Here is a 57,671-nt window from a genome sequence, read left to right on the forward strand (position 1 = left end):
TCAACCGAAACAGGTGGTCAATTTGAACTGGAATTGGGTGGTCAATTTGACCGTTTTTTCCAGGCATTCCTTCGGTGGCTATGAAGCGGCATACATCATGGGCAGGAGCAGGCTTTTCAAGACGGCCATTATCGGAGCGCCGATGGTGGACCTAGAAAGTGCCTACCTTACGTTAGACGGGCATGGGCAATCCAACATGTGGCGTTTCGAGGACGGGCAGGTGCGGATCACGGCTCCTTTTTATTCCAGTGAATTTAAGGACAACGAGGTGCTTGGACGTGCCAAGGATTATGCTTCGCCCGTGCTAATCTGGACTGGAACTGCCGACAAGCAGCTGGACTGGAAGCACAGCATGAAACTCCAGAGCGCGCTCTGGAGGCTGGGCAAGAAGAGCACGATGCTGGTGTATCCCGAAGAGGAGCATGTGCTTATGGACAAGAAGAACCAGCTCGACCTTTCGCAAAAAGTACGGGACTGGCTGGAGTTCTACCTGAGGGACGGAAAACGGAAGGAATGGATGGGAATGCAATAAGCCTATAAAACAAGAAAGGTGCCCTATGGGCACCTTTCTCTCCAAGGCCTAGTTTCTCTTGTACAAGACAGAGGCACAGGTAGTTGCCGACGGATTCAATTTTCCGTAAGCCTGGCGTACCTGCCCCTGGTGGAGCATTGTACAAACCTCGCCAAACGAATTGTCACACTGGACCGGGATCGAGCACGGCGACGGCGTGTCGATATAGCCGGTCTGCAATGCAAGGCTCCCATTTTGTGATGACGGCGACTGTGATGCGAAAGCACCCGCGATAGCCAGCATACCTGCTGCTATCTGCATACTGAATTTTTTCATAATAAAAATATTTAACAGTTACGATCTACTCTTTTTGCAGGTTTTCGATCTTCCCCTGGCACGGCCGTGCGGCATTCATGAATATCAGTTATTGAAATGGGCCTTTTTGAGCCTCGTGGCAACCAGGTGTTTTTTGGTCAGCCCGACCAGGATATCCCCATACACCATAAAGGACTGCACTTCCTCGCCGGCGTAATGGTAGAGGTAGAAGCTGAATTCGTAGGAGCCTTTCGAAAGGTCGTAGACGTCTATGATGCTAGCCTGCCGGCTCATTTCTTCGGTTTCATACCTGCCTAGCCGGTCTGACTTTAAAAAGAGGTAATTTCCGGATGTCGCGGCGTAGCGGTTTACTTTTTCCGGCTGGCGGGCAAACTTTTTTTCCGTATTTCCTTTCAGGTAGGCAAAGTCCATCGGTACCTGGGTAATCGTATCGATTGTTTTTCCCTCGTAAAAAGATTTAAAATTATCGCCTGCCACTGCAAAGGAGTTCCTGTAGTAGTACACGTAGATTACTTTTTTCAAGTCCTCGTTGTAGAGCAGCATCCCGTCGGTGTCAAAGATGCCGTCGACTTTGGCTTCCAATGCGGTGCCGTATATCTTCATAGTCTCTTTTTGGCCGGAGGTAATGCCTCCCAGGACATTCTGCCCATTGCTTTGTAAATTCGTCCTTACCGCAAAATTTCCATTGCCCAGCGGCTCGAACAGCGAAAAGTAATTTTTTTCCCTGAGCAGGGTTTTTGCTTTCCAATTGCCGGTGCTTCCCTGGTACATGATCGGGATCGAGCCGTCGCCGAGATAAAAGTCCGGTGGATGGACCCGTACCTTTACCGATGCAAAAGGGTAGTCTTTCGAGTCCTCGATCTCAATCCTGATTTCCTTCGTTTTTTTTAGCGAGGTGTCGATGCTGAGCAGGTGCAGCGGGGCGGTGCTGTTTCCCAAGAGTATCTGGTCTTTTTCAAAACCTGCGATATAGTAGGAATTGTATCGTAAAGGAATGCCTTTCAAATCTCCGACAGGGTGCTGCGGGTACCTTCTGAGAAACCCATTGTTCCGGTGCATTTCCTCCTCGGATAAGAAAAATAGAATAATTACCGTGGCGCTTCCCGATAACGCAATCGCTAAAGAATATAGCACCCGCCTGCCCACCGTTATTTTTACACGGTCATCAGCCATTACTGCGGCCAGGGCCAGCAGCACGAATGCGCTATTGAAAACCAGGTGCTCGGTCCAGCCCATCTCTGAAAGAATCCCGCCGCAGGAACACGGCACGAAGGCGCTGTAATTCAGGATGATGATTATGTAGGCGGTGAACATTACCATCAGCCCGAAAGAAAATAAAAATCCTATGTGGCGCAGCCTAGGCGAGGCAAGCAGCAGGGAAATTGCGATTTCCGTAAAAGGCACTGCAATCGCAACCCAGTGCGCATAGGGTGCCAGCAGGGGAGACTGCCCGAGCTGTACCCTGAAGGTGTCAAATTCCAGCAGCTTGTTGGCTGCCGCGTAACAGAATAGGAAAATAAATGCGATTGCTGTCCATTTGAGAGCCAGCCTGCGTATGTAGTGGGTGCGTTCCATGGCAATTTTGTTTTGTTTGCTATGGTAAAATTAGGAAGCCTTTTTTTGCAACCGTATGCAATTCAGTAGTTTCGCTATGCAAAAAGGCGGAATGCCAGCATGCTACGGCCGGTGCCTTTCACCGCTGGGGCTGTGGCCGAACTGCTTGACGAAGGCCTTGTAGAAATTCAGGTAGGAATTGAACCCGCAGGCAAATGCGATTTCCTTCAGGGGCATGTCGGTGTGGCGGATCTGCCCCATCGCACGGAGCAGCCGGTGCTCGTTGTAGAACCCGTGTATGCCGGCATTGAATTCCCTGCGGAAGCCCGACTTGAGGGAATGCTCAGCGATTCCGAATTTCCCCGCTAGCTGGCGCAGGGCGGGAAGGGGCTGGTCGAGGTGGGAAAGAATGTAGTCGTGTACTTCACGGACTGGTGCCGGTATTTCCGCTGTGGCAGAATCGGATTTTCCCTGGACAGCCGCGCGAGTCCTCTTGACATAAAGCGTGGCGGAAGCATTCACGATGATGTTGCCGTAGGGAAGCAGGGAAGTAATGTAGCAGAGTGCAGGCACGATCCTTCCATTCGCATCATTGAAATGGAGCGGCAGGTAGGCGTCGATTCCTGCACTTCCAGGCTTCCTGCCGATTACCCTGTTCCACATTTCCTGCGAATGGGCGCAGAGCAGGCTCCCGAAAGGCTGCCTGCGCAAGGCGCTGCCGCGGAATTTGAGCACGGCGCTCGCAGCGCTGCTGAAGCAGGCTACCGAATGCTGCCCGTCCAGAAGAAAGACCATCTGCACGAGCTCCGCCCGTCGGTTCTTGCGGAACGGCATCCGGTAGTCGAGCATGACCGAGAGCATGGTCTCTGCAATGGAATCCATGCTTTCCCGGAGCGAATTGCGCCGCTCGCTTTTCAGGGCATCACCGGGCAGGCAGGCATCATAGGCCTGGGCATTTTCGGACAGCAGCCGGTAAAGGTATTCAAGCCTTTCTTTTTTCTGATTTTCGGGCATGATGTTCGATATTTGGGTTAGACTTCCAGAGGCCAAAACCCATGGTTCCTATTTTGACGGCAAAAACAATGTTTAGGTCATAAGCAAAATTCCAAAAAATACCGCCAAAAGTGTTTGCAATTCGGGAGTATTAGTTGTCAATTCAGAAGTATTGCAGTTGCAACCTGGCATTGATGCTGTAGCCAGTTATTGGCGCAGCATTAGGTTTGGCAGAGGCTAAATTAGCGGTCTTCGGCCAGAAGAATGTTTTCAGAATGCGCCAAAATTTATAGAAAACGGTCATTTTGCATCCGGAACTGCCCAGGCAAAATTAGGCAGGACATAGCCGCCTGATTTTCTGGAAAAAATACCTTGGCAGTGCCTTAAATTGCAGAAGCGACTTTTGAGGCCTATCAATTGTTGAGATTTCCAGATTCAGAAAGGCATCAAGCCCGGGCTGCAAAGCATATACAAGGCACGCCAGGAGCCGGCATACGATTTATGCAAAATACATTGCTGGACGGCAGCAGCGGAAAAACGACTTTGGAGTTTTTTCCGGCACCCGCAGGGGCAAGTGGTTTTGAGATGCGGAATTCATTTCAAGCATCTCAAAACACAACTTGCAGTTGTCCCGCGACAACCTTTTAGGAAATGGATTTAAATTGAAAGGGCTTGATAGCCCTTTTTTTTGGCTGCAGTGGTAGAAGGGAATTATTTATAAAGTATTACAATGGGCAGGCATTGCTGAATATCAAACAATATTTCTGGTAATGGTGGGGTGACTGCACGAAAATATGGAGGCAACAGTTGGGTGGAACTCTGAATCTTTACTTGAACACGAATGCTAAAGCGCAGGCAAAAGGAATATATCAAATGGAACGTAGAAACACTGGTACGACCTGATGTAAGTATGCAGGTATGCATGAATGCGTGAATGTAGGAAAGCAATCTTGCAGGAATGTAAGCATGCGAGCATGCAGGTAAGAAGGAATGCAGGCAGGAAAGTGCGCAGCGATGCAAGTGCATACATGCTTTTAAAACTATAAAACTGTAAAAATGATTTAGCGGTTTTTCAAAAACCTTTAGATTTAATTGCGTCAGGCCCTGAAGAGACCATCCGTCCAGCAGAAGCCCCACTAAAATATATTTCCAAAAGAAAAGAGAAAAAAGGAAAAAAGAAAAAGAAAGCCAACACCCATGGCGGGATGCGGTCAGGCCAAAAGGAATCGGAATAAGTCCCGAAGGGTGGCCTGCGAGACATTCGCAGGCCATTATGCCGAAGTCTTTTTGCCAGACTGATAACATCCCGGCATACCTTTGTTTTCTTTTTTATTTTTCTTCTGGAAATTTAAGACATCGAAAAGAATTATATGCCTAAATGAATTTCCACAGCTGTCTATATCCAGTGGTAGGGCTTGCCTTTTCGGTTGAGGTAGCAGTACATCTCTTCCTTCTTGAGTTCCGGAAAGAATTTTAGCGCATCTTCAATTGCGTAGTCTGGCAGGAAGTAGATTTCGTCTCGCACGGCCGTTATTACTCTATCGCGCCCATAGAAGCGCACGATCTCGTCAATCTGATCCTGGCCACCTCGTTCTACGATGCGGGCAATTACAGAAAGGTAGGCGTTCTGCCAGTCCAATTTCTCGACATCCGTATCCCAGAAGAATTTGGGATGAAGTCGCGGTGCCTGCCTATGTTTTTCTGGCTTATCCATATCGTAAATATACTGATTTTTATCGGTTTATGCAATATTTCTACCTGTGAAAACCGCGCCCTCTCTTGGGTTCGGCTACGTTGATTCCCGTTTTCTGCTCCGTAAATTTCTGCTCTGGGTCAGCGACTGCTTTTTTTAGGCGCTCTGCCATTTTTGTCCAGTCGTTTTCTTTTCCCCTTACCATTGAGACGTCGTATTCCATGTTGATATTTTTGAAATAGCAGAGTGCCTGCTTCGCCCAAAAGGGACTCCCTTCATATTTTTTCTGATAGGCCTCAAGATAGAATCCAAGGGGATTCTCTTCCAGAAGAAAATACATGTCCACAAAATCTTTCAGTCTCTGCCCGTTCTGAAAAATGGCATGTATTTTCATGGCACCGATGTCCTCATTTGAGATCATGCGTACTCCCTCTATGTTTTCTACAGGATTTAAGAGAGGGTATTGGTGGGTTACAATATCCACCTTGATATCATTGATGTAGGTAAGAAGCGTATTGTTGTACGTCCTGCTTTCTTTTTCATCTGCACCATACCGGTGCGCAAGGTATTCCATCATCATTTTAGGATCGAATCCCTTTGTGGTAAAAAGATCGATATCCACCGACAGGCGGTGGCCAATCTTTAGGGAGAGCGCAGTACCTCCGACCAGTACATGATCAAGAAACTTTTCATCTTTCATCAGCGTCTGCAGAAGTTCCCACATCTGGGTGCTGACTGTTTGCTTGTAGAGCATAATTTTATGTTTTCAGAAAATTAATCCTGAAAATGGCGTGCTGTTGCAGAACGGCTTCTGATGGAATCATTTGGCTTTGGCTAGCCGGTCATATTTGTGATAGATATTATAAGCTCCATGCCAAATCAAACCATTACGAAGCCAAGCAATTCCAAATAAAATCGAAAAAACCTGCTGTCTGTTAAATTGGATAAATAAAATTATCAACTGGAGCTATGGAAAATGAAGAAAAAAATAAGCGCAAAATGGGAGGAAGGCCGCCCAAAATCGATCCTGCGGTATATCGCTTTTCTATCAGCCTCACTGCAGAAGAAAATGCACGCTTCATGACCCTCTTCGAAGCATCGGGCATGCATGCCATGGCGCATTTTATCACTGCCTGCGTTTTCCAGAAAGGAATCAAGACTATCAAGATCGACAAGGCGGCGATGGACTACTACATGCGCCTGACTTCTTTTTACAGCCAGTTCAGGGCTGTCGGGGTAAACTACAATCAGGTGGTAAAGATCCTGTACCAAAGATTTTCTGAAAGGAAAGCATTAGCCTGTCTGTACAAACTGGAAAAACTGACAACAGAACTTGCAATGCTCTCGGAAAAAATCATCCAGCTTACAAAGGAGTTTGAAGAAGCCCATCTTAAAAAGGAGAACTGGAAATAATTGCCTGCAAGACCAGCCAGCCACAGCCATCTCTTTCCATAGAAGGCTACGATATGGATTGCTTCATAATCGATGCCTAAATTCGGCAGGTGCCTTGGGAACCAAGGCGCATCAGTCAAGAAAATGATAAATGTTATGGAAGAAAATAAAAGAGAACAGTTTGATAATGATGATATTATGTCTAAAATTTATGAAGAATTAGAGAGGGAAAAAGAACAAAAATTCGTAAATTTAATGATTGAAATTATTGTGTCATTAACATTGAGTGAATTATATGAAGAGGGCGATTAGATATATGAGGTTTAGCCAGCTGGGACAAAGCAATGGCTCCATTGAGAGGCAGGAACTGTACATTGACCAGTACCTGCAGTATAATAATATACAGCTGGTAGATTCTTTCATCGACAGGGGAAGAAGCGCCAAGACCTTTGACCGTCCCGACTTTATAAAGCTGCAGGCATTCGTCGCCAAGCACTACAAATCGGTCGACTACCTGCTTGTCGACCAGCTTGACCGTTTCAGCAGGGATGCCGGAGAAGCCATGAATATGGTCAAGCAGTTCCAGAAAAAATACAGCATGCAGATAATAAGCGTGACCGAAGGAATAGTCTTCGACTATGACACTCCGGGTAGCTTCTTCAGGGCAGGACTGCAGCTCCTGCTGGCAGAAGAGGACAATATCAACAGGAGCATCAAGGTGCGCGGTGGCCTTTATACTGCCCGTGCAAAGGAAGGCCGTTTTCTTACCAGGGAAAAGCCTTTCGGCTACCGTAAGGTAGGAGAAGGAAAACAGCGCCACCTTGAGGTTGATGAATTGGAAGCCAAGACTGTGAGGGCTATCTATGAGATGTTCCTGCGTGATGTTCCTTTATACAAGATCAAGGAAATGGCCTATGCCGAGGGTTTTGACAGGAAAGGAAATATGGCAATCGACCGCGTGCTGGCAAATCCTGTGTATGCAGGACTAGTGAGGGTTGAGCCTTTCAAGGATCTGCCAGGAGGACTTTTTCCTGCGATACACGAGCCTATAATAGATAAGACTTCGTGGACTATGGTGCAGTCCAAAATGAAAAGAGCTGACAAGGTGAAAGTGACCGTTGACGATGAACTGCCGCTCAGGGGCGTGCTGAAGTGCCATTGCGGAAATCCGCTAACAGGCGCGCCGTCCAGAGGCAAATCTGGAAAATATTTCTACTATTACAAGTGCAAGCAGTCGAAACATAACAATATCAGCACGTTGAAGGCGCACGAGCAGTTTTTGAACGCCTGCGACCTCATGAGCGTGCCTAAAAGAAAAATCAAGGAAATTAGGGATGGTTCCTACGCTTCCATCGAGCAGGAGATGAAATCAAATAAGAAAAAGGTTGCAGGCAAGAGGCATGAGCTTGAAGAGCTGCAGCAGCGTTTGAACAAGGTGGAAGAAAAATGGTTCAGCGATGAAATAAACAAGGACACCTACGACAGATGGTATTCTACTTACAGCGAGCATATTCTTGCACTCACTGCATCAATAGAACGTTTGAGTTCTAATCCGGGAAAGGCTTTTGAGATTTTGGACAGCAAGCTCGACCTGCTTGGCGATATCAGGCAAATCTTCAACAAATCTGACATCCTTCAGAAGCGGGACTTTGTAAACATGGTGTTCGACGGCAATCTTTACTACGAACAGGGTATCTATCGAACACCCACCATGATGGATATTTTTTCTCACAGTGCCAGTAAAATGGAGGAAAAAGGATATCTTATATATCAAAAAAAGAGGGATAACATTTCTGTTATCCCTCAAAGTGGGCGATGAGGGGTTCGAACCCCCGACCCCCTCGGTGTAAACGAGGTGCTCTGAACCAGCTGAGCTAATCGCCCTTTTGGGTTGCAATGTCTTGCGTTATTGCGAGTGCAAATATACACGAACTATTTGTATCTGCAAGGGTTTTATTGATTTTTTTTAATCTTTTTTTATATCAGTCAGAACCACTTTATTTTCATAGTTTATCATGGTGACTGTAATAGGTTCTCCTTTAGTGTTTTTACCCTCGATAAAGTAAATTTTGCCTCCTTTTACAGGTTTGTTGCTTTTCGCAAAATCAACATCTCCAAACTCCATGCATTTTTTTACATCTTCTAAATTTACCCATTTCTGCTGGAAAATTGAATCTGCTTTTGGAGAAATTTCAAAAGATTTTTTCCTTAAATCTTGTAAAACCCTGCAATTTGGAAAATAACAAAAACTCACATCTCTTGCATCAGCTTTTGCTTGCAGAAAAAAGACCACGAAAACAATTCCTAATAATAAACCTCCTAAATAGTAAGCCAAACGGTATGAAAACTTCATTGAATTTTAATTTTGGTGCAAATATACCATTAAAAAACAATTAAATTGATGTCGCTTCCTGGTAAATCAAACCAGTCGCCAATGGACTTGCTGGTTAAAATTCCGTGGTAAAGATACACACCGTGCCTAAGGCCTTGATGGCGACGGATGGCGCTTTCAATGCCGCCGTCTTCCGCAATCTGCAATAAATAAGGCGTGATGATATTGCTGATCGAAAGCGAAGCTGTTTTTGAATATCTCGAAGGAATATTGGGTACGCAATAATGAATCACGTTACTCTTTATAAAGGTAGGTTTTTCGTGCGTGGTAACTTCTGAAGTTTCAAAACAGCCACCGGTATCAATGCTGACATCAACAATTACAGCGCCTTTTTTCATATGTTCCACCATCGTTTCGGTTACCATAACAGGGCACCTGTCTTTTCCTTTCATCGCGCCAATGGCTACATCACAGCGTCTCAATGCTTTTAAAAGTGAGTTGGGCTGTACTGTGGATGTAAAAATTCTTTGGTTTAAATTATTTTGAAGACGTCTTAATTTTGTAATCGAATTGTCAAAAACTTTTACGTTGGCACCCAAGCCAATTGCCGTTCGCGCCGCAAATTCGGCCACCGTTCCTGCGCCAATAATGACCACCTCAGTAGGAGGGACGCCAGTAATGTTTCCGAATAATAATCCTTTTCCGAATTGGTGGTTGATCATTAATTCAGCGGCGATCAAAATAGAACCGGTCCCCGCAATTTCGCTCAAGGATTTTACGGCTGGATACGAACCGTCGTCGTCTTTGATAAATTCAAAAGCCAAAGCGGTGATTTTCTTTTTGGCAAGCGCTTCAAAATATTCTTTTTTCCTGGTCTTGATTTGTAATGCGGAAATAATCAGCGAACTGCTGTTCATCATTTCAATTTCTGACAAGGTCAAAGGCTCTACTTTTAAAATCATCGGACAGCCAAAAACTTTTTTGGTGTCTTGCGTAATTTCTGCTCCAGCTTTGCTGTATTCTTGATCAGAATAACTGGAGCTTTCTCCAGCACCAGCTTCAATTAAAATGCGATGTCCGTGAGAAACCATTGATTTTACAGCGTCTGGCGTCAAACAAATTCGGCGTTCTTGAAACGAAGATTCTTTTGGAATCCCAATAAACAGGTCGCTTTTTTGGTTAGCAACTTCAAGTTTTTCCTCTTGAGGCATCAACTGCTGTTTGGTAAATGGTGTAAATGACGACATAGTTTCTGCTGTAAATTAATTTACTAAAATAAGAAAAAGTTGTGAAATGCGCTAATTCAAATGATAGAAATACGTTTTGATAACTGGGTATAAAATAACCCTGCAAAAGTTTAAAACTCCAGCAGGGTTAAAGTAAATTTATTTTAAAGTAAGTGTTCTTTTTCCGTCTTTCCCGATTTTTAAGGTCACCGTGGAATGTTCTGACGGAATAAGGCTCGGAATTTTTTCGGCCCATTCAATAAAACACCATTCTCCGGAATATAGATATTCGTCAATGCCCATATCATACGCCTCGGCTTCGCTATTTAAGCGGTAAACGTCAAAATGATATACCAAATCTCCGTTATCGGCTTCATATTCGTTTACCAAAGAAAAAGTCGGACTAGAGGTGGCATTGGCAACACCCAACGCTTTCGAAATCGCTTTGATTAGCGTTGTTTTCCCAGCACCCATTTCACCGTGAAATAAGACGACTTTGTGTGGTTTTTCGGCAATTATTTTTTGAGCAACCTGATTGATTTCGTCAAGTTTAAACTGTATTTCCATTAATTTAAAAATCTTATTTTGGGTTGAAGACCAAGAACGGAATAATCATCTCTTCCAAAGAAATGCCTCCGTGCTGGTATGTGTTTCGGTAATAGCTCACATAATGATTGTAATTGTTGACGTAGGCCAAGAAGTAATCATTTTTTGCAAAAATATAAGAACTGCTCATATTTATTGCAGGCAATTGCACACTTTTTGGATCTTTTATTGCATAAACGTCTTTATCTTCATACGTCAAGCTTCTTCCGGTTTTGTAACGAAGGTTCAAACTCGTGTTTCTGTCGCCAATCACTTTCGACGGATTTTTCACGTTTATCGTTCCGTGATCGGTTGTCAAAACCAGCCTGAAGCCCATTTGCTGTGCTTGCTGGATTATCTCTAACAATGGCGAATTCTTAAACCAGCTCAATGTCAGCGAACGGTACGCCTTGTCATTAGAAGCCAATTCTTTCACAACATCCATCTCTGTTTTGGCGTGCGAAAGCATGTCGACAAAATTGTAAACAATCGTCACCAAATCATTATTTTTCAAAGTCTTGAAATTCTCGACCAATTTTTTTCCGCCGGCAAAACTGGTGATTTTGAAATATTCTTGCTTCAGGTTCAGTCCCAAACGGCGCAATTGTTCGGTTAAAAATTCGGCTTCAAACAAGTTTTTTCCGCCATCTTCCACATCATTTTTCCAATATTGCGGGTATTTTTTCTCCATTTCCAAAGGGGTCAATCCAGAGAAAATGGCATTTCTTGCATATTGCGTCGCCGTTGGAAGAATTGCATAATACGGCGTTTCTTTTTCTAATTTATAGTGGTTGTTCACCACGCTTTCAAACACTTTCCATTGGTCATAACGTAAATTATCGATGACTACGAATAGCACGGGACGGTCTTTTTTCTTCAATTCCGGAACCACCAATTCTTTAAAAAGCGTGTGTGATAAAATGGGTTTGTCTGTTTTTGGCTGGTACCAATCTTCGTAATTTCGTTCAATAAATTTCCCAAATTGCGAATTGGCTTCTACTTTTTGCGATTCTAAAATCTCAAACATGCTTTGGTCGCCGATATTTTCCAGCTCAATTTCCCAATAGAGCAGTTTTTTGTACAATTCGATCCAATCTTCATAGGAGTTAACCATCGACAGTTCCAGAGAAATCTTCCTAAATTCCTTTTGGTAATCCAAAGTCGTCTTGTCAGAAACCAATTTAGTGTGGTCCAAGTTCTTTTTCAAGCTTAAAAGAATTTGATTTGGGTTTACGGGCTTAATCAGGTAATCGGCTATTTTAGAGCCAATTGCTTCTTCCATGATATATTCTTCCTCACTTTTTGTGATCATAATCACTGGAGTCGCTGATTTTTTCTCTTTCATTTCTGAAAGCGTTTCCAAACCGCTCATTCCGGGCATATTTTCATCCAAAAAAACAATATCAAAATTGCCTTCCTCGAAAATATCAATTGCATCGCGACCGTTATTGCAAGTGGTTACTTCATAATTCTTTTTCTCTAAAAAGAGTATGTGGGGCTTCAGCAAATCAATTTCATCATCAACCCAGAGTATCTTTATTTTGTCCATATTTTGGATGTTTGTGTCTATATTTATAAGATGCAATTTAACACTTTTGCACTACGCAACTCTTAAAATTTATGTAAAAATAAAAGCTCATTTTTTGCCACGGATCCTACAGGCTTCCAATGATTTTTATTATTTTTAAGAGTGTTAATCTGTGGCAAGAATATATTTATGAGGTGATTTTTGAAGCGAAAATCTCGTAATTTTCAGTCATCAAAATTCCCGCTGGAGCCACTCGCTTTGCTTTTTCTTTCGCAAAAGCAAGAGCTCAGACAAAGGCTCCATCGGGGCTATTTGAGAAACCATTTGAACTGTTACAAAGGTCAGTCCCCAACTTTGTCGATAAAGGTGCTCTTGAAAAATTTTATAACTATTGCCAAAAAGTATGTAACGCAAAACCTTTTGAAAATCAGCAACTTTATAATTTTAAAACAACCTTTAAATATACAAATCATGGCAATAAACGACCACCGCAAGGACAAAAAGAAATCAAACGAAGCGCCTGATTTTTCAAAAGACACTATGCTTGAATTTCATAACAATCATAATCTAAAAGATTTGAATTCAGAAGCAGTTACATCAAAAGAAAGTGAAGAAACTAAAAATAGAGGAGAAGACATGGGATATATAAACAGAAGCGCTCCAAAAACAGCAGTAATAGATGCACTTTCAAAGAAAGATACTGGAAGTTCCCCAGAACAATAATGGTAAAAAGAGTAACATTTCTATATTTCTTGCCTGAAATTAAAAAAGGCTTGCTTTAAAAAATAAAGCAAGCCTTTTTTATTAGTTGATTCTGGTGCTATCTGACGAAAAATGTCGAAATTCAGTAGTTGATTCTTCAAAATCGCCATCATCACATGGCGAACAGGCCCCGATTATAATACCCAGAAAAATAGCTAAATATAAATAAGTAGTTGTTTTTTTCATTGAAATTGATTTGTGGTTGTTCAATTTCAAATATCAGAAATATATAAATTAAATTTTTACATTTTAATACAATTTCTTTACAAAATTTTAAGAATTTTTTATCTTATTTGTGTCTTCCGCTTCTGTTGTTTTGTGCGTTCCAATCTTCAGTCCCATCGCCTTTATCACGATTGTCTTCCAAAGGGATTTCGTTTGAATTTAAATCATATTTTTCTTCCAGTTTTTTCTTTTCATCGTGTAGTTTTTTCGTAGAACTATCTATTTGCGAAATTCCTTCAATTTGTTCGTCAGAAGGAGTTTGGCTTGTTTCTCGGCCCAATCCACTTTCTTTGATTTTAATTTTTTCTTGCGATTTGATGTCTTTCGCTTCATCTTTTCTGTTCAAATCCTTCGGATTAATATCCCTGGGTTTGTCTTCTCGGTTGTTGTGGTTTGAATTCATATCGATTGATTTTTTGATTATTTAAAAAGGTTTCTGAAATCCTGGAAAATTGTATTTCTTCACTATTGTTATTAAATGAATTATTAATTTCTTGGTTTTTTTATAGGTTGAACCCCTTTTGTACTGTCCAGTTTTTGCGGGGAAATCTTATCCGGATTTACCTTTGTGTAATTTTTGGACTGACCCTTGTCTTTCGCCGTTTTTTCAGCATCAATTTCTGATTGGCTTTGTTGCTTTACGGCATCCAATTTTGAGGCTCTTTCGGTGGTTCTCTGAGTTTCTCTGGGAGGCTGTTGCTGTATTTGATCTTGCTTGTTTTGAATGTCGTCTCCTGTATCGGTTTGGGCTGAAGCAATTCCTGAAAACGCAAGAAAAACCAATCCCATAATTACATTTTTCATAGCCATAAATTTTTTGGTTTACTTAAATTTACGGCTTAAAATTTAGTTTTCTTATAGGTGTTAATCCAATTAACTGCAATTTAACGGTCAATCCTAACGAGTGTTAATTGCAGGTTTTTAGTTTAAAACAGACCAACTTCCTTATATTTGTACTCCAATTTCATAAAAAGTGAGCCATACCAATAAATTAAAGTTATTTAACGACCCGATTTACGGATTTATTACCATTCCAAACACGTTACTTTATGATTTAATTCAGCATCCTTATTTTCAAAGATTGCGAAGAATTTCTCAAATGGGACTTTCGTATTTGGTGTATCCAGGAGCGCACCACACTCGGTTCCACCACGCTTTAGGATGTATGCACATTATGCAGAAAGCGGTGGAAGTCTTGCGATTTAAGGGAACTGAAATTTCTGAAGAAGAAGAAAAAGCATTGTTGATTGCCATCCTTTTGCACGATATCGGGCACGGGCCGTTTTCACACGCCATGGAACACAGCATTGTTGAAAATGTCAATCACGAGTCGATTTCGCTTCTTTTTATGAATAAATTGAACGAGGAATTTGACGGGCAATTGACTTTGGCTATTCAAGTTTTTAAAGGCGAATACCACAGAAAGTTTATGTTGCAATTGATTTCGAGTCAATTAGATATGGATCGAATGGATTATTTAAAACGCGATAGTTTTTATTCTGGCGTTGCCGAAGGAAATATAAATTCGGATCGCTTGATTCAAATGATGAATGTGGTTGATGATTTGCTGGTAATTGAAGAAAAAGGAATTTATTCGGTAGAAAAATTTTTGATGGCCAGAAGATTAATGTATTGGCAGGCTTATTTGCATAAAACGAGTTTGGTTGCCGAGCTGATTTTGACCAAAACTTTAAAACGCGCCAAAGAGTTAACACAAAAAGGAATCCAATTGCCGTGTAGCGAACCACTGTCGTTTTTTCTTCATAATAAAGTGGAATTAGAAGATTTTAATAATGAAACCTTAGATCTTTTCTCACAATTAGATGACTCTGATATTATTTCGGCATTAAAATCATGGCAAAACAATGATGATTTTATCTTAAAGACTTTAAGCAGAATGATCATCAATCGCGACTTGTTGAAAATAAAATTAAACAGCGAAAAATACACAAACGAAGACGTAGAAGCTCTAAAATCAAAGCTGATCACTTTTTACGGAATTTCAAAAGATGAAGCTTCTTACTTTATTTTTAAAGGAAAAATTAAAAACCAAGCTTACAGTAAAGATGCTGAGCCCATCAAGATTTTGAAGAAGGACAAAACGATAGAAGATGTGGTGGAAGCATCAGATCAGCTCAATTTAAAGGCACTTTCGAAGCCTGTAACCAAATATTTTATCTGTTTTCCAAAAGTACTTGCGGAAAATTCATAAATAAATTCAAATTTTTATATTTTTGTCAAGATGAAATTCACAGCAGAACAAATAGCGGGTATTTTAGAAGGTGAAGTAGTGGGGAATCCAAATGCTGAAGTTTTTAAACTATCAAAAATAGAAGAAGGTTCCGAAGGATCGCTGACTTTTTTAGCAAATCCAAAATACCTTAATTACATATATTCTACACAAGCAACGATTACGATTGTAAACAATACCTTTACTCCCGAATCGCCTATATCGACTACACTTATCAAAGTGGAAGACGCCTATAAATCATTCTCAAAATTATTGGAATATTACAACCAGGTGAAACTGATGAAGTCAGGAATTGAACAGCCGTCAGTGATTTCAGAAGGTGTAACTTATGGAGAAAACCTTTATTTGGGAAGTTTTTGTTACCTTGGAAAAAACGTAGTAATCGGAGAGAATGTGAAAATTTATCCCAACAGTTTTGTGGGTGATAATGTTACTATTGGAGACAATACGATCATTTTTGCGGGTGCAAGAATTTATTCTGAAACAGAAATCGGTAAAAACTGCGTGATTCACTCAGGTGCCATTATTGGTTCTGATGGTTTTGGATTTGTTCCAAATGAAGAAGGAGTTTACAGCAAAGTACCCCAAATTGGTAATGTAATTATTGAAGATAATGTTGATATTGGTTCTTGTACAACCATTGACCGCGCGACTTTAGGTTCCACAATTATCAGAAAAGGAGTGAAGCTGGACAACCAGATTCAGATTGCTCACAATGTAGAAATTGGTAAAAATACCGTAATCGCTGCGCAGACTGGTGTGGCAGGTTCTACAAAAATTGGAACCAGCTGTATTATCGGAGGACAGGTGGGAATAGCGGGCCATTTGAAAATTGGCAATAATGTTAAGGTCCAAGCCCAATCAGGGATAGGGAAAAACATTAAAGATAATGACGTTATCCAAGGAAGTCCTAGTTTTGGATATAACGATTTTAATAAATCCTATGTTCATTTTAAAAATTTACCAAAAATAGTTTCCGATTTAGAAGCTTTAAAAAAACAAGTAACAAACGAAAATAGCATAAACAATGGTTAAGCAAAAAACTATTCAGAACGAAGTTTCCTTGACAGGAGTTGGGCTTCATACTGGAAAGGAAGTTAAAATGACGTTCAAGCCAGCTCCAGTAAACAACGGTTTTACTTTTGTGAGAGTTGATTTAGAAGGCCATCCAATTATTGAAGCCGATGCAAACTATGTTGTAAATACGCAACGAGGCACTAATCTTGAGAAAAAAGGAGTTAAAATCCAAACATCAGAACACGTTTTAGCAGCCTTCATTGGTTGCGATGTTGATAATGTGATCATCGAATTAGATGCTTCTGAACCGCCAATTATGGACGGTTCTTCAAAATTTTTCGTTGAAGCGATTGAAAAAGCTGGAATCGTGGATCAAGAAGCAGAGCGTAATGTGTATGTCGTTAAAGAAGTGATTTCGTATACGGATGAAGCAACTGGAAGTGAAATTCTAGTGATGCCTGCTGATGATTATCAAGTGACTGCAATGGTTGATTTTGGAACCAAAGTTTTAGGTACCCAAAATGCGACTATGAAAAATATTGCCGATTTCAAGAGCGAAATTGCCAATTCAAGAACATTTAGTTTCTTGCATGAATTGGAAGCTTTGCTTGAAAACGGCCTGATCAAAGGGGGCGATTTGAACAACGCTATCGTTTATGTAGACAAAGAAATTTCTGAAAGCACGATGGCAAGCCTGAAAGTTGCTTTTGGAAAAGAAAAAATAGAAGTGAAGCCAAACGGAATTTTGGATAACTTGACTTTGCATTACCCAAATGAAGCTGCACGTCACAAACTGCTTGACGTTGTTGGTGATTTGGCCTTGATCGGAACACGAATTAAAGGAAAAGTAATTGCCAACAAACCAGGACATTTTGTGAATACGCAATTCGCAAAAAAAATGTCTAAAATCATCAAGACAGAGCAAAGAAATCAAGTTCCGGTTTACGATCTGAACCAAGAACCTTTGATGGATATTCACAAAATCATGAGCATTTTGCCTCACAGGCCTCCCTTTTTGTTTATCGACAGAATTATTGAAATGTCAGATACACACGTTGTAGGTATGAAAAATGTAACAATGAACGAAAGTTTTTTTGTGGGACATTTTCCTGGAGCACCAGTAATGCCGGGAGTTATCATTGTGGAAGCAATGGCACAGTCAGGCGGCATCTTAATTTTAAGTTCGGTTCCAGATCCTGAAAATTACCTTACGTATTTTATGAAAATTGACAATGTGAAATTCAAGCATAAAGTTTTGCCTGGAGACACCTTGACTTTTAAATGTGATTTGATTTCTCCTATCAGAAGAGGAATTTGTCATATGCAAGCGCACGCTTATGCCAACGGAAAATTGGTTGCTGAAGCAGAATTAATGGCACAAATTGCTAAAATTAACTAAAAAGAAATTTATGAATCAACCGTTAGCATACGTTCATCCAGGTGCAAAAATCGCTAAAAACGTTGTAATCGAACCGTTCACTACAATTCATAATAATGTTGTGATTGGAGACGGAACTTGGATTGGATCCAACGTGACGATTATGGAAGGAGCGAGAATCGGGAAAAACTGCAATATATTTCCAGGTGCTGTAATTTCTGCAGTGCCACAGGATTTGAAATTTGGGGGAGAAGATTCTTTGGCAATTATTGGCGACAATACAACCATCAGAGAATGTGTAACAATTAATAGGGGAACGGTGGCTTCTGGCCAAACAACGATCGGAAAAAACTGTTTGGTAATGGCAACGGCACACATTGCTCACGATTGCCATATTGGTGATAATGCCATTATTGTAAATGGAGTAGCTTTGGCTGGACACGTAACTGTTGGAAATTATGCGATTATTGGAGGTTTGGCAGCAATCCACCAATTTATTTCTATCGGAGACCACGCCATGATTTCAGGTGGATCTTTGGTAAGAAAAGATGTACCTCCTTATACAAAAGCGGCAAAAGAACCACTTTCTTACGTAGGTATTAATTCTGTCGGATTGAGAAGAAGAGGTTTTACGCCAGAGAAAATCCGTGAGATTCAAGATATTTACAGAATCTTATACCAAAAAAATTACAATACCACGCAAGCTTTGGGAATCATCGAAGCTGAAATGGAAGCAACTCCAGAAAGAGATGAAATTATATTGTTTATCAGAAATTCATCAAGAGGAGTAATGAAAGGATATACAGGAATTTATTAAAAACAGTCGAAAGTCATAATATCTTAAGTAGCAAGGCGACGGTATTATGACGAAAAAAATAACAAATATACAGTTGAGCAATTTCAACGATTAAACAAAAAACAAAATGGCAAGTACATCAGATATTAGAAACGGATTGTGTATCAAATTCAACCACGATATTTATAAAATTATTGAATTCTTACACGTGAAACCAGGAAAAGGTCCAGCTTTCGTAAGAACAAAATTAAAAAGTTTAACTAACGGAAAAGTACTTGACAATACTTTTTCTGCAGGCCACAAAATTGACGAAGTTCGCGTGGAAACACATGAGTTTCAGTTTTTATATGCTGAAGGCGATTTGTTTAACTTCATGCACACTGAAAGCTATGAGCAGATTCAATTGAGCAAAGCAATCTTAGATGCTCCAGATTTATTGAAAGAAGGAACCACGGTAAAAGTGATCATCAATGCAGAAACCGAAGCGCCTTTATCTGTTGATATGCCAGCTTCTGTTGTTTTAGAAGTTACGTATTCTGAACCGGGAGTAAAAGGAAATACCTCTACAAATGCTACAAAACCAGCAACGGTTGAAACGGGAGCAACTGTAAACGTGCCTTTGTTTATTAATGAAGGTGATAAAATTAAAATTGATACTGCTACTAGTTCTTACATGGAGCGTGTTAAGGAGTAATATAATTGAAAGATTTAAAGATTGAATTGTTCAAAAATTTCAAATTTTAAGTTTATTTAATAATTTTTCAAGCTTTAAATTTTTCGATAATTAAATTCATTTATGAAGTTCCCCAAAATACATACGCTTAAAGAAATTGCCTACTTAGTCGATTGCGAATTTGTTGGAAATGATGACTTCGAAGTTCACGGAATGAATGAAATTCACGTCGTGGAACCCGGAGATATTGTTTTTGTTGACCATCCAAAATATTATGACAAAGCTTTAAATTCTGCAGCGACAATTATTTTAATTAATAAAAATGTGGATTGTCCAGACGGAAAAGCGCTTTTGATTTCTGATGATCCTTTCAGAGATTTTAATAAATTGACCAGACATTTCAGGCCTTTCCAGGGTACAAATGTTTCCATTTCATTAAGTGCTGAAATTGGTGAAGACACCTTTATCCAACCCAATTGCTTCGTTGGAAACAATGTGAAAATCGGAAAAAATTGCGTTATCCATTCGAACGTTTCGATTTATGACAATACGGTTATTGGCGATAATGTGATTATCCATGCGGGAACAATTTTGGGAGGCGATGCTTTTTATTACAAAAAACGTCCTGAAGGTTTTGACCAATTGATTTCGGGCGGAAGAGTGGTGATCAAGGATAATGTGGGAATCGGTGCCCTTTGTACCATTGACAAAGGGGTTACAGGAGATACTACCATTGGGGAAGGAACAAAAATCGATAACCAAGTGCACGTTGGACACGATACGGTTATTGGAAAAAAATGTTTGATTGCGGCACAAACAGGCATTGCTGGTTGTGTTATTATTGAAGATGAAGTCACGCTTTGGGGTCAAGTTGGAACCACAAGCGGTATTACAATTGGAGAAAAAGCAATTGTTTTAGGGCAAACGGGAGTTACGAAATCAGTAGAAGGAGGAAAGGTTTATTTCGGAACGCCTATTGAAGAATCTCGCGAAAAGCTGAAACAATTGGTCAACATAAAAAAAATACCAGATATTTTAAATAAACTGAAATAAGATGACTGCAAAACAAATTGTTCAGAATTTTTACAAATCAGATGTCCTTTTGGATACAAAATTGATGGAATCTTTCTTGCATCCAGAAGTAATTTTGGATTGGAACAGTTCTAAAGGTTTTTTGCAAATGAATAGAACTGAGATTTTGGCTTTATCTGCTGAATTAAGTGTTGCTTATGTAAGATCAAAAATCAAGATCAGTCATATTTTGCAGGACGAAAATCAGGTTTCGGTGCGTTATTCGCATTATGTAAAAACGTTTGAAAACCCTCGTGAAGAGATGCTTTTAGCGCATTTTATGGTAATTTGGGAAATTAAAGAAGATAAATTATTCAGAGGATTTCAGATGAGCCAATTGTCATAAATTGTTCAAATATAAAGCTTAAAAAACTTTTCAATTAAGCATCAAAACCTTACTTTTGCAACACTATTTCAAAAAATAAATTTAAAAAATATATTATGAGCGTTTTAGTCAATAAAGATTCTAAAATAATTGTTCAAGGTTTTACAGGAAGCGAAGGAACTTTTCACGCTTCTCAGATGATTGAATATGGTACAAACGTTGTTGGTGGAGTAACTCCTGGAAAAGGTGGTACTACGCATTTAGAGCGTCCAGTTTTCAACACGGTAAAAGATGCTGTTGATCAAGCTGGTGCTGACACAACAATCATTTTTGTACCGCCAGCTTTTGCTGCTGATGCAATTATGGAAGCTGCTGATGCGGGAATCAAAGTAATCATTACGATCACTGAAGGAATTCCTGTTGCAGATATGATCAAAGCTTACGCTTATATCCAAAATAAAGAATGCCGTTTAATCGGGCCAAACTGTCCAGGTGTAATCACGCCAGGTGAAGCTAAAGTTGGTATCATGCCAGGTTTCGTTTTCAAAAAAGGTAATGTTGGTATCGTTTCTAAATCAGGAACTTTAACTTACGAAGCGGCTGACCAAGTTGTAAAACAAGGTTTGGGAATCACGACAGCCATCGGAATTGGTGGAGATCCAATCATTGGAACAACTACTAAAGAAGCGGTTGAATTGTTGATGAACGATCCAGAAACAGAATGTATCATCATGATCGGTGAAATCGGTGGACAATTGGAAGCTGATGCTGCAAAATGGGTTAAAGAAGATGGAAACAGAAAACCAGTTGTTGGATTTATCGCTGGAGAAACTGCTCCAAAAGGTAGAACAATGGGTCACGCAGGTGCAATTGTTGGTGGTGCTGATGATACAGCAGAAGCTAAAAAACGCATCATGAGAGAATGTGGAATCCACGTTGTTGATTCTCCTGCTGAAATCGGTAAAAAAGTGAAAGAAATTATGGGATAATTTTTCCTGTACATTTTATAAAAGAAGTCCTGCTGAAAAGCGGGATTTTTTTTGCCCAAAACTTTGCGAATCTCTGCGAAAAATCTTTGTATTTCTTTGCGTTAATTTTTACTTTTAGGAAATGAAAAAAGCCTTTTTTCCTTTAATAAATCAAAATTCTAAAATTCTAATTCTCGGAACAATGCCCGGAGAAAAATCATTAGAATTACAAGAATATTATGGAAACAGAGGAAATAGTTTCTGGAAATTACTCTTCACTTTATTTGACCAACCTTTACCAGAAAATTATGCTGAGAAGAAACAATTATTGATAGAAAAGAACATTGCACTTTGGGATGTTTTAGAATTCTGTGAACGAACCGGAAGCCTGGACAGCAATATCAAAAATGAAAAAGTAAATGACTTCAAAAGCTTTTATAAAAAATATCCCAATATAAAACACGTCTTTTTCTCGAGTAAAAATGCGTCTAATTACTATGACAAATATGTGGGAAGAAGAATTGATGTTCAATACACCATTCTTCCATCACCAAGCGGTGCCAATGCTTCCAAGAGTTTTCTGCAAAAATTAGAAGAATGGAAAGCTATTATGGAAGCTTTGAAAATAAAGTAGTAATTTTAAGTTCAAGTTTTCAGAAAACTCATAACTCATAATTAAAAAAACATGTCAAACATAGACCTCATTATAGAAGAAAGACCTCGTGATATCGGCGATTTTTTAGTCGGAAGATTATTGCCCTTTCGCAAAAAAAGAATGGTCGGGCCATTTATTTTTATTGATCACATGGGACCTGCCAAAATGGGACCTGAACATTATATGGATGTCGGCCAGCATCCGCACATTGGTTTGGCAACTTTGACTTTTTTATTACAAGGCGAAATTATGCACAAAGACAGCCTGGGTACGGAACAGAAAATTGCGCCAGGTTCAGTGAATTGGATGATTGCCGGAAACGGCGTCACGCATACGGAAAGAACTCCAAAAGAGTTACGCAACGGATCTGTTCACGACGTTCACGGTTATCAAATTTGGGTTGCGCTTCCAAAAGAAAAAGAAGATATGGAACCAGAATTTCATCATTTTGATCGAAATGATTTGCCACGCTGGAAAGATGGAACCACTGATTTTACATTAGTTGCCGGAAAAGGTTACGGAAAAGAATCACCAGTTCCAGTACATTCTAATCTGTTTATGGTAGAAATAAAATCGCAAGAAGAATATTTGCTTCACACCGAAGGACAGCTTTTTGGTGAAATCGGAATTTGCGTGGTGGAAGGTGCAATCCAAGCGTGCGAACACCATGTGGAGAAAGGAAACATGCTGGTTTCAAAATTAGAAGATGCCTGCTCGATGACTTTGATGCCCAACACGCACGTTATTCTTTTTGGCGGACAGCCGTTGCCTGAAGAACGTTTTATGTATTGGAATTTTGTTTCTTCCAGTAATGAAAAATTAGAAATAGCCAAAGAACGCTGGAGAAAAAAAGAGTTTCCAAAAGTTCCTGAAGATGACAGTTATGTAGTTATGCCTGAAGTGAAATAGTATTTTCCATAAAATTTAAAAATGACTCTATTGAATTATCGGTAGAGTCATTTTATTTTTATAAGACTCTTATTTTTAGATTGGATGTTGTGTAAAATTCCTAAAAATAAATAACTAAGTAAATTAATTCATTGTAATTGTTATCTTTGCATCCGTTATCACGAATCTCATAAAAGAGATAGCAACCTGCAACAACAAGCAAGGTGCTAAAACGATAAGCCAAATCCTTTGGAAAAAATGTTGTTTTCACACAATTTCTTTACGGTTTTGCTTTTCGTCGTGAACTTTATTAATTTTTAAGCTATCAATGATGAAACATCTTCAAATTCAAGGTAATGCCTTTGCTTTATTGCCTTTTTTTGTGTTTATTTTTACCTTTTTAGGAGCCGGAATCTTCCTGAATGACTTTTATGCATTGCCTTCACCGGTCGCAGTAGTTCTCGGAATTATTGTTGCTTTTTTGATTTATAAAAATTCCACGGATTCTAAAGTAGCCACTTTAATTGAAGGTTGTGGCAACAGCCAAATTATTACAATGTGTCTGATTTATTTATTTTCAGGCGCTTTTGCAACAGTCACGCAAGCGATGGGAGCCGTTGATTCTGTAGTAAATCTTGGAATAAATAATATTGATGCCGAATATTTTCCATTGGGAATTTTTTTAATAGCTTCATTTTTATCTACCTCAATTGGTTCCTCTGTAGGTTCGATTGTTGCATTGGGGCCAATCGCCATCAGTTTGGCCGACAAAACTGGTGCTTCAATGCCATTAATTGCAGGTTCGTTATTGGGCGGATCTATGCTTGGTGACAACCTCTCGATAATTTCAGATACCACAATTGCAGCGACACAATCGCTTGGATGTAAAATGAGAGATAAGTTTAAAGTCAATTTGTTTATTGCTTTGCCAGCTTCCATCGTGACAGTTTTGATCCTTTTTTATTTGGGAATGAACGCAGAAGTCAGTTCGGTAGCAATCGAAAAAGGAAATTATGAATTGGTCACAATCTTACCTTATTTATTAGTCATTATTTTGGCCGTTTCAGGCGTAAATGTATTCACTACTTTAATAATCGGAATTTTAGCAGCCGGAATTATTGGCTTCATCGGTAATAAATTTTCGCTGTTGCAATTCACTCAAAAGATCTACGAAGGATTTTTAAGCATGACCGATATATTTCTGTTATCAATGTTAACGGGCGGTTTGGCGGCTTTGGTTCAAAAAGCAGGCGGTATCGACTATGTCTTGCATAAAATTAAATCTAAAATAAAAAGCAAGAAATCAGCCCAGATGGGAATCGGAACTTTAGTAAGCTTGACCAACATTGCCATTGCAAATAACACCGTTTCCATTGTAATTAGCGGAAAAATCGCCAAAGAAATCAGCGACAAATATGATTTGAGTACGAGAAAAGTGGCGACAATCCTTGATGTTTTCAGTTGCATCGTTCAAGGAATTCTTCCTTATGGCGCCCAAGTTTTGCTGATCGTTGGTTTTGCAAAAGGAAAAATTGACTTTTTAGATTTGATTTCAAACGCTTGGTACATTTATATTTTGCTCCTTTTTACGATAATCGCAATTTACAGCACGGCATGGGACAAAAGAATAAATAAATTCATCAAAGATTAAAAGATAGGTCACATGATTGCAATTGAATTCTTATATTTGTCAACCTAACAAGAGCAAACTAAATTGAAATAGAATGAAATTATTAGAAGGAAAAACAGCGATTATCACAGGCGCAAGTCGCGGAATTGGACGCGGTATTGCTGAAGTTTTTGCAAAACACGGAGCAAACGTAGCATTCACATACAGTTCTTCTGCAGAAGCTGCAAAAGTGTTGGAAGATGAATTGACAGCCCTTGGCGTTCAAGCAAAAGGCTACCAGTCAAATGCGGCCGACTTCAACGAAGCGCAAAAATTGGTTGACGACGTAATCGCGACTTTCGGAAACATCGATATATTGATCAACAACGCTGGAATCACAAAAGACAACCTTTTGATGCGTATTTCTGAACAAGATTTTGACACGGTAATCAACGTAAACCTGAAATCGGTTTTCAATATGACCAAAGCTGTTCAAAAAACAATGCTGAAAAACCGCAAAGGTTCGATCATCAATATGAGTTCGGTTGTGGGAGTTAAAGGAAACGCCGGACAAACAAATTATGCCGCCTCAAAAGCAGGAGTTATTGGTTTCACAAAATCGGTAGCGTTAGAATTAGGTTCCAGAAACATCCGTTGCAACGCGATTGCACCAGGATTTATCGAGACAGAAATGACGGCAAAATTAAACGACGACGTAGTTCAAGGTTGGAGAGACGGAATTCCGTTGAAACGTGGCGGAACCACTGAAGACGTTGCAAACGCCTGTCTTTTCTTGGCTTCAGATATGAGCGCGTACATCACGGGACAAGTGATGAACGTTGACGGAGGAATGCTTACTTAATAAGTTTAGAAGTTTAAAAGTTTAAAAGGTATTGTTAAAATCCACTTTTGCGTATGAGAATTTTTAGTTTTGAAAAATTAATCGCTTGGCAAAAAGGAAGGGAATTGGCTCAGATGATTTACAAAATCACTAAAAAATTTCCTAAAGATGAAACTTTTGGATTAATAAGTCAAATGAGAAGATGTTCGATTTCGATTGCTTCAAATTTGGCTGAAGGTTCTGGAAGAAATTCACCAAAAGATAAAGCGAGATTTTCAGAAATTGCTTATGGTTCCTCACTTGAGTTATTAAACCAAATTATTTTAAGTCACGATTTTGAATATATCGCTGAACATGAATATAGTCAAATTCGTGAAAAAATTATAGGAGTAAATATGTTGATTGATGGTTTGTACAAATCTCAAATTAATAGCATCAAATAATCATATTGATTTTTAATTTTTTGTAAACACAAAGCATTTCGACAATATCTTTTAAACTCATAATCTTATAAACTATAAATGACAACAAACACCATCCTATTAATCTTACTTTCAATACTAATAGCAGGAGGTTTGTCGTTTTTTCAATATTATTTTAAAGCAAAGAACAAAACAAAAACAACTTTGCTTTTAGCATTCTTGCGATTTTTTTCCATTTTCGGGATTTTGCTTTTGCTGATCAATCCAAAGATAACAAGCAACATTTTTGAAATCGTAAAAACACCTTTGCCAATCGTTGTTGACAATTCAAGTTCGATTTCTGAATTAAAGGCAAATGAAACTTCCTTAGAAATCTACAAGAAATTAGTTTCAAACAAAGACTTACAAGAAAAATTTGAAATTCAATCCTATCAGTTTTCGAATGAAGTAGAAATTTCCGAAAAATTTGACTTCAAGGGAAGCCAAACCAATCTTGACGAAGTTGCCAAAAACTTAAAAAGCACAAATAAAAACAGCACATTTCCAACGGTAATTTTAACCGACGGAAACCAAACTTCGGGTAATGATTATGTGTACAGTTTTAACCCAAACAACAAAGTGTATCCCATAATTTTGGGTGACACCACGACATTTTTAGATTTAAAAATCAATCAGCTGAATGTCAATAAATATGCCTTCCATAAAAATAAATTTCCGGTAGAAGTTTTTCTTCAATACTCTGGAACAAAAAATATCACAGCTGATTTCAGTATTTCACAAGGAAATTCTGTTTTAAGCAAGCAAAGTGTTTCTTTTTCTCCAAGCAAAAAATCTCAGGTTTTAAATATTTTATTGCCGGCAAATAATGTTGGCGTTCAAGTTTTCAAAGCTTCCATTTCTTCAAAAGAATCAGAGAAAAATACCTATAATAATATAAAGAATTTTGCAGTAGAAGTCATTGATCAAAAATCCGAGGTAGCGTTAATTTCTACCATAAATCATCCTGATTTAGGCGCTTTGAAACGTTCAATTGAAACGAATCAGCAACGTAAGGTAACGATACTTAAGCCAAATCAAATCAATTCATTAGTAGATTACAATGTTTTGATTTTATACCAACCAACTTCTGAATTCAAATCGATTTTTGAAACCAATAAAAATGCCAATTTAAACACTTGGATTATAACCGGAACCAACACTGATTTTAATTTTTTGAATCAATATCAGAACAGTTTGCAGTTTAAAATGAGCAATCAAAAGGAAGATTATTTGGCTGATTTCAGTACTCAATTTAATCTTTTTGCGATTGACAATATTGGTTTTGAAAATTTACCTCCGTTACAAAATTCCTTTGGAAATGTCACGGTAAAAGAAAATGTGGATGTCTTGCTTTCTTCAAGAATCAGAAACGTAACTACTGGTTTTCCCTTATTTGCTTACACCGAAAATCAAGGAAAACGTAATGCTTTTTTGTTAGGAGAAAATATCTGGAAATGGAGATTGCAAAGCCATATCGATAATCAGTCTTTTGATAAATTTGATGTTTTTGTAGACAAGACCATTCAGTTTTTAGCTTCCAATAGTTCAAAGAAATCATTGGCTGTCAATCACGAAAGTTTTTATAATTCAGGCGAAGAAATTGAAATCAACGCGCAATATTTTAATAAAAACTATGAGTTTGATGAAAATGCGCGACTTTCCATTTCATTGAAAAATAAAACGACAAAACAGACCAAAAACTACGATTTATTAAAATCTAATAATTCGTATAAAGTCAATCTTGACGGACTTTCAGCGGGAGAATATAGTTTTAAAGTAACGGAGTTAAAATCAAAAGCAACATACAATGGTTTCTTTGAAGTCTTGGATTTTGATATTGAAAAGCAATTTGTGAATCCGGATTTGGCAAAATTAAACCAGTTGGCTTCACAAACTCAAGGAAACGTTTTCCATCCAAATCAAGTCGATAATTTGGTAAAATCTTTATTAGAAAATGAGGATTATAAAGCGGTTCAAAAAGCAGTTGTCAAAAAAACGCCGTTAGTGGATTGGATTTGGCTTTTAGTTCTGATCGGAATTTCTTTGGCATCAGAATGGTTTATTCGAAAATACCACGGATTACTGTAATTACCCTTCAAATTTCTGAAATCTTTCTTAAATGGATTCTTTCTTGCTATAAAGTTGTGTAAATTTATATGGAACCAAAATTAATCAATACTATGAAAACAAAATTTTTAGCGGTTATCTGCGTTATCGTGTTAGCGGGATTACAGTCGTGCAGTTGCAAAAAAGGAGCAGAAGCAGTTACCGAACTTTCAAAATCAAGCTGGGAATTAGCTGAAATTAACGGAAAAGCAATCAATAAACCAGACTACGCAAAGATTCCTGAACTAAAATTTGATCCATCAGAAAGCAGGGTTTCTGGTAATTCGGGTTGTAATTCAATTTCGGGGACTTTTAAAGTGGAAGAAGATAAAATTACTTTTGGACCCCTTGCACAAACCAAAATGGCTTGTGAAGGTTCTGGAGAAAATCAATTTACCACTGCTTTTAATACGGTTCAGAAATTTAAATTAGGAAACAAACTTTACTTTTACGACGGAAGTGGTAATAAAGTTTTATGTTTTACGAAAAAATAAAGAGTTAAATGAAGCATCTCAATTCCGGTATCGTAGTTCTTGCGTTAGTATTTTTATTTGCCAGTTGCAAACCAAAACCTTCAGAAGGAGAAGTGTCGAAAACAGATTCTAGTTCAGTTGAAAAACCGACAGCGGAAAAAGCAGAAGAATCTAAATTAGCCTATTTTAAAGCTGTTGGAACGGAACCTTTTTGGGGTATTGAAATTTCAAAAGATTCAATAAAATTTACCGTTCCTGAAAAAGATCAAAATTTTGCGGTTGCTTTTGTGAAACCAAATCGAGCAATGGATGCGAATATTTTGAATTACAGAGTGAAAACGGATTCGATTTCACTTGAATTTACGGTTATACTAGGCGATTGTTCTGATGGAATGTCTGATAGAGTTCATAAATATTCGGTAAAAGGAATTTTGAAAAGAGGTGATTCTAAAGAGCAAATTTTAACGGGCTGTGGCAATTATATTATCGATTATAGATTGCACGACATTTGGGCTTTGGAAGAAGTTGAAGGAAAAAAAATTGATCCTGAAGATTTTAAAAAAGGAGTTCCGAATTTAGAAATTTTTGCAGAAGAGGCGCGCTTTTCTGGATTGGCAGGTTGCAATTCAATAGGTGGAAAGCTATTTTTTGAAAATGATTTGTTGCGATTTACTGATATTGTGACTACTGAAATGATGTGTGATAATTTTAAAACAGAGAAAACTTTAGTAAAAGCCTTGGAAAGTACTACGCGATATGAATTAAAAGACAATAAATTATATCTTTTTAATCCTGAAGGCACCAAAGCGATATTCAGAAAAGTAGATTAGAATTTACTATATAAAAATAAAAAAGAGGCTCAAAGCCTCTTTTTTTATTCTTGTAATTCAAATAACTGCATTTGGTTTTTCAGCCGTTCCATCAGCATATTCATCATTCGCTTGTTCAATGATGAAGAATTTTGAATGTATGTGTTGTATTCTTGAATAGTAAATAATCCAATGACAATGCCTTTTAAAGAGTTTCTGAACTTGATGTCTTTGTGTATGGAATTCTCAATATAAGTTATTTTTTTCTCTACAGAATACGAATAAAAATCATTCTTGTATTTTGAGATATAATTTTTGAAAACTTCGATAAACAGATCATTTTGCAATTTTAGTATGGGGCGCAAGACCTGATTTTGAAAAACTTCATCTGGTGATGATTGGCTTGAAACTGTTCCTAGAGTTTCTCGTCTGAATTCAGCAATGAAAGCGTCTCTATTTTCCATAGTTTTCTTTTAAAGATAAAAAAAAACCGCTGTATTGCTACAGCGGTTTAGAAATATTTATGAAGAAATTATTTTACTTGGAAAGTAACTCTTCTTACGATTTGACGCGCTTCTTTAGAATTTTTGTTAACAGAAGTATCTTCTCCGTTACCAATAACTGTCAATCTTGAAGCATCAATTCCAGCGCTTGTTACAACAGCTTTAACTGCGTCAGCTCTTCTTTGAGAAAGATCTTTATTGTAGTTAGAATCTCCAATTTCGTCAGCATATCCAATGATGCTAGCAGATTTAGAAGGATTAGCTTTCATGTATTTAACTAAGAAGTCAACACCAGAAAGAGAAGCATTTGTTGGTTTTGTAGAATTGAAATCAAAATAAACATTTACATATCCACCGTTGATTAATTCTTCAATAGTACCGTTTGTAGCACCTTTTCCGTTTTGTCCGTACGTTTTATCTAAATAGCTTTCCAATTCGTCTGGAACACCATTTTGGTTTCTGTCGATAGACTGCCCTTTAGTGTTTACAGCAACTCCAGCGATAGAGTTTGGCTCTAAATCATACATGTCAGGCACACCATCTTTATCAGAATCAGCAAGACCAGTTTCAATCAAACCAACTCTTTCTTCCAATTCTTTAAGTTCTTTGCTTTTGTCTTCAGAATACCAGTCAGCATGTTTTTCAGCACCACCAAGATAGAATGTGAAACCTACAGATGCGTTTAATAAAACTCCGTCAAAAGCTCCCGTTGAAACTGTGCTTCTTCCGTCAAAGTTGTTATTTTGCTTACCGTTAACAATACCTGTTAAATCTCCTGTCAAAGCAACGCTGTTACCTAATCTGATTTGACCTGTCAATCCCAAGATACCATTACCCATATAGTCTTCACCATCAAATCCACCATTTTGTGCTGTTAATTGTGAAACACCAAATCCACCATGAGCTAATAAACCGAAAGTATTTGTCCAAGTTTCAAAATTTAAAACCCTTCCTAAGTTTATAACCCCTTGAAGGCTCGTTCTTAAATAAGTGCTTTCGAATGGAGCGCTATCATCGTGCTCTTGAAATTTATCATAACCGAAATCAAGTTTCAAACCAAATTTTGGATTAAACATATATCTAACACCTAAATCAGCGTGGAAGAAGTTTAAAGTTTCTGTATAATAACCAGAAGTCATCGCTCTAGTTGGTTTGTTAACACCACCATTCAATTCGATCGACCATCTGTCATAAGGAACTGTTTCGGTAGTTTCAACTGCTGTAGTTGTAGTCATTTCTTGTGCGTTTGCTCCTGCTAATGAAAGCAACAAAAACGAGAATAATGGTAAGTTCTTTTTCATAATTGTGAATTGGATTTTAAATTAAAGTTTTTAGATTTAATTCGTTTTGTAAGTTTTTTAATTTTAAAATTCTTGACAAAGATAGGGCAATACGCTTTAACATTTTCGCTTTTATGTTACATAATTCCCACCTTTAAGGTATCTTTAGTAATTCTATAACATTTGATTATCATAAAATTTAACATAAATTATAAATTATCTTTAGGATTGTTTAATTATAATTTTGAATTACAGCAACTTATGAAATTATCAATTACAAATACTATAAATTAGTGTTTTAGGATTTTGTAGTCGTTCGAGATGATGACTAGGACATACAAGTGTAACACTATATTAATTTAATGTAATATTGCTCAAATTATCTGCAATTTGCTACATTTACATCATAAAAATATTTTTTAAATAATGCGATTTCACAGTAGAAAATGGGTAAAACCCGAAGATTTAAATCCGAACCATACTTTATTTGGAGGAAAATTATTAGCTTGGATTGATGAAGAAGCCGCGCTTTATTCAATTATCCAATTAGAAAATGAACGCGTCGTTACCAAACACATGTCAGAAATTAATTTTGTAAGTTCTGCCAAACAAGGTGATATAATTGAAATCGGTATTGATGTTGTGAAATTTGGCAAAACGTCAATTACTTTAAAATGCGAGGTACGAAACATTATGACAAAAGAAACGATTATCACAGTAAATTCAATTACAATGGTAAATCTTGATAGTTTCGGCCGTCCTTCAATGCACGGAAAAACGGCAATTGAGTTCATTAAGGACAGAGTGAAAAAGTAATTATTCTTCTGTAAAAATTCCTTTTCCTGATGGCAATTCATAGATTTCTAAATCAAAATAGGGAACCGAAGCAATAATATGGTCAAAAATATCAGCCATAATATATTCATAATTGATCCATCTTTTATCGTTTGAAAAAGCATAAACCTCAATCGGAATGCCTTTTTCTGTAGGTTGCAAATGACGGCACATCATTGACATATCTTTATTTATTCCTGGATGTGTCGCTAAATATTGGTTGATGTATTTTCTGAAAATGCCTAAATTGGTCATATTTCGACCGTTGATTTTCAGGCTTTTGTCAATATTGTTGTTTAAGTTGTATTTCTCAATATCTTGCTGGCGGTGCTCCAGATAGGAAGAAATGAGTTGAATTTTTTTCAAACCTTCCAATTCATCCGTATGGAGAAACCGTACGCTGTTTACTTTAATTAAAATGGACCTCTTGATCCGTCTTCCGCCCGAATTTTGCATGCCACGCCAATTTTTAAACGAATCAGAAATCAGGCTGTAAGTAGGAATGGTAGTCGTCGTTTTGTCAAAATTCTGAACTTTTACGGTAGCCAGGTTAATTTCAATAACATCTCCGTCAGCACCAAATTTTTCAAAAGTCACCCAGTCGCCAATTCGAACCAAATCGTTTACAGAAACTTGAATGCTGGCCACAAAACCCAAAATAGTGTCTTTGAAGATTAAAATTACAATCGCAGAAATTGCTCCGAAAGTGGCAAAAATATTTGTAATTGAAGTATTGAAAATAATCAGAATCATTGAAGTGATTCCAAAAACCCAAAGAATGATCATTACCACCTGAACATAGCTGTCGATGGGCTTATCGCTGAAATCAGGCAACTTTTTAAGATGGTCTTTTATTGCATTTAAAATACTTCGGATGATCCACAGCACTAAAATGACGATGTAAATTTCAATGCCTTTGCTGAAAATCCCTTCCCAATACACAAATTTCTTCATAATTACCGGGACGATAAAATTTACAAACAGCAACGGAATCAGATAGGCAATGTATTTTGCGGTTTTATTGGCCACAAGAAGGTCATCAAATTCCGTTTTTGTTCGCAAAGCAATTATGCCAAAAATTTCGATTAATATTTTTCTGAATATATAATGTATGATAAAAACACAAAATACAAGCAAAATGATATTGACGAACAAATTTGCATACGCCGAAACCGTTTCACTGTAACCCCAGTTTTTAAATAAAGTATAGGTCCAATTAAATATTTTCTCACTCATTTAGGTTGTGCTTAGATATTTTTTTTCAATGTAAAATGTGCCAAGTGGAATCACAGATGCGATAGCAATTATGAAGAATTTTTTCCAATCCCAGTTTTCTTCCATTTTAAGCATTATAGCAAGAATGATGTAGCCGATGAATAAAACTCCGTGTGCCATACCGATGGGGAAAAGCAACGATTTATATAAATCTAGGTTCATGTTTTTGACGATCAGCATATTTGCAAATAAAGCTAAATAGGAAATTCCCTCAAGAACAGCGACAATTTTAAAAAGTTTAAGCATTGTATTTATTTGTGTTAAGAAATTGATTTACGGTTTTTATTAAGGATGATGAATCCAAAAATCCCACCAATTAAGGATGCGATAAAGATGCCTAGCTTGGCTTGCAGCTCATACTCGGGATTGTTAAAAGCAAGGTTGGTCACAAACAAGGACATGGTAAAACCAATAGATGCCAAAAGGCCTACGCCAAATAAGCTTTTATAGGTCATTCCCTCCGGAAGCATTGAAAGTTTTAATTTGATCATAAGCGAAGAAACTCCAAAAACGCCAATCACTTTTCCTGCAATTAAACCTAAAACAACACCTAGGGTGACATTGCTGGTTGCATTGGCAATAATGTCGTTCGAAAAGGTAACTCCGGCATTCGCTAAAGCAAAAACAGGCATCACAATAAAACTCACAAACGAATGCATGCTGTGTTCCAATCGATGCAAGGGTGACATGGCATCTTTTGTTGTAACATCCATTTCTTGCAAAACATGAATTTGGTTTTCCGTAAGCATTGGTGCGTCAGTAGTGTCTAATTCTTTAAAATGGCCAAGATATTTTTGGATTTTTAAAGTAAAATAATTTTCATCAATTCTTGAAGTAGAAGGGATCGTAAAAGCAACTAAAACGGCTGCAATGGTAGCGTGAACTCCTGAAAGCAAAAACGGAAGCCAAACGCCTAAAATCCCTATAATGGCAAAGAAAAGAATATTTCGGACACCTAATTTGTTGCACATAAATAGGAAGGCTAAAAATCCCAAGCCGATTCCTAAAGCAAGAAAATTTATTTCTGCCGTATAAAAAAAGGCAATCACCAAAACGGCTCCCAGGTCATCAACAATAGCCAACGCGGTCAAGAAAATTTTTAAGGTCGCCGGAATTTTATCTCCCAATAGATATAAAACCCCCAAAGCAAAAGCAATGTCAGTCGCCATTGGAATTCCCCAACCATGGCCAGAATCTGTCCCGAAATTGAAAATGGTATATATCAATGCTGGAAAAATCATTCCTCCGATTGCGGCAACAATCGGTAAAAGTGCTTTTTTAGGCTCAGATAATTCACCGCCGATAATTTCTCTTTTTAATTCTAAACCGACTACAAAAAAGAAAATCGCCATCAAACCGTCATTTACCCAATGGTGAAGGCTCAAGTTTAAATAAGAGTTTCCGTCAAAGATAAATCCAATTTTGTGTTCCCAAAGATGATGGTAAGCATCTTTCCATTGTGAATTTGCAAGAAAAATGGCTAAAATTGCAGCAACAAAAAGTACAATTCCTCCAGTGGTAGACTTGCTTATAAATTTACTAATTGGATTTATGATCCATTTTTCGGCGGGTGTTGGGGTAATTTCGTATTTCATTTGTAAGTTTTGAATTTGGCAAATTTAGGCATTCCCATTGAGGATTAAAAACCTGCAAGGCATTGATTTTATTAAATTTATTATAAAACCTTATGTTATCTTTGTAAAAAAAGCGATTTTAAAGAATGAGCAAAAGAGATTTAAAAAAATATCTGAAAGAATTAGATAAAGGGCAACTTGAAGAACAGCTGCTTGAACTTTATGAGAAATTTTCAGACGTAAAAGTGTATTATGATTTTGTATTTAATCCAAAAGAGGAAAAGCTTTTGCAAGAATCAAAGTTGAAAATCACCAATGAATATTTTCCGTTAAAAGGGAAGCGTCCAAAATTGCGGCGTTCCACTGCCCAAAAAATCATCAAGCATTTTCTGAGTCTGGGCGTTGATGCTTTTGTGGTCGCTGATTTGATGCTGCACAATATTGAAGTGGCCCAAAAATATGCTGCCAAACGCGAAATGCGTTATTCTTCATTTTATAAAAGCATGCTCAATTCGTTTGAGCAAGTCGTAAAATATTCCATTGAAAACGGGTTGGTTTCTGAATACAGATCAAGAATTTTTGAGGTAAAAGACAAAGCCTTGGCCCAAAAGTGGGAAAATAGGGAAGAGTTTGAACGTGTTTTAGATATTTTTGATTAAAACAACGGAAGCTGGCAATTCAATTCAAAATAGCCTTCTTTTCTTTGGCCGGTTCTGAACAAATTAACCATTTGGTGCGCGTGTCTCGTGGGTTCAGGAATGCGATGTTTTAAAATCGTCTTCAGCATTATTTCAATGCTATCGTCCACCGAAATATGATGTCCCGGAGAAATAAAAACTGGTTTTACATTATTTTTAGTTCGCAAAGCATAACCTAATTTATCACTTCCTTTATAAATCGGGCAAGTACTGAATTTTTCATCTTCTAAAGCGCTGTATTTTCCGTGAAGCATATTCTTGGCACAGCCAATCGTCGGATGATCTGTCAATAAACCAAAATGCGATGCAATTCCCATTCGCCTCGGATGCGTGATTCCTTGTCCGTCTAAAATCAGTAAATCAGGTTTATTCGGAATTTGATCCCAAGCTTTGAGCAACGTCGGCACTTCTCTAAAAGCTAAAAATTCTGAAGTATATTCCACCTTCGATTCGCCTTCCACTAAAGAATAAGATAATGGAACCATTTCGGGATAACTCAATATCACGATTCCTGCAAATAATTTCGAACTGCCAACATCGTGCGAAATATCGGCTCCGGCAATCGTGGTAATATTTTTATTTAGGGTCTTTAATGAAATTGATTTTCTCATCTCATTTTGAAGAAATGTGGCGCTTTCTATCGTGAAATCATCATCGTTCAGCATAAATTCAAAAATGGATTATAAAAATATTTCCTATAAATCTTACAGAATATGCAAAAGTAAAAATTATAAAATCCTTAATTGTTATATGATTAGCCAATGTTTTTATAAATTTTTTTGCTAATATTTGAAATTATGAAATCTGCAAGTATCATTTTATCTTTTTTAGACGTACTTTTGCAAATTATCAAAAACCACAATGTCCCATACAACTACAGAGATTAAAAAAGAAGAGAAAAAAGAGCTTTATGACTACCAACAAGGGGACATTAATGCTATTTTTGACCGATTAGAGAACGCTCCAAAAAATCACCACTTATTGTACCAGCTTCCCACAGGAGGAGGGAAGACTGTAATTTTTTCAGAAATCGTTAGAAGATATTTGGCAGAATACAATAAAAAAGTGGTGGTGTTGACACACAGAATCGAGCTTTGCAAGCAGACTTCAAAGATGCTGAAAAGCTTTAATGTCAAAAACAAAATCATTAACAGCGTCATTAAAGAATTGCCTGACCAAGAAGAATATTCTTGCTTCGTGGCGATGGTTGAAACCTTGAAAAACAGGTTAAATGACGAGAAATTAGAGATTGATAACGTTGGTCTTGTGATCATTGATGAGGCGCACTACAACTCCTTCAGAAAGTTACTGACATCGTTCAAGAATTCATTCATTTTAGGAGTTACGGCAACCCCTTTGAGCTCTAACATTAAGCTTCCGATGAATGAAAATTATGACGAACTTATTGTGGGCGACCCGATTAACAGATTGATTGAAAACGGATTTTTAGCAAAAGCAGTTACCTATAGTTATGACGTTGGGTTAACTTCGCTGAAAGTCGGTATTAACGGAGATTATACCGTGAAATCTTCTGATGATTTATATACTAATATGGCGATGCAAGAGAAATTATTGCACGCTTACACTGAAAAATCGTTAGGAAAAAAGACGCTTATTTTCAATAACGGAATCAACACTTCTTTATATGTGTATGAAACTTTTAGAGAAGCCGGTTATGAAATTCGCCATTTAGATAATACGACGACAACCGAAGACAGAAAGGATATTTTGTCTTGGTTCAAGCATACGCCTGACGCAATTTTGACTTCTGTCGGGATTTTGACAACTGGTTTTGACGAACCAACGGTGGAAACCATTATTTTAAATCGTGCTACAAAATCATTGACTTTATATTTTCAGATGATTGGGCGCGGTTCTAGAAAATTGCATGGAAAAGATAATTTTACAGTAATTGATTTAGGAAATAACGCCGCACGTTTCGGACTTTGGAGCGAACCGATTGACTGGCAGCACATTTTTAAATCACCAGAATTTTATCTAGAAAATCTGCGTGATGATGCCGAAATCGAATTGCATTTTAAATACACGATGCCACCAGATTTGCGTGCCAAGTTCAGCAAAACGGCCGATGTAACTTTTGATGTTGATGAAGAGCACAAAATGGCTATCGCCAAAAATGAACGTTCAAAAGTGGTTTTGGATAAATCCATTGACCAACACGCCTCGATGTGCGTGGACAATACTGAAACGTTGAGCGAAGCAAAAAATTTATGCAAAGAATTAGACGATGATATCGAAAGCCGCGTAAAATATTTTACAAATTGCTTGAGCAAAAGCAGTAAAAATTACCGCGAATGGCTGATGGAAGATTACAAATTAAAGCTTGCCTTGTTATTAGGAAAAAAATACAGGGAAAAAATCATGAACGAACCAGATTGATTTTTTTCTCAATCAATTACACGCCTTTCACTTAAATAAAACAAACTTATGGCTAACGCATTTTCAGGATTTGGCTTTTCAGCCGAGATTATTAAAGGAATCAATGAATTGAATTTTTCTGTTCCTACGGAAATTCAAGAGAAAGCAATTCCGGTTTTATTAAATAAAACGGAAGATTTTGTAGGTCTTGCCAAAACAGGAACTGGAAAAACGGCTGCGTTTGGTTTGCCTTTATTGCAATTAGTTGATGCTGAAGATAAAAAAGTTCAAGCCATAATTTTAGTCCCGACAAGAGAATTAGGTCATCAGATTTATGATAATTTAGTGGCATTCGCCAAATTTATGCCGTCGATTTCCATTGCAGCGACTTGCGGAGGAATTCCCATAAAACCACAAATCGAAAGAATTTCACAAGGAGCACACATCGTTGTGGCTACTCCAGGAAGATTGATCGATTTGATAAAAAGACAAGCAATTAATATCAAAGACTGTAAGTTTTTGATTCTAGATGAAGCTGACGAAATGATGTCTGCGTTAAAAGAGGGTCTGGATGAAATCGTTTCTGAATTGCCAAAAAGCAGAAGAACTTGGTTGTTTTCAGCGACTTTGCCAGGAGCGATTAAGCAGTTGGTCCAAAATTATATGTCAAAAAATATCACGCAAGTTAGCGCTGATATGGCCACTTCTGGAAATCAGGGAATCGACCACAATTATATTGTTGTGGAACCAGAAGAAAAGCTGGATGTTCTGACGCATTTTTTAAATTCTAAGGAAGGACAGCGCGGTATTATTTTTTGCAAAACCAAAGCGGCCGTAAATAAATTAGCTAAAAACTTAGCGATAAATAAATTTTCTTCTGGTGCTTTGCACGGAAGCTTGAGCCAGCCAATCCGTGACCGAATTATGGAGCAATTTCGCGAGGGACATATTTCGATTTTGGTTGCAACTGATTTGGCGGCGCGTGGAATTGACGTAAAAGAAATTGCTTACGTAGTAAATTACCATCTTCCAGATACGTATGAAGCGTATGTTCACCGTAGCGGAAGAACTGCAAGAGCGGGAGCAAAGGGCCTTTCATTGACGGTTTTGCAACCAGAAGAAGTGATTGAAATTGCTGATTTTGAAAAAGAATTAGGAATCAAGTTTAGTGAATTTAAAAAGCCATCGGCAGAAAGTATTGAGGAAAATAATACTTTTTTATGGGCAAAACAGATTTTCAAAACCAAACCAAATCATGAGGTTTCAAAAGAATTTAAAGATAAAATCAAGACTGTTTTTCATCATTTGACCAAAGACGAATTGATTGAAAAACTCTTGGCGCACCAACTTTTACAAACCAAAAATCCTGTTGTTGCAAAAACGGAGGAACCAAATAAGAAGTTCAAGAAGAAATAAATTCAAAATAATTACAGTAATAAAAAAGCTTAAAAATCATCATAAGTAATGATTTTTAAGCTTTTTTTATATTCCAATTACTTTCTCTGCTTCTACATTGGAGAAAGAATACGAACAAATTTTATTTCTGCAATGGAAGGCCTCATTTTTCAGCTAAAATTCTTGCACAAAGAGTTGTGAAATTCCCACAGGGGTGCGAAAAGACAAGTTTTTTATTTGTCTATTTTTACTCCTTTGTAAGCCAAGAAAAAAATAAACAATTGAGGTATTTCATAATTTTGGTTGCTTTTTAAAGGCATTTCTGCCGTCCTCTATCATTTGTGAGAGAGCCTCGCATTCCAATGAGGTATGATGATTTACCAAATAAAGATTAGGAAATACTTTTGTGAATAATTTATTATGGTTCTAACTTTATAAAACCAATGATTATTTATGATTTCATTAAATTTAACGGATAATGTTATTCACAATAGTTGTTTATTTGGCCTTATTATCGGAATTTTGAAGAATCAATATTTACAAATAAAATGGACAATACACATTATATAAGTGCAGAATTACTTACAATAGAACATCTTGAAGAAATTTTAAATCACCATAAAACGCTGGCTCTTTCTGAGGAAGCTAAGGTGAATATCCAGAAATGCCGTACTTATTTAGATAAGAAAATGGAATCTCATGAAGATCCGATTTATGGCATAAACACGGGTTTCGGATCGTTATACAATATAAAAATTTCAAACGAAAACTTGACTAAACTTCAAGAAAACCTGATGAAGTCGCACGCTTGTGGAACAGGAGCGGAAGTTTCTCAAGAGATTGTAAAAATGATGCTTTTGCTGAAGATTCAGTCGTTAAGTTATGGGTATTCTGGCGTTCAGTTGGAAACGGTGGAACGTTTGATTGATTTTTACAATAATGAAGTTTATCCGGTGGTTTATGAATTGGGATCGCTTGGCGCTTCGGGAGATTTGGCTCCGTTGGCGCATTTGTCTTTGCCTTTGATTGGTGAAGGTGAAGTTTATTTCAACGGAAAAAAACAGCAGGCGATTGATGTTTTGAACCATTTTGGTTGGAAAACAATCACGCTAAAATCTAAAGAAGGCTTGGCGCTTTTAAACGGAACGCAGTTTATGAATGCTTTTGGCGCCCATATTTTGATTAAAGCTACAAAATATTCGTATTTAGCTGATTTAATCGGAACCATTTCTTTGGAAGGTTTTGACGGAAGAATCGAACCTTTTAATGAATTGATCCACTATATCCGTCCGCATAAAGGTCAGATTGTGACAGCAAAAAGAGTTTCAGAATTTTTAGAAGGAAGCGAAATTATTGAACAACAAAAGAAACACGTTCAAGATCCTTATTCTTTCCGTTGTATTCCGCAAGTACATGGCGCATCTAAAGATACGATTGATTATGTAAAGAAAGTATTTAAGACTGAAATCAACTCGGTAACGGATAATCCAAATGTATTTATTGAGACAGACCAAATTATTTCTGGTGGAAATTTTCACGGCCAGCCCTTGGCTTTGGCGCTGGATTTCTTGTCGATTGCTTTGGCAGAATTAGGAAGTATTTCAGAAAGAAGAACCTACCAATTGATTTCAGGATTGAGAGGTTTGCCTGCATTTTTGGTTGATAATCCCGGATTAAATTCTGGCTTTATGATTCCGCAATATACGGCTGCAAGTATCGTCAGCCAAAACAAACAATTGGCGACTCCCGCAAGTATCGATAGCATTGTTTCCTCAAACGGACAAGAAGATCACGTGAGTATGGGGGCAAATGGTGCAACAAAAGCATTGCGAATTATGGATAATTTGGAGCGCATTTTGGCGATCGAATTGATGAATGCTTCGCAAGCAATTCACTTCAGGGAGCCTTTGAAATCAAGCGATTTTATTGAAATGTTCTTGAAATCATATAGAGAAGAAGTGCCGTTAGTCAGCGAAGATCGAATTTTGCATTATGACATTGAGAAGACGATTGCATTTTTAAAGAGCTTTCAGATTGATGAAAGTACTCAAAATTAATTTATAATACATTAATTGTAAAACAAAAAAGTTGGCTGATGGCCAACTTTTTTGTTTTTAGTCAATTCCACCTAATGATTTGTGGTTTCGTTTTCTTTTATAATGCGATTTCCTCAAATTTTCGTTTCCAGAAATGATGCTGATATTACCGTCCATTTCTAACATCGCTAACTTTACGTCTTTAAAAAATTCAACGCCGTGTTCGTGCATTGCTTCAGTCAGTTCTTCGGATGTAATTCCTAATTTGCTTAAGGTTTTAAATTCCAATTTCCCGTTGTGAATTAGAATTTCCGGTTTCTGCTGTAGTAAATTATTCAATCCCTTAAATCGGAACATCAATTTCTTCAGGATAAAATTCACTACAAATAAAGCGCCGGCCGCAACCAAACCGCCCCAAAGCGAAGTGTCGCTTCCGACCATTGCATTTTGTACCGAATTGCTGATTAATAAAATTAGAATAATATCCGCCGTATTTAGTTGCGATAATTCCTTTTTTCCGAAAATGCGCAAAGCGATGACCATAAAAAAATATACGGAAATGCTTCGAAGAATTATATCTAAATAGGGGTTCACTTATTTATTTCCATTTAAAATTTTTCTCGATTGCTTTAATCATTTCTCCTGCAATGTCTTTGTTTGTAGCGCCTTCAATTCCTTCCAAACCTGGAGAAGAATTCACTTCTAATAAAAGTGGTCCTTTTGAAGAGCGGATAATATCAACTCCGGCTACTTTTAAATTCATTGCTTTTGCAGCCTTAATCGCGATTCTTTTTTCTTCGGCAGTCACTTTGATGATCGAAGCGGTGCCGCCCAAGTGAATATTTGCCCTAAATTCTCCTGGCAAAGCTTCTCTTTGGATTGCTGCAACCACTTTTCCGTCGATTACAAAACAGCGAATATCTTTTCCGTTGGCTTCTTTGATGAATTCCTGTACTAAAATATTAGCATTTAAGCTTTTAAAGGCATTGATTACTGATTCTGCCGCTTTTTTTGTTTCTGCCAAAACGACACCTTTTCCTTGTGTTCCTTCTAGTAATTTTACGATTAGGGGAGAACCGCCTACCATTTTAATCAGGTCGTCAGTATCCAATGGTGAATTTGCAAATCCGGTTGTTGGGATATCCACGCCGTGATTTAATAACAATTGCAGAGAATATAATTTGTCGCGCGACTGCGTAATTGCTGAAGCGGAATTCAGGCAAAACACTTTCATTGCTTCAAATTGTCGTGTCAGGGCGCATCCGTAAAAAGTAATGCTTGGGCGAATTCTAGGGATTACGGCATCAAAATCACTCAAGATTTTTCCACCTCTATAATGGATTTCAGGTTTTGTGGCATCCAATTTCATATAACATTCCTTGATATTCAAAAAATGCATTTCATGGCCACGAATTTCACCGGCTTCCATAATTCTTCTGTTCGAATACAATTCGGGATTGCTGGCTAAAACGGCTATTTTTAAACCGTTTTTTTCTTTTTCAGAATTTGGATATAATGCATTTAATTCTTCAGAGGTAGGCTGTCCCGAGAGGTATTTTTCTTCTGGATCTACCAAAACGCGTCCGCTCATGGCTTCACGCCCCAAAAGCATGCGGAAACCCATTGAATCTCGATTGGTCAAGGTCATTTCAATAGGCCAATTATCATTTCCGAAAACCAAAGAAGTCGAGATTACATAACGCTGTTCGCGGAAACCGCTGGAACTTTTCACTACTCTTTTATCAATCAAGCGCGCTTCGCAATGGATGATTGTTTTTAGATTATTTTGAATGGGATTGATGTCAAACTTGACCCAGTTTTCACCTTCCTTGACGAAAGGAGAAATGTTAACTGCGTGAAGTGCAGACGTTTTTGCGCCAGAATCGACGCGGGCTTTTATGGTTGGAATTCCTAGTTCGGGAAACGAGCACCATTCTTCGCTTCCAAGAATAACTTTACTTGCGGACATATTTAGTTTATTGATATCGACCAACTAAAGTACTACTTATTTTAGAATGTAATAATAATTTTAGGTTATTATTATGGTTGATTTTAAGAAAAAAAATAACCGCAAATTCACAGATTTTTTAATTAAATCTAGAATTTGCGGTTACAATATGTAAGTCTGAATCGTTTAGCTTGTTGGTTTTTCTGCTTTTTTTACATCAACAGTAAGTTCCTGGGCTGCTTCGTCTAAATCCATATATATTAAATCTCCGACCAAAATTTTGGAAGTGATAATTTCTTCTGCAAGAGCATCTTCTACATATTTTTGGATCGCTCTTTTTAATGGCCTTGCTCCAAATTGCTTGTCAAAACCTTTGTCAGCAATAAATGCTTTTGCTTTTTCAGACAATTCTAAATTGTAGCCCAATTCAGAAACTCTAGCGTATAATTTTTTCAATTCGATTTCAATAATCAAATCAATATGTTCTTTTTCAAGAGCGTTGAAAACAATGACGTCATCAATTCTGTTCAGGAATTCAGGGGCGAAGGCTTTTTTCAAGGCATTTTCGATAACGCTTTTTGAATAGTCGTCAGATTGCGCTGTTTTTGCAGCTGTTCCGAAACCAACGCCTTGTCCAAAATCTTTTAATTGACGCGCTCCAACGTTAGAAGTCATTATGATTATCGTGTTTTTAAAATCGATCTTGCGGCCTAAACTATCGGTCAAAAATCCATCATCCAAAACCTGCAACATCATATTAAATACATCTGGATGCGCTTTTTCAATCTCGTCTAAAAGCACCACGCAATATGGTTTTCTACGAACTTTCTCGGTCAATTGGCCGCCTTCTTCATATCCAACATATCCTGGAGGCGCACCAACCAATCTTGAAATCGCAAATTTCTCCATGTATTCGCTCATGTCGATACGAACCAAAGCATCTTCAGAATCAAATAATTCTTTTGCCAAAACTTTCGCCAATTGCGTTTTACCAACACCAGTTTGACCTAAGAAAATAAATGAACCGATAGGGCGATTTGGATCTTTTAATCCAGCACGATTTCTTTGGATTGAACGGGCAATTTTTAATACTGCTTCTTTTTGTCCAATAACTTTATTTTCAATAAGTTCAGGCAGTTTAGCTAATTTATTACTTTCAGTTTGAGCAATTCTATTTACAGGTATGCCAGACATCATAGATACGACATCGGCGACGTTGTCTTCGGTTACTTTTATTCGGTTGTTTTTTGAATCTTCTTCCCACTGTTCCTGCGCGATCGCCAAATCTTTTTCGATGCGTTTTTCATCATCGCGAAGTTTAGCGGCTTCTTCATATTTCTGTTTTTTGACAACCGTATTTTTAAGTTCGCGAACTTCTTCCAATTGGCGTTCTAAATCCAAAATTTGTTTTGGAACATCAATGTTTGTAATGTGCACGCGAGAACCTGCTTCGTCTAAAGCATCGATCGCCTTGTCTGGAAGAAAACGCTCCGACATGTATCGATCCGTCAATTTTACACAAGCTTCAATGGCTTCCTGTGTGTAAATTACGTTGTGGTGGTCTTCGTATTTGTTCTTGATGTTGTTCAAGATCGTAATTGTTTCTTCAACCGAAGTCGGTTCCACAATCACCTTTTGAAAACGTCTTTCTAAAGCGCCGTCTTTCTCAATATATTGTCTGTATTCATCAAGAGTTGTAGCGCCAATACATTGGATTTCACCTCTTGCCAAAGCTGGTTTGAACATATTGGAAGCATCAAGAGAGCCTGTTGCGCCACCAGCACCAACGATGGTGTGAATTTCATCAATAAAAAGAATAATATCATCATTCTTTTCCAATTCATTCATCACGGCTTTCATGCGCTCTTCAAACTGGCCACGGTATTTTGTTCCAGCAACTAAACTCGCCAAATCAAGCGTTACGACACGTTTGTTGAATAATATACGAGAAACTTTCTTTTGGATAATTCGCAAGGCAAGTCCTTCTGCAATCGCAGATTTCCCCACTCCAGGTTCTCCAATTAAAAGCGGATTGTTCTTTTTTCTACGGCTTAAAATCTGTGAAACACGCTCGATTTCTTTCTCACGCCCCACCACAGGGTCTAATTTTCCTTCTTCGGCCATTTCTGTCAAATCGCGTCCAAAATTATCAAGAACCGGGGTTTTTGATTTCTTGTTCGATTTGTTTGCTGGCGTATTGAAAGCGCTTTCTTTTAAACTGTCATCTTGTCCTGAATCGTCATTATACGACTCGTTTTTCGGCAAATCATTCAAGAATTCTTCTTCGCTGTTTGGTGTCATATTTATGTATTGTTCTTTAGCTACGTCATAATCGATTTTCATCTTATTCAGCAACTTGGTTGTGGGATCGTTTTCGTTTCTCAAAATGCACAATAAAAGATGTGCAGTGCTGATTGAAGGGCTTTGAAAAACTTTAGCTTCCAGGTAAGTCGTCTTCAGGGCTCTTTCGGCTTGACGGGTTAAATGAAGGTTTTTCTTTTCATTGCTGACTTCAACATTTGGATTTGCAGGGCTTAAAATTTCGACTTTTCTGCGCAAATGCTCTAAATCTATTGATAAATTATTCAGTATACTTATTGCTTTTCCGTTTCCATCTCTCAAAATCCCCAACATTAGATGTTCTGTACCAATAAAGTCGTGGCCTAAACGCAAGGCTTCTTCTTTGCTGTAAGTGATTACATCTTTAACTCTTGGTGAAAAATTATCATCCATAATATATACTATTGGTATTTGAAATTAATAATTATGTGTTGGAGATTGCAAAAATCATACCCTGACATAAGTACTGACAGCTAAGTGACAAAAAAATAATCAGAAATAAAAATTAAATCAGAATATTTATTAACCACAAGGTAGTAGAATGCTGTTGATAAATCTCGGAAATTTATGTTAAAAATTAGGGTTTAAAAGTTCTGAAATGCGTATATTGGCACGTTTTGAAACGAATATAATTTTTAATATAAATACTTATGTCTGAAGGAGAAAAGTTAATTCCTATTAACATTGAAGACGAGATGAAATCATCTTACATCGACTATTCGATGTCGGTAATTGTATCAAGAGCGCTTCCTGATGTTAGAGATGGTTTAAAACCCGTACATAGAAGAGTACTTTATGGTATGTATGAATTAGGAGTTTTTTCTAATAGAGCACACAAAAAATCTGCAAGAATTGTTGGAGAAGTTCTTGGAAAATATCACCCACACGGCGATACGTCAGTTTATGACGCAATGGTTCGTATGGCTCAAGAATGGAGTTTGCGTTATCTTTTGGTTGACGGCCAAGGTAACTTTGGGTCTGTCGATGGAGATAGTCCTGCAGCAATGCGTTATACAGAGGCAAGAATGCGTAAGATTTCTGAGGAAATTATGGCTGATCTTGACAAAGAAACCGTTGATTTTCAATTAAACTTTGATGATACTTTAGAAGAGCCTAAAGTAATGCCTACAAAAGTTCCTGTTTTATTAGTAAATGGTGCTTCTGGAATTGCGGTTGGTATGGCTACAAACATGGCGCCTCACAACTTGACGGAAGTTATCGATGGTACTTTGGCATATATTGACAATGAAGATATTGAAATTGACGAATTGATGAACCACATCAAGGCTCCGGATTTTCCAACCGGAGGTATCATTTATGGATATGATGGCGTTCGTGAAGCCTTTAAAACCGGAAGAGGAAGAATTGTAATGCGTGCTAAAGTTGGCTTTGAAGAAGTTGACGGAAGAGAATGCATTATCGTAACAGAAATTCCGTACCAGGTCAATAAAGCTGATATGATCAAGAAAACAGCTGATTTGGTTAATGAAAAGAAAATTGATGGTATTTCGAATATTCGTGACGAGTCTGATAGAAACGGTATGCGTATCGTGTACATCTTAAGACGTGACGCGGTTCCAAATGTTGTTTTGAATACACTTTACAAATTTACGCAACTGCAGTCTTCTTTCAGTGTGAACAACATTGCTTTGGTGAAAGGAAGGCCGCAAATGCTGAATCTAAAAGAATTGATTCATTATTTCGTAGAACACCGTCACGAAGTGGTTGTTCGTAGGGCACAATATGAATTGCGCAAAGCGGAAGAAAGAGCCCACATTTTAGAAGGTTTGATTATTGCTTCTGATAATATTGACGAAGTAATTCAATTGATCCGTTCGTCAAGCAACACCGACCAAGCGAAAGAAAAATTAATCGAAAGGTTCAAGCTTTCTGAGATTCAGGCCAAAGCAATTGTTGAAATGCGTTTGAGACAGTTGACAGGTCTGGAACAAGATAAATTGCGTGCTGAATACGAAGAAATTATGAAATTAATCACTCATTTGAAAGAATTGCTTGCGAGCAAGGAAATGAGAATGGACTTGATTAAAGAAGAATTGAACGAAATTAAAGAGAAGTATGGCGATGCGCGTCGTTCCCAAATTGAATATGCTGGCGGTGACGTAAGTATTGAAGATTTGATTGCGGATGAAAACGTAGTTATCACGATTTCTCACGCAGGATATATCAAAAGAACAAATCTATCTGAATACAAAACTCAGAATAGAGGAGGAGTTGGGCAAAAAAGTGCTGGTACAAGAGATCAAGATTTCTTGGAACATTTATTTGTGGCCACAAACCACCAATATATGATGTTCTTTACGCAAAAAGGAAAATGTTTCTGGATGCGCGTTTATGAAATACCGGAAGGTTCCAAAACGTCAAAAGGTAGAGCGATCCAAAACTTGATCAACATCGAAAACGATGATAAAGTGAAAGCTTTCATCTGCACGCAAGATTTGAAAAACCAAGATTACATCAATTCACATTATGTAATTATGGCTACTAAAAAAGGCCAAGTTAAAAAAACGCTTTTGGAGCAATATTCTCGTCCAAGGGTAAATGGTATCGCCGCGATTACTATTAAAGAAGATGATGAATTGTTAGAAGCAAAATTGACCAATGGTGAGAGCCAAATCTTGATTGCTGTAAAATCTGGAAAATTAGTTCGTTTCGAAGAAGGAAAAACGCGTCCGATGGGAAGAAGCGCTTCTGGAGTTCGTGGAATCACTTTGAGAGATGAGCAAGATGAAGTGGTTGGTATGGTTTCTGTAAATGATATGGAAAGTGAAATTCTGGTTGTTTCTGAAAAAGGATACGGAAAACGCTCTTCTCTTGATGATTACAGAATCACAAATAGAGGTGGAAAAGGTGTGAAAACATTGAGTATCACTGAAAAGACTGGAAGCCTGATTTCGATCAATAATGTGACGGATGCTGACGATTTGATGATTATCAATAAATCTGGATTGACTATAAGAATGGAAGTTTCTGACTTGAGAGTTATGGGAAGAGCAACGCAAGGAGTTCGTCTTATCAACATAAAAGGAAATGATTCGATTGCGGCGGTAACAAAAGTAATCCGTGAAGAAGCGGTTATTGAAGAAACTATAGAGGGAGAAGAAGTCTTGAATGTGGAAGCAATTTCAAACCCAGAGATTTCTGATGATATTGCGGAAGGAACAACGGAAGAAGCTGAAGATCCAGAACAAGAAACGGAAGAATAATTTATAAAAAAGAAAAAGTATGAAAAGTAAATATGTATTATTAGCTTCAGCTCTTCTAATTTCGAGCGTAACATTTGCTCAGAAAGACGAGTTGAAAGTGGCAGAAAAAGCTTTAAAAAGTGGAAATGCAAGTGAAGCAAAAGCTTCTCTTGATAAAGCAGAGGGATTAATTGCAAATGCAGATGATTCTCAAAAAGCACAATTTTATTTCTTGAAAGGAAATTCAAGTCTTGAATTGGCTAAGAAAAAATTGGATGAAGGAAATAATTTAGTTAATGCAGCAAAAGCCTATAGTCAACTTTTAGATATTGAAAAAGCATCTAAAAAATCAAAATACACTAAAGAGGCGGAGGCTTCATTGGCTGTTGTAAAGAGTTTGTTAGTAAATTCTGCAATTGCGGATAATAATCAAAAAAAATACAAAGAAGGTACTGAGAAATTGTATCAAGCATATCTTTTAGATAAAAAGGATGTTGTGTATTTGTATTACGCAGCTTCAAATGCAGTAAATTCACTTGAATACGACAAGGCATTAGAATATTATAACGAGCTTAAGGAAATGAATTATTCTGGAGAAGCAACTTTTTACGCAGCAAAAAACAAACTTACTGATGAGTTTGAAAACTTTAGTACTGTTGCTGAAAGAGATAGAATGGTGAAATTAGGAACTTATGATACTCCAAAAACAATTCAAGAACCTTCAAAAAGAGGTGAGATTTATAAGAACATTGCGTTAATTTATAATACAAAAGGTGACGTTGCGGCTGCGAGAAAAGCAGTTGCCGATGCTAGGGTAGCAAACCCAAATGATGATTCATTGGTTTTAACTGAAGCTGAACTTGCTTTAAAAGCTAATGATTTAGTAGGTTACAAACAATTGGTGACTAAAGTTTTGGAGAAAAACCCAACTGACCCAACTTTGTTCTATAATTTAGGTGTTATTGCTGCACAAGCCAAAGAAAATGTTGAGGCTGAAAAGTATTATAAAAAAGCAATTGAATTAGATGCAAAATATACAAATGCTTATTTGAATCTTGCGGTAATGAAATTAGAAGCTGATCCTGCAATTGTTGAAGAAATGAACAAATTAGGAACTTCTGCTAAAGACAACAAAAGATATGATGAGTTGAAAGCAAAAAGACAACTATTGTTCAAAGGAACATTGCCTTATTTGCAAAAAGCGAATGAATTAGAACCAAAAAATGAAGCGGTTTATTCTACTTTGTTAAACGTTTATAATTATCTTGAAATGATGGAGGAAGTTAAAACGTTGAAAGCAAACTTCAATAAGTAATGGCTTTTATTTAAAAAAAATCCCGAAAGTAATTTCGGGATTTTTTTTAAATTATTTTTTTAATGACTCTCAGCTTATGCGTATGCCTGTTGATTTCAGCATTGTAAATTCCTAAGTGGTCCAAACGGTCAATCCTGACTTTTCCGCTGGCGTGGATGATGTAATTATCGTCCATAATAATCCCAACGTGGATAATTTTTCCTTCTTCATTATCAAAAAAAGCCAAGTCGCCGGGTTCGCTTTCTTCAATAAAGCTCAAAGCTTCTCCTTGCGTGGCCTGCTCAGAAGCGTCTCTCAGTAATTTATAGCCGTTTAACTTATAAACCATTTGCGTTAACCCCGAGCAATCAATGCCGAAAGGCGTTTTTCCGCCCCACAGATAAGGTGCGTTCAAATACATGAAGGCAGTATTGATTAAATTTGATTTCGGCTTCACACCGCTTATTTTCATTCCTTCAAATTCAAAACCTGATTTGTTAATGCCAGGATTGCTTAAAAAAGAAAGTGAAGCCCCTAAAGGAATTGGCAAAAGCAAATTGGCAGGCGAAGTTATGTATTCAATCAGGTCGGCATTTAGAATAAACGACTCGTTTGAGAGCTGGTTGAACTCATTTTCTGAAATTATCTGGAATTGTTTTTCGTCAACCCAACCTTCATAATCATCAAAATGCAATTTTATTTTAGACCATTGTTTGTCTTGTTCCAACACCGTAAAGTGTTCGCCAAAAAGTACTTGCGATACGATTTCGCTTCTGTCACTAGGTTCTGATCTTAAAGGGATAATGGCTAAATTACAAATTCCAAACATTGCCAATTGCGTTAAATTAAATGATGAATTCCGGATTTAAAGATACAAAATCATTTAAATCCAAAATCCATCATTAAGTAATATATTTCTGCTTATTATTTACGCTCTTTCAATCACGATTGCAGACGCACCGCCACCGCCATTGCAGATTGCTGCAGCGCCGATTTTTGCATTGTTTTGTTCTAAAACGTTCATTAAAGTAATGATGATTCGAACTCCAGAACAGCCCAGCGGATGTCCAAGTGAAACTGCGCCACCATTTACGTTAACTTTGTCATTCTCTAATCCTAGGATTTTTGCATTTGCCAAACCAACTACAGAAAAAGCTTCGTTAAATTCGAAGAAATCTACATCTGAAATTGAAATTCCAGCTTTGTCCAAAGCTTTCGGAAGTGCTTTTGCAGGGGCAGTCGTAAACCATTTTGGTTCTTGGGCAGCATCAGCATAGCTTTTAATATAGGCCAATGGAGTCAATCCTAAAGATTTTGCTTTTTCTTCGCTCATCAAAATTACAGCACCGGCGCCATCATTAATTGTTGAAGCATTTGCAGCAGTAACAGTTCCGTCTTTCGTGAAAACAGCGTTTAACGAAGGGATTTTGTCTAATTTTACATTAGAGTATTCTTCATCTTTAGTCACCATTATCGGGTCTCCTTTTCTTTGTGGAACCGCAACTGGAACGACTTCGTTATCAAATTTTCCAGCTTCCCAAGCTTTTGCAGAACGCTCGTATGATTGGATTGCAAAATTATCTTGTTCTTCTCTAGTGATTTTATATTCTGTAGCACACAAATCGGCGCTGACTCCCATTGCATTATTGTCGTAAGCATCTGTCAATCCGTCTTTCTGCATTCCGTCAACCATTGAAGCAGGGCCAAATTTATATCCATTTCTCAAGTGGACATAATGCGGAATCAAACTCATGTTTTCCATTCCTCCGGCAACGATGATTTCGGCATCGCCACTGATGATTGCTTGGGCGCCCATCATAACCGCCTTCATTCCTGAAGCACAAACCTTATTGACAGTTGTAGCTATTACAGAATTAGACAATCCTGCTAAAAGTGCCGCTTGGCGAGCAGGTGCTTGACCTACGCCAGCCTGTACAACGTTCCCCATATATACTTCATCAACCAATTTTGGATCTAAATTGATTTTGTCTAAGGCACCTTTTATTGCAACAGCTCCCAATTGTGGAGCAGTAACTGTTGAAAGAGCTCCCATAAAACTTCCGATTGGAGTTCTTGCTGCAGCTACGATTACTACTTTTTTATTCATAATTGTTTTAGTTCTTTGATTATTTTGCGAATTTAATGATTTTTGAACAATTTTAAAACCAATTTTTATGTTTTATTCAATTGCTTTACGTCGGCAAAATTAATAATTAAATTTACTAAAACGATATAGTGGCAGTGTAAATTTGGTGCAAACCTAATCTTTCATCAGTATTAAGTTTGTTTAAATTTCAGCAAAAACGGTGAAATGAAGTTATTCTGGGGAATTCTTTAAAAAAAGATGTTGCGTATATTGTTGAGTCTGAATGTTTTTTAAATTTTATGAAAATAAAAGTAAAAAAAAAGAGGAAAAAGCTTGGTATTTGTTGAATGTTGCCTTAGATTTGCAACCGCAAAAAGAGATAAGTTCTTTGTGATTTAAGGAGAGTTGCCTGAGAGGCCGAAAGGACATGTTTGCTAAACATGCGTATGGGAAACTGTACCAAGGGTTCGAATCCCTTACTCTCCGCTTTTTTTGTTGCTTTTCGGGGTGTAGCGTAGCCCGGTTATCGCGCCTGCTTTGGGAGCAGGAGGCCGCAGGTTCGAATCCTGCCACCCCGACTACAAAACTTTTACCATTTAAGTTTTAAAAGATAAATGGAGGCATAGCTCAGCTGGATAGAGCACCTGCCTTCTAAGCAGGCGGTCGAAGGTTCGAATCCTTCTGCCTTCACAAGAAACGATACTGGAAACAGTATCGTTTTTTTGTTTTATAAGAAATTCAAAACACTTTTTAAAGAACCTCTAAATCGACAATCTTGTTAAGGTTTAAAAGAAGCGGGAACGATTGAAAATAGCCCTGATGGTTGCGATTATCCTTTTTTTTGCTGGTGTTCAGCAAAAAAGATAATGTACACCAGTAGCAAATTCATGTAAAGTATTCGGAAGCTTGGCTCAAAAAAAAATCCCAATTACCATAAAGCAATTGGGATTTGGTGATTTTACTACGTACTATTTTTGATCAATATATGTTTTGTTTCCGTTTTTATTGATGTAATATTTGCCTCCTTTCGGGCCCGTATATACTTTTTTTCCGTTGTAAGTTTCTCCAGAAGCTTTATCAGAAACCGATGCTTTTGCTTCTGTTTTTGAAGTCACGGCTTTGTCTTTTGCTTTTGCCACGTCTTTTTTAGCTGTGGTTTTGGCGGCATCTGCTTTTGTTTCTGCTTTTTTGGCAGCTTTGTCCGTGTCTGCTTTAGCTTTAGCCGTTTTTTGTTCCACGGTTACTTTGGTTTTTTGTGTCTTTGTTTCTTGGGCATTCATAAAAACTGAAAACAGCATTGCTATTCCTAAAAAGATACATTTTTTCATAATTCGTGTTTTTAATTAGAATTAAATTTAGTAAATTAATTGATACAAATACATAGATTTGCATTTAGAACTTAAATCTTTTGATGATTATGAAATATTCATTGCTAATATTGTGCCTAATTTTTTTTGTTGCCTGTAAAAATCCAAAAGAGGCCGTTTATAGCGATGCTCTTTTAGGAAATACTTCGTACATCAAAGAAAACGCAACCTTGCTTGATGCGGCAAAGATGAATTTGCATGATAGTACCTTTGTGAATTTGAAAGAATATGGAAAAGATTTTTTCTATGATATGAAATATGCGACTTCTGATAATTTTTTGAAAGCGCAAGTGTATGACTGCCCAGAATGTTACTTGCGTTTAAAGACTGTAAAGGCGTTGATGAAGGCCAATCAAGAATTTGTGAAGTTGGGCTATAAGATTAAAATGTATGACTGCTACAGGCCGTTAGACGTCCAGAAAAAGATGTGGGCGATTGTCAATAATCCTATTTATGTTGCAGATCCAGCGAAAGGGTCAATTCACAACAGAGGCGGGGCGGTTGATATTACTTTAACGGATTATAGCGGAAATGAACTGGATATGGGGACATCTTTTGATCATTTTGGACCAGAAGCGGCGCATGATTTTAAAGATCTTTCGGCAGAAGTTATTGCCAATAGAAAATTATTGAAAACGGTGATGCAAAAAAACGGCTTTAGGACTTTTGCATCAGAATGGTGGCATTATAATTTGGCAAATGCTTCTACAATGCCAGTTTCCAATTTTACTTGGGATTGCAAAAACTAAATTACTCTTCGATACATTTTAAATGATCGATAAAGAAATTTTGAGGATATGATGTTTCATTGCTCAATTCAGAAACAATTTCTCTTTTCATAATATAATCAACCATTTCAGAGGCATATTTGATTCTAACAAAGGAAATGGGCGATTTTTTTAATTCTTCAATTGAGTTTTTCATAAATAAAAAATTGGCCGAAGTGATTCTTACCGATGCACCTGTAGTTTGATCAAGAACAGTTGAGCCACAATTTCCCTCTTCAGAAATAATCATTGTCATAATTTTTCCGTTTTCAAGCTGTAAATAAATCTTTGAAGTGCTATCAAAACAAGTAGCTTTTATGAAATCTTTGCTTTTTTGAATATTTTGAAAATTTAAAACAGGCGTTCCATCCGCATTTATAAGAGAAAAGAAAATATTGCTAGAGCTTCCTGCAAAAACTTTTTCGTAAATAATTTTTTGCTTTGTTTCTTTATAAGTTCCTATTGAGTCCTTGAAATTAGAACTGAATTCACAATCTTTTTGAGCATATAAACTGGCTTGAACCATTAAGAAGGCAATTAAAAGCAATCGTTTCATTATTCTGTTTTTATTTTGGTGCAAAGTAAGACAATTTTGGCATTATTCAAATCGGTAGTAAAAAAACAATACATGTTTCCGCCGTCAGCAATTTTCCACTTTTTCCGAATGTTTTCGACTGTTTCCGGAAAATTTCTAACAGTGATATTGGCTTTTTTATTTTGGAGGAACGTTTTCATTTCCGCTTTTGCGTAAGGAATAATCTGCTCAATTTGAAAAGTTCTTCCTGGAAAATCGATGATTTCTTCAGAAGTATACAGGTGTGAATTTCCGTGCAATTTGTCAATTTCGAATAAAAAACTCACGGCATCAAAAGCGCCAGATTTCATTATCGAACTATTGGGTTCATAAATGTATTTTTTCGGAAGTCCTAAATTGGCGTAATAATTTTGGCTTAAATCAAAGTCTAACTTTTCAATTTTATCTTTTAAAATATTGACGGTTTTGATTTCAATAGCACCAGAATACCCCTTTTTTATTTCCCATAAAAGTTCTTTTACTTCGTTTTCTAAAGCTACAATATGAATGGCTTTTACATTCGAAAGTTCTATTAATCCGGCTGAAATATCTAAAATCGGAGCTGTTTTAATTAGGATATTTTCAGAATAATTAAAATAAGTTTCTAATAATTCAGGAACATTAGGCAGACAATCTTTCAGCATGAAAACCTTTCCTTTGATATCGCTTCTGCGGGAAGGATCAATGTAAATCCAATCAAATTTTCGCTTTAAATTCTTTAGAACATCAATACTGTCGCCTGCAAAACATTTGATGTTTTCGGCTTTTAATTGCTGAAAATTATGGTTAACGATGTCTGATAATTCATAATTCATTTCGCAATGGACAACTGATTTAAATTTCTTCGAGAAATAAAAATCATCCACCCCAAAACCTCCAGTCAAGTCAATCAGGCTTTCGCCAGAAATGATTTCAGATTTATACAAAGCTGTTTTCTCGGAAGAAGTTTGCTCTACTGAAATCTTTGAAGGATAAATGATATTTTCGGTTTGAAACCAAGTCGGAAGTTTGTTTTCCGCTTTTGATTTTGCTGTAATCTGGTTTAGGATAATAGCAAAATCAATTTCAGGAAACGGATTTTTTTTGAACGCCAATTTTGCCACATCGCTGTGAATATTGGCATTTATAAATTCTTGTATTTCGTTTTTTAAAATGTCTAAAGTCAACTTAAATTCCTCTGGTTAATACTTTTACTACGGGATTTTCTGGAAAAAATTCTTTGACAACTACTTTGATAATTGTGTAAAGCGGTACCGCCACAATCATTCCCAAGACGCCAAAAAGAAAACCGCTCGCCAAAATTACGATAAAAATTTCCAATGGATGCGAATTGACGCTGTTTGAAAAAATTAAAGGTGTAGTCACATTGTTATCAATTATTTGCGCAACTGAATACCCAATCAAAACATATAAAGTCGTTGAGAGCATATCGCCTTGAGATTGCGGATCCATATGGCCAAGCATGGTTAAAACAGCGACTAAAGCCGTTGCTATCAGCGGTCCTATATAAGGAATGATATTTAAAAGTGCGGTGATAAAAGCGATAATAAAAGCATTTTCTACACCAAAAATCAATAGCACGATCAAGTACAAAATAAATAAAATGGTTACTTGGCCAATCAAGCCAATAAAATAACGGCTCAATAAATGATTGATCTTGCGAAATGAATTTAAAATTTTTCCTTCGTGCTCCTCTGGCAAAATCTTTCTGGCGTTTACCGCAAAAAGTTTTTTGTCTTTTAAGAAAAAGAAACTAATAAAAATGACCGAACCAATTGCCATTCCAATATTTCCAAGTGTTCCCAAAATCGAATTTAAGAAATTGGGAATAAAGTTTAAGTTGAGTTTTGAAGCGATATTTGATTCTTTCAGCATATTTTCTGCATCAATATTGTGGTCAGAAAAATACGTTTTGAGTTGTTGTACAAGTTGCGTCAAGTCATTTTGAAGCTTTTCCGTATCAAGAAGCGATAGGTTTTCACTTTGTGAAATGATCAATGGCACAAACATCATGATGAAACCGGCCAAAAGCAAAATGAAGAAAATCATTGTGACAAGTACCGCTACAATGTGATTAAATTTTAATTTTTTTTCTAAGAACCTTACAATCGGACTTCCTATCATGCTTACAATTAAAGCGATAAAAATAAAATAAATGACAGGCTGAATTAAGTATAAAATATAAAGCAGAAGCAAGGCTCCAGCCGTAATGATTAAGGCGCGTAAAATTCCGTTACCAATTGTTTTTGAGGTTACCATAAGTTTAGTTTTGTTACTCTAATTTAGGTAAATTATTTTGTATAGCTCAAATTTTAAGAAATTAGATTTTAATTTTTAAGCTAAACAGTTAAAGTTCAAAACAGTTTGATCTAATTATTGAAAATATAATTAACAATATTGGCGCCCATTTTTAGGGCTTTTTCACGAACTTCTTTCGGGTCGTTATGCACTTCTGCATCTTCCCAGCCGTCGCCCAAGTCGGTTTCATAAGTATAAAGCAGGGCTAGTCTGTTTTCGATAAAAATGCCAAAAGCTTGCGGTCTTTTATTATCGTGCTCATGAATTTTTGGCATTCCGGTTGGAAATGAATAAGGCTTTTGAAAAATGGCGTGATTAGCAGGAATTTCAACCAGAGAAGCGTTTGGAAATACTTTTTTTAA

56 protein-coding genes, 4 tRNA genes and 1 riboswitch (1 of these 61 running past the window's edge) are annotated in these 57,671 nt (G+C 37.3%); of the genes, 32 read left to right on the forward strand and 28 right to left on the reverse strand.

Features of this window, described 5'->3' with window-relative positions:
• Nucleotides 1-532: alpha/beta hydrolase family protein (locus EG849_RS03325; RefSeq protein WP_148096052.1), on the forward strand; the 532-nt coding region annotated here is incomplete at its 5' end.
• A gap of 399 nt (nt 533-931) precedes the next feature.
• Here the strand turns inward: EG849_RS03325 and EG849_RS03330 are convergent.
• The 5 genes from EG849_RS03330 to EG849_RS03350 form a co-directional block, all read right to left on the reverse strand.
• Nucleotides 932-2,422: a MauE/DoxX family redox-associated membrane protein gene (locus tag EG849_RS03330; protein WP_125011670.1), complete on the reverse strand. Its 1,491-nt coding sequence runs from the start codon at nt 2,420-2,422 to the stop codon at nt 932-934.
• Nucleotides 2,423-2,524: 102 nt separating this feature from the next.
• On the reverse strand, nt 2,525-3,415 hold the full coding sequence (locus tag EG849_RS03335) for an AraC family transcriptional regulator (RefSeq protein WP_125011671.1): 891 nt from the start codon (nt 3,413-3,415) through the stop codon (nt 2,525-2,527).
• A gap of 690 nt (nt 3,416-4,105) precedes the next feature.
• A complete protein-coding gene (locus tag EG849_RS03340) occupies nt 4,106-4,699 on the reverse strand; it encodes a hypothetical protein (RefSeq protein WP_125011672.1) in 594 nt (197 codons plus the stop codon).
• Between the two features lie 91 nt (nt 4,700-4,790).
• Nucleotides 4,791-5,108 carry a DUF6922 domain-containing protein gene (locus EG849_RS03345; RefSeq protein WP_125011673.1) on the reverse strand — a complete coding sequence of 106 codons (318 nt, stop codon included), beginning with the start codon at nt 5,106-5,108 and terminating at the stop codon, nt 4,791-4,793.
• A 40-nt stretch (nt 5,109-5,148) separates the two neighbouring features.
• Nucleotides 5,149-5,841, reverse strand: a complete 693-nt coding sequence (locus tag EG849_RS03350) for a nucleotidyl transferase AbiEii/AbiGii toxin family protein (protein WP_125011674.1) — start codon at nt 5,839-5,841, stop codon at nt 5,149-5,151.
• A 215-nt stretch (nt 5,842-6,056) separates the two neighbouring features.
• Here EG849_RS03350 and mobA point away from each other — a divergent pair, with 215 nt between their 5' ends.
• The 3 genes from mobA (at nt 6,057) to EG849_RS03360 (ending at nt 8,298) form a co-directional block, all read left to right on the forward strand.
• Nucleotides 6,057-6,500 carry a conjugal transfer protein MobA gene (gene mobA, locus EG849_RS03355; RefSeq protein ID WP_125011675.1) on the forward strand — a complete coding sequence of 148 codons (444 nt, stop codon included), beginning with the start codon at nt 6,057-6,059 and terminating at the stop codon, nt 6,498-6,500.
• A 135-nt stretch (nt 6,501-6,635) separates the two neighbouring features.
• Nucleotides 6,636-6,791, forward strand: coding sequence for a hypothetical protein (locus EG849_RS15565; RefSeq protein ID WP_158611911.1), 156 nt, complete (start codon nt 6,636-6,638; stop codon nt 6,789-6,791).
• Nucleotides 6,775-8,298 carry a recombinase family protein gene (locus tag EG849_RS03360; RefSeq protein ID WP_125011676.1) on the forward strand — a complete coding sequence of 508 codons (1,524 nt, stop codon included), beginning with the start codon at nt 6,775-6,777 and terminating at the stop codon, nt 8,296-8,298. Before EG849_RS15565 ends, EG849_RS03360 begins: the two co-directional genes overlap by 17 nt.
• On the opposite strand, the gene EG849_RS03365 is transcribed toward EG849_RS03360, so the two are convergent.
• From EG849_RS03365 to porX, 5 genes are all read right to left on the reverse strand, one after another.
• A tRNA-Val gene (locus tag EG849_RS03365) sits at nt 8,289-8,363 on the reverse strand. The genes EG849_RS03360 and EG849_RS03365 overlap by 10 nt on opposite strands.
• An 82-nt stretch (nt 8,364-8,445) precedes the next feature.
• Nucleotides 8,446-8,832: a DUF4258 domain-containing protein gene (locus EG849_RS03370; RefSeq protein WP_125011677.1), complete on the reverse strand. Its 387-nt coding sequence runs from the start codon at nt 8,830-8,832 to the stop codon at nt 8,446-8,448.
• A 29-nt stretch (nt 8,833-8,861) separates the two neighbouring features.
• Nucleotides 8,862-10,058: an alanine dehydrogenase gene (locus EG849_RS03375; RefSeq protein ID WP_125011678.1), complete on the reverse strand. Its 1,197-nt coding sequence runs from the start codon at nt 10,056-10,058 to the stop codon at nt 8,862-8,864.
• A gap of 138 nt (nt 10,059-10,196) precedes the next feature.
• On the reverse strand, nt 10,197-10,604 hold the full coding sequence (tsaE, locus tag EG849_RS03380) for a tRNA (adenosine(37)-N6)-threonylcarbamoyltransferase complex ATPase subunit type 1 TsaE (RefSeq protein ID WP_125011679.1): 408 nt from the start codon (nt 10,602-10,604) through the stop codon (nt 10,197-10,199).
• A gap of 13 nt (nt 10,605-10,617) precedes the next feature.
• Nucleotides 10,618-12,171: a T9SS response regulator signal transducer PorX gene (porX, locus tag EG849_RS03385; protein ID WP_125011680.1), complete on the reverse strand. Its 1,554-nt coding sequence runs from the start codon at nt 12,169-12,171 to the stop codon at nt 10,618-10,620.
• A gap of 450 nt (nt 12,172-12,621) precedes the next feature.
• On the opposite strand from porX, the gene EG849_RS03390 reads away from it, so the two are divergent.
• The gene (locus tag EG849_RS03390) at nt 12,622-12,873 is read left to right on the forward strand and encodes a hypothetical protein (protein WP_125011681.1); all 252 of its coding nucleotides are present in this window, start codon (nt 12,622-12,624) and stop codon (nt 12,871-12,873) included.
• A gap of 328 nt (nt 12,874-13,201) precedes the next feature.
• Here EG849_RS03390 and EG849_RS03395 read toward each other — a convergent pair whose 3' ends face one another.
• Nucleotides 13,202-13,540: a hypothetical protein gene (locus EG849_RS03395; RefSeq protein WP_125011682.1), complete on the reverse strand. Its 339-nt coding sequence runs from the start codon at nt 13,538-13,540 to the stop codon at nt 13,202-13,204.
• An 83-nt stretch (nt 13,541-13,623) separates the two neighbouring features.
• Nucleotides 13,624-13,941 (reverse strand): hypothetical protein, encoded by a 318-nt coding sequence (locus EG849_RS03400; protein WP_125011683.1) that lies wholly within the window; start codon nt 13,939-13,941, stop codon nt 13,624-13,626.
• A gap of 169 nt (nt 13,942-14,110) precedes the next feature.
• On the opposite strand from EG849_RS03400, the gene EG849_RS03405 reads away from it, so the two are divergent.
• From EG849_RS03405 to EG849_RS03480, 16 genes are all read left to right on the forward strand, one after another.
• Nucleotides 14,111-15,349 carry an HD domain-containing protein gene (locus EG849_RS03405; protein WP_125011684.1) on the forward strand — a complete coding sequence of 413 codons (1,239 nt, stop codon included), beginning with the start codon at nt 14,111-14,113 and terminating at the stop codon, nt 15,347-15,349.
• 30 nt (nt 15,350-15,379) lie between these two features.
• Nucleotides 15,380-16,423, forward strand: coding sequence for a UDP-3-O-(3-hydroxymyristoyl)glucosamine N-acyltransferase (gene lpxD, locus EG849_RS03410; RefSeq protein WP_125011685.1), 1,044 nt, complete (start codon nt 15,380-15,382; stop codon nt 16,421-16,423).
• The gene (locus EG849_RS03415) at nt 16,416-17,804 is read left to right on the forward strand and encodes a bifunctional UDP-3-O-[3-hydroxymyristoyl] N-acetylglucosamine deacetylase/3-hydroxyacyl-ACP dehydratase (RefSeq protein ID WP_125011686.1); all 1,389 of its coding nucleotides are present in this window, start codon (nt 16,416-16,418) and stop codon (nt 17,802-17,804) included. Before lpxD ends, EG849_RS03415 begins: the two co-directional genes overlap by 8 nt.
• Nucleotides 17,805-17,814: 10 nt before the next feature.
• Complete coding sequence (gene lpxA, locus EG849_RS03420; RefSeq protein ID WP_125011687.1) at nt 17,815-18,600, forward strand: acyl-ACP--UDP-N-acetylglucosamine O-acyltransferase; 786 nt, start codon at nt 17,815-17,817, stop codon at nt 18,598-18,600.
• Nucleotides 18,601-18,706: 106 nt separating this feature from the next.
• Nucleotides 18,707-19,273, forward strand: a complete 567-nt coding sequence (gene efp / locus EG849_RS03425; RefSeq protein ID WP_125011688.1) for an elongation factor P — start codon at nt 18,707-18,709, stop codon at nt 19,271-19,273.
• Between the two features lie 102 nt (nt 19,274-19,375).
• A complete protein-coding gene (locus tag EG849_RS03430; RefSeq protein ID WP_125011689.1) occupies nt 19,376-20,305 on the forward strand; it encodes a UDP-3-O-(3-hydroxymyristoyl)glucosamine N-acyltransferase in 930 nt (309 codons plus the stop codon).
• Between the two features lies 1 nt (nt 20,306).
• Nucleotides 20,307-20,669, forward strand: a complete 363-nt coding sequence (locus EG849_RS03435; RefSeq protein ID WP_125011690.1) for a nuclear transport factor 2 family protein — start codon at nt 20,307-20,309, stop codon at nt 20,667-20,669.
• Nucleotides 20,670-20,764: 95 nt separating this feature from the next.
• Nucleotides 20,765-21,637, forward strand: coding sequence for a succinate--CoA ligase subunit alpha (gene sucD, locus EG849_RS03440; protein WP_125011691.1), 873 nt, complete (start codon nt 20,765-20,767; stop codon nt 21,635-21,637).
• A gap of 121 nt (nt 21,638-21,758) precedes the next feature.
• Nucleotides 21,759-22,250: a DNA-deoxyinosine glycosylase gene (locus EG849_RS03445; protein ID WP_125011692.1), complete on the forward strand. Its 492-nt coding sequence runs from the start codon at nt 21,759-21,761 to the stop codon at nt 22,248-22,250.
• A gap of 51 nt (nt 22,251-22,301) precedes the next feature.
• Entirely contained in the window at nt 22,302-23,180 is an 879-nt protein-coding gene (locus tag EG849_RS03450; protein WP_125011693.1) for a pirin family protein, read from the forward strand.
• Between the two features lie 150 nt (nt 23,181-23,330).
• Nucleotides 23,331-23,428: riboswitch (SAM-I-IV-variant riboswitch) on the forward strand.
• Between the two features lie 59 nt (nt 23,429-23,487).
• On the forward strand, nt 23,488-24,810 hold the full coding sequence (locus EG849_RS03455; RefSeq protein ID WP_125011694.1) for a Na+/H+ antiporter NhaC family protein: 1,323 nt from the start codon (nt 23,488-23,490) through the stop codon (nt 24,808-24,810).
• A 73-nt stretch (nt 24,811-24,883) separates the two neighbouring features.
• Nucleotides 24,884-25,630: a 3-oxoacyl-[acyl-carrier-protein] reductase gene (fabG, locus tag EG849_RS03460; protein WP_125011695.1), complete on the forward strand. Its 747-nt coding sequence runs from the start codon at nt 24,884-24,886 to the stop codon at nt 25,628-25,630.
• 53 nt (nt 25,631-25,683) lie between these two features.
• Nucleotides 25,684-26,052 (forward strand): four helix bundle protein, encoded by a 369-nt coding sequence (locus EG849_RS03465; RefSeq protein WP_125011696.1) that lies wholly within the window; start codon nt 25,684-25,686, stop codon nt 26,050-26,052.
• A gap of 78 nt (nt 26,053-26,130) precedes the next feature.
• On the forward strand, nt 26,131-28,158 hold the full coding sequence (locus EG849_RS03470) for a hypothetical protein (RefSeq protein WP_125011697.1): 2,028 nt from the start codon (nt 26,131-26,133) through the stop codon (nt 28,156-28,158).
• Nucleotides 28,159-28,250: 92 nt separating this feature from the next.
• On the forward strand, nt 28,251-28,670 hold the full coding sequence (locus EG849_RS03475; protein WP_158611912.1) for an META domain-containing protein: 420 nt from the start codon (nt 28,251-28,253) through the stop codon (nt 28,668-28,670).
• A gap of 8 nt (nt 28,671-28,678) precedes the next feature.
• Entirely contained in the window at nt 28,679-29,479 is an 801-nt protein-coding gene (locus EG849_RS03480) for an META domain-containing protein (protein ID WP_125011699.1), read from the forward strand.
• Between the two features lie 44 nt (nt 29,480-29,523).
• Here EG849_RS03480 and EG849_RS03485 read toward each other — a convergent pair whose 3' ends face one another.
• Nucleotides 29,524-29,922, reverse strand: a complete 399-nt coding sequence (locus tag EG849_RS03485) for a glyoxalase (protein ID WP_125011700.1) — start codon at nt 29,920-29,922, stop codon at nt 29,524-29,526.
• Between the two features lie 68 nt (nt 29,923-29,990).
• Nucleotides 29,991-31,262 carry an OmpA family protein gene (locus tag EG849_RS03490; protein WP_125011701.1) on the reverse strand — a complete coding sequence of 424 codons (1,272 nt, stop codon included), beginning with the start codon at nt 31,260-31,262 and terminating at the stop codon, nt 29,991-29,993.
• A 405-nt stretch (nt 31,263-31,667) separates the two neighbouring features.
• On the opposite strand from EG849_RS03490, the gene EG849_RS03495 reads away from it, so the two are divergent.
• Nucleotides 31,668-32,057 (forward strand): acyl-CoA thioesterase, encoded by a 390-nt coding sequence (locus tag EG849_RS03495; RefSeq protein ID WP_125011702.1) that lies wholly within the window; start codon nt 31,668-31,670, stop codon nt 32,055-32,057.
• Here EG849_RS03495 and EG849_RS03500 read toward each other — a convergent pair whose 3' ends face one another.
• The 3 genes from EG849_RS03500 to nhaA are packed head-to-tail and all read right to left on the reverse strand — an operon-like array spanning nt 32,058 to nt 34,945.
• On the reverse strand, nt 32,058-33,311 hold the full coding sequence (locus EG849_RS03500; RefSeq protein WP_125011703.1) for a mechanosensitive ion channel family protein: 1,254 nt from the start codon (nt 33,309-33,311) through the stop codon (nt 32,058-32,060).
• Nucleotides 33,312-33,596 carry a DUF3817 domain-containing protein gene (locus EG849_RS03505; RefSeq protein WP_125011704.1) on the reverse strand — a complete coding sequence of 95 codons (285 nt, stop codon included), beginning with the start codon at nt 33,594-33,596 and terminating at the stop codon, nt 33,312-33,314.
• Between the two features lie 14 nt (nt 33,597-33,610).
• The gene (gene nhaA, locus EG849_RS03510) at nt 33,611-34,945 is read right to left on the reverse strand and encodes a Na+/H+ antiporter NhaA (RefSeq protein WP_125011705.1); all 1,335 of its coding nucleotides are present in this window, start codon (nt 34,943-34,945) and stop codon (nt 33,611-33,613) included.
• A gap of 125 nt (nt 34,946-35,070) precedes the next feature.
• On the opposite strand from nhaA, the gene EG849_RS03515 reads away from it, so the two are divergent.
• Entirely contained in the window at nt 35,071-35,583 is a 513-nt protein-coding gene (locus EG849_RS03515) for a DUF6155 family protein (RefSeq protein ID WP_125011706.1), read from the forward strand.
• On the opposite strand, the gene EG849_RS03520 is transcribed toward EG849_RS03515, so the two are convergent.
• Nucleotides 35,580-36,287, reverse strand: coding sequence for an endonuclease V (locus EG849_RS03520; RefSeq protein WP_125011707.1), 708 nt, complete (start codon nt 36,285-36,287; stop codon nt 35,580-35,582). The two genes, EG849_RS03515 and EG849_RS03520, sit on opposite strands and share 4 nt — an antisense overlap.
• A 196-nt stretch (nt 36,288-36,483) precedes the next feature.
• Between EG849_RS03520 and EG849_RS03525 the strand changes: the two genes are divergently transcribed.
• From EG849_RS03525 to hutH, 3 genes are all read left to right on the forward strand, one after another.
• The gene (locus EG849_RS03525; protein WP_125011708.1) at nt 36,484-38,022 is read left to right on the forward strand and encodes a DEAD/DEAH box helicase; all 1,539 of its coding nucleotides are present in this window, start codon (nt 36,484-36,486) and stop codon (nt 38,020-38,022) included.
• Nucleotides 38,023-38,070: 48 nt separating this feature from the next.
• Nucleotides 38,071-39,417, forward strand: coding sequence for a DEAD/DEAH box helicase (locus EG849_RS03530; protein WP_125011709.1), 1,347 nt, complete (start codon nt 38,071-38,073; stop codon nt 39,415-39,417).
• Nucleotides 39,418-39,944: 527 nt separating this feature from the next.
• Nucleotides 39,945-41,453: a histidine ammonia-lyase gene (hutH, locus tag EG849_RS03535; protein ID WP_125011710.1), complete on the forward strand. Its 1,509-nt coding sequence runs from the start codon at nt 39,945-39,947 to the stop codon at nt 41,451-41,453.
• Nucleotides 41,454-41,510: 57 nt separating this feature from the next.
• Here hutH and EG849_RS03540 read toward each other — a convergent pair whose 3' ends face one another.
• The 3 genes from EG849_RS03540 to EG849_RS03550 all read right to left on the reverse strand — a co-directional run bounded on the left by EG849_RS03540 (nt 41,511) and on the right by EG849_RS03550 (nt 46,113).
• Entirely contained in the window at nt 41,511-41,975 is a 465-nt protein-coding gene (locus EG849_RS03540; protein WP_125011711.1) for a DUF421 domain-containing protein, read from the reverse strand.
• 55 nt (nt 41,976-42,030) lie between these two features.
• Nucleotides 42,031-43,401: a 30S ribosomal protein S6--L-glutamate ligase gene (gene rimK, locus EG849_RS03545; RefSeq protein ID WP_125011712.1), complete on the reverse strand. Its 1,371-nt coding sequence runs from the start codon at nt 43,399-43,401 to the stop codon at nt 42,031-42,033.
• A gap of 165 nt (nt 43,402-43,566) precedes the next feature.
• On the reverse strand, nt 43,567-46,113 hold the full coding sequence (locus EG849_RS03550) for an ATP-dependent Clp protease ATP-binding subunit (RefSeq protein WP_125011713.1): 2,547 nt from the start codon (nt 46,111-46,113) through the stop codon (nt 43,567-43,569).
• Nucleotides 46,114-46,370: 257 nt separating this feature from the next.
• Between EG849_RS03550 and gyrA the strand changes: the two genes are divergently transcribed.
• The gene (gene gyrA, locus EG849_RS03555; protein ID WP_125011714.1) at nt 46,371-48,944 is read left to right on the forward strand and encodes a DNA gyrase subunit A; all 2,574 of its coding nucleotides are present in this window, start codon (nt 46,371-46,373) and stop codon (nt 48,942-48,944) included.
• A 19-nt stretch (nt 48,945-48,963) separates the two neighbouring features.
• Nucleotides 48,964-50,238 carry a tetratricopeptide repeat protein gene (locus EG849_RS03560; protein WP_125011715.1) on the forward strand — a complete coding sequence of 425 codons (1,275 nt, stop codon included), beginning with the start codon at nt 48,964-48,966 and terminating at the stop codon, nt 50,236-50,238.
• Nucleotides 50,239-50,284: 46 nt separating this feature from the next.
• On the opposite strand, the gene EG849_RS03565 is transcribed toward EG849_RS03560, so the two are convergent.
• On the reverse strand, nt 50,285-51,046 hold the full coding sequence (locus EG849_RS03565; RefSeq protein ID WP_125011716.1) for a C40 family peptidase: 762 nt from the start codon (nt 51,044-51,046) through the stop codon (nt 50,285-50,287).
• A 99-nt stretch (nt 51,047-51,145) separates the two neighbouring features.
• A complete protein-coding gene (locus tag EG849_RS03570) occupies nt 51,146-52,324 on the reverse strand; it encodes an acetyl-CoA C-acyltransferase (protein ID WP_125011717.1) in 1,179 nt (392 codons plus the stop codon).
• 378 nt (nt 52,325-52,702) lie between these two features.
• Between EG849_RS03570 and EG849_RS03575 the strand changes: the two genes are divergently transcribed.
• From EG849_RS03575 to EG849_RS03585, 3 genes are all read left to right on the forward strand, one after another.
• Nucleotides 52,703-52,789 (forward strand) — tRNA-Ser (locus EG849_RS03575).
• A gap of 17 nt (nt 52,790-52,806) precedes the next feature.
• Nucleotides 52,807-52,881, forward strand: a tRNA-Pro gene (locus EG849_RS03580).
• Nucleotides 52,882-52,919: 38 nt separating this feature from the next.
• Nucleotides 52,920-52,993, forward strand: a tRNA-Arg gene (locus EG849_RS03585).
• A 278-nt stretch (nt 52,994-53,271) separates the two neighbouring features.
• Here EG849_RS03585 and EG849_RS03590 read toward each other — a convergent pair.
• On the reverse strand, nt 53,272-53,631 hold the full coding sequence (locus tag EG849_RS03590) for a hypothetical protein (protein WP_125011718.1): 360 nt from the start codon (nt 53,629-53,631) through the stop codon (nt 53,272-53,274).
• An 89-nt stretch (nt 53,632-53,720) separates the two neighbouring features.
• On the opposite strand from EG849_RS03590, the gene EG849_RS03595 reads away from it, so the two are divergent.
• Complete coding sequence (locus tag EG849_RS03595; RefSeq protein WP_125011719.1) at nt 53,721-54,419, forward strand: M15 family metallopeptidase; 699 nt, start codon at nt 53,721-53,723, stop codon at nt 54,417-54,419.
• Between the two features lies 1 nt (nt 54,420).
• On the opposite strand, the gene EG849_RS03600 is transcribed toward EG849_RS03595, so the two are convergent.
• The 4 genes from EG849_RS03600 to EG849_RS03615 form a co-directional block, all read right to left on the reverse strand.
• Complete coding sequence (locus tag EG849_RS03600; protein WP_125011720.1) at nt 54,421-54,993, reverse strand: hypothetical protein; 573 nt, start codon at nt 54,991-54,993, stop codon at nt 54,421-54,423.
• A complete protein-coding gene (locus EG849_RS03605) occupies nt 54,993-56,177 on the reverse strand; it encodes a class I SAM-dependent methyltransferase (protein WP_125011721.1) in 1,185 nt (394 codons plus the stop codon). Before EG849_RS03605 ends, EG849_RS03600 begins: the two co-directional genes overlap by 1 nt.
• 1 nt (nt 56,178) lies before the next feature.
• Nucleotides 56,179-57,270, reverse strand: coding sequence for an AI-2E family transporter (locus EG849_RS03610; RefSeq protein ID WP_125011722.1), 1,092 nt, complete (start codon nt 57,268-57,270; stop codon nt 56,179-56,181).
• 110 nt (nt 57,271-57,380) lie between these two features.
• Nucleotides 57,381-57,671, reverse strand: partial view of a DUF4159 domain-containing protein gene (locus EG849_RS03615; protein ID WP_199732249.1) — the 3' end only. It continues 351 nt past the right edge of the window; 291 of the gene's 642 nt are visible here — the last part of the coding sequence; its start codon lies off the right edge, out of view; the stop codon is at nt 57,381-57,383.

This window comes from Flavobacterium macacae (assembly GCF_003865365.1).
Lineage (GTDB): Bacteria > Bacteroidota > Bacteroidia > Flavobacteriales > Flavobacteriaceae > Flavobacterium > Flavobacterium macacae.

Bases quoted from the DNA above. Each gene is read 5' to 3' on its own strand.
- EG849_RS03330 (WP_125011670.1), bottom strand. From the start codon at position 2,422: ATGGAACGCACCCACTACATACGCAGGCTGGCTCTCAAATGGACAGCA.
- EG849_RS03335 (WP_125011671.1), bottom strand. From the start codon at position 3,415: ATGCCCGAAAATCAGAAAAAAGAAAGGCTTGAATACCTTTACCGGCTG.
- EG849_RS03340 (WP_125011672.1), bottom strand. From the start codon at position 4,699: ATGTTATCAGTCTGGCAAAAAGACTTCGGCATAATGGCCTGCGAATGT.
- EG849_RS03345 (WP_125011673.1), bottom strand. From the start codon at position 5,108: ATGGATAAGCCAGAAAAACATAGGCAGGCACCGCGACTTCATCCCAAA.
- EG849_RS03350 (WP_125011674.1), bottom strand. From the start codon at position 5,841: ATGCTCTACAAGCAAACAGTCAGCACCCAGATGTGGGAACTTCTGCAG.
- mobA (WP_125011675.1), top strand. From the start codon at position 6,057: ATGGAAAATGAAGAAAAAAATAAGCGCAAAATGGGAGGAAGGCCGCCC.
- EG849_RS15565 (WP_158611911.1), top strand. From the start codon at position 6,636: ATGGAAGAAAATAAAAGAGAACAGTTTGATAATGATGATATTATGTCT.
- EG849_RS03360 (WP_125011676.1), top strand. From the start codon at position 6,775: ATGAAGAGGGCGATTAGATATATGAGGTTTAGCCAGCTGGGACAAAGC.
- EG849_RS03370 (WP_125011677.1), bottom strand. From the start codon at position 8,832: ATGAAGTTTTCATACCGTTTGGCTTACTATTTAGGAGGTTTATTATTA.
- EG849_RS03375 (WP_125011678.1), bottom strand. From the start codon at position 10,058: ATGTCGTCATTTACACCATTTACCAAACAGCAGTTGATGCCTCAAGAG.
- tsaE (WP_125011679.1), bottom strand. From the start codon at position 10,604: ATGGAAATACAGTTTAAACTTGACGAAATCAATCAGGTTGCTCAAAAA.
- porX (WP_125011680.1), bottom strand. From the start codon at position 12,171: ATGGACAAAATAAAGATACTCTGGGTTGATGATGAAATTGATTTGCTG.
- EG849_RS03390 (WP_125011681.1), top strand. From the start codon at position 12,622: ATGGCAATAAACGACCACCGCAAGGACAAAAAGAAATCAAACGAAGCG.
- EG849_RS03395 (WP_125011682.1), bottom strand. From the start codon at position 13,540: ATGAATTCAAACCACAACAACCGAGAAGACAAACCCAGGGATATTAAT.
- EG849_RS03400 (WP_125011683.1), bottom strand. From the start codon at position 13,941: ATGAAAAATGTAATTATGGGATTGGTTTTTCTTGCGTTTTCAGGAATT.
- lpxD (WP_125011685.1), top strand. From the start codon at position 15,380: ATGAAATTCACAGCAGAACAAATAGCGGGTATTTTAGAAGGTGAAGTA.
- EG849_RS03415 (WP_125011686.1), top strand. From the start codon at position 16,416: ATGGTTAAGCAAAAAACTATTCAGAACGAAGTTTCCTTGACAGGAGTT.
- lpxA (WP_125011687.1), top strand. From the start codon at position 17,815: ATGAATCAACCGTTAGCATACGTTCATCCAGGTGCAAAAATCGCTAAA.
- efp (WP_125011688.1), top strand. From the start codon at position 18,707: ATGGCAAGTACATCAGATATTAGAAACGGATTGTGTATCAAATTCAAC.
- EG849_RS03430 (WP_125011689.1), top strand. From the start codon at position 19,376: ATGAAGTTCCCCAAAATACATACGCTTAAAGAAATTGCCTACTTAGTC.
- EG849_RS03435 (WP_125011690.1), top strand. From the start codon at position 20,307: ATGACTGCAAAACAAATTGTTCAGAATTTTTACAAATCAGATGTCCTT.
- sucD (WP_125011691.1), top strand. From the start codon at position 20,765: ATGAGCGTTTTAGTCAATAAAGATTCTAAAATAATTGTTCAAGGTTTT.
- EG849_RS03445 (WP_125011692.1), top strand. From the start codon at position 21,759: ATGAAAAAAGCCTTTTTTCCTTTAATAAATCAAAATTCTAAAATTCTA.
- EG849_RS03450 (WP_125011693.1), top strand. From the start codon at position 22,302: ATGTCAAACATAGACCTCATTATAGAAGAAAGACCTCGTGATATCGGC.
- EG849_RS03455 (WP_125011694.1), top strand. From the start codon at position 23,488: ATGATGAAACATCTTCAAATTCAAGGTAATGCCTTTGCTTTATTGCCT.
- fabG (WP_125011695.1), top strand. From the start codon at position 24,884: ATGAAATTATTAGAAGGAAAAACAGCGATTATCACAGGCGCAAGTCGC.
- EG849_RS03465 (WP_125011696.1), top strand. From the start codon at position 25,684: ATGAGAATTTTTAGTTTTGAAAAATTAATCGCTTGGCAAAAAGGAAGG.
- EG849_RS03470 (WP_125011697.1), top strand. From the start codon at position 26,131: ATGACAACAAACACCATCCTATTAATCTTACTTTCAATACTAATAGCA.
- EG849_RS03475 (WP_158611912.1), top strand. From the start codon at position 28,251: ATGAAAACAAAATTTTTAGCGGTTATCTGCGTTATCGTGTTAGCGGGA.
- EG849_RS03480 (WP_125011699.1), top strand. From the start codon at position 28,679: ATGAAGCATCTCAATTCCGGTATCGTAGTTCTTGCGTTAGTATTTTTA.
- EG849_RS03485 (WP_125011700.1), bottom strand. From the start codon at position 29,922: ATGGAAAATAGAGACGCTTTCATTGCTGAATTCAGACGAGAAACTCTA.
- EG849_RS03490 (WP_125011701.1), bottom strand. From the start codon at position 31,262: ATGAAAAAGAACTTACCATTATTCTCGTTTTTGTTGCTTTCATTAGCA.
- EG849_RS03495 (WP_125011702.1), top strand. From the start codon at position 31,668: ATGCGATTTCACAGTAGAAAATGGGTAAAACCCGAAGATTTAAATCCG.
- EG849_RS03500 (WP_125011703.1), bottom strand. From the start codon at position 33,311: ATGAGTGAGAAAATATTTAATTGGACCTATACTTTATTTAAAAACTGG.
- EG849_RS03505 (WP_125011704.1), bottom strand. From the start codon at position 33,596: ATGCTTAAACTTTTTAAAATTGTCGCTGTTCTTGAGGGAATTTCCTAT.
- nhaA (WP_125011705.1), bottom strand. From the start codon at position 34,945: ATGAAATACGAAATTACCCCAACACCCGCCGAAAAATGGATCATAAAT.
- EG849_RS03515 (WP_125011706.1), top strand. From the start codon at position 35,071: ATGAGCAAAAGAGATTTAAAAAAATATCTGAAAGAATTAGATAAAGGG.
- EG849_RS03520 (WP_125011707.1), bottom strand. From the start codon at position 36,287: ATGCTGAACGATGATGATTTCACGATAGAAAGCGCCACATTTCTTCAA.
- EG849_RS03525 (WP_125011708.1), top strand. From the start codon at position 36,484: ATGTCCCATACAACTACAGAGATTAAAAAAGAAGAGAAAAAAGAGCTT.
- EG849_RS03530 (WP_125011709.1), top strand. From the start codon at position 38,071: ATGGCTAACGCATTTTCAGGATTTGGCTTTTCAGCCGAGATTATTAAA.
- hutH (WP_125011710.1), top strand. From the start codon at position 39,945: ATGGACAATACACATTATATAAGTGCAGAATTACTTACAATAGAACAT.
- EG849_RS03540 (WP_125011711.1), bottom strand. From the start codon at position 41,975: ATGGTCATCGCTTTGCGCATTTTCGGAAAAAAGGAATTATCGCAACTA.
- rimK (WP_125011712.1), bottom strand. From the start codon at position 43,401: ATGTCCGCAAGTAAAGTTATTCTTGGAAGCGAAGAATGGTGCTCGTTT.
- EG849_RS03550 (WP_125011713.1), bottom strand. From the start codon at position 46,113: ATGGATGATAATTTTTCACCAAGAGTTAAAGATGTAATCACTTACAGC.
- gyrA (WP_125011714.1), top strand. From the start codon at position 46,371: ATGTCTGAAGGAGAAAAGTTAATTCCTATTAACATTGAAGACGAGATG.
- EG849_RS03560 (WP_125011715.1), top strand. From the start codon at position 48,964: ATGAAAAGTAAATATGTATTATTAGCTTCAGCTCTTCTAATTTCGAGC.
- EG849_RS03565 (WP_125011716.1), bottom strand. From the start codon at position 51,046: ATGTTTGGAATTTGTAATTTAGCCATTATCCCTTTAAGATCAGAACCT.
- EG849_RS03570 (WP_125011717.1), bottom strand. From the start codon at position 52,324: ATGAATAAAAAAGTAGTAATCGTAGCTGCAGCAAGAACTCCAATCGGA.
- EG849_RS03590 (WP_125011718.1), bottom strand. From the start codon at position 53,631: ATGAAAAAATGTATCTTTTTAGGAATAGCAATGCTGTTTTCAGTTTTT.
- EG849_RS03595 (WP_125011719.1), top strand. From the start codon at position 53,721: ATGAAATATTCATTGCTAATATTGTGCCTAATTTTTTTTGTTGCCTGT.
- EG849_RS03600 (WP_125011720.1), bottom strand. From the start codon at position 54,993: ATGAAACGATTGCTTTTAATTGCCTTCTTAATGGTTCAAGCCAGTTTA.
- EG849_RS03610 (WP_125011722.1), bottom strand. From the start codon at position 57,270: ATGGTAACCTCAAAAACAATTGGTAACGGAATTTTACGCGCCTTAATC.